Annotated in this window: 51 protein-coding genes and 2 pseudogenes (1 of these 53 running past the window's edge); 25 read left to right on the forward strand and 28 right to left on the reverse strand. The window is 67.1% G+C overall.

Translation table 11 applies throughout. The features are described from left to right. Positions 1-238 precede the first annotated feature (238 nt). Positions 239-982 carry a GntR family transcriptional regulator gene (locus ACWEH3_RS27025; RefSeq protein WP_450021330.1) on the reverse strand — a complete coding sequence of 248 codons (744 nt, stop codon included), beginning with the start codon at positions 980-982 and terminating at the stop codon, positions 239-241. A 140-nt stretch (positions 983-1,122) separates the two neighbouring features. On the opposite strand from ACWEH3_RS27025, the gene ACWEH3_RS27030 reads away from it, so the two are divergent. Both ACWEH3_RS27030 and ACWEH3_RS27035 read left to right on the forward strand, forming a co-directional pair. Continuing rightward, a complete protein-coding gene (locus ACWEH3_RS27030) occupies positions 1,123-2,016 on the forward strand; it encodes an NAD(P)-dependent oxidoreductase (RefSeq protein WP_450021328.1) in 894 nt (297 codons plus the stop codon). Then, positions 2,013-2,492: an SRPBCC family protein gene (locus ACWEH3_RS27035; protein ID WP_450021326.1), complete on the forward strand. Its 480-nt coding sequence runs from the start codon at positions 2,013-2,015 to the stop codon at positions 2,490-2,492. Before ACWEH3_RS27030 ends, ACWEH3_RS27035 begins: the two co-directional genes overlap by 4 nt. 169 nt (positions 2,493-2,661) lie before the next feature. On the opposite strand, the gene ACWEH3_RS27040 is transcribed toward ACWEH3_RS27035, so the two are convergent. Then, positions 2,662-3,342, reverse strand: a complete 681-nt coding sequence (locus tag ACWEH3_RS27040; RefSeq protein ID WP_450021324.1) for a class II aldolase/adducin family protein — start codon at positions 3,340-3,342, stop codon at positions 2,662-2,664. A gap of 160 nt (positions 3,343-3,502) precedes the next feature. Here ACWEH3_RS27040 and ACWEH3_RS27045 point away from each other — a divergent pair. Together ACWEH3_RS27045 and ACWEH3_RS27050 are read left to right on the forward strand one after the other, a co-directional pair. Then, positions 3,503-3,640: pseudogene (locus ACWEH3_RS27045) on the forward strand (nuclear transport factor 2 family protein); the annotation flags it as partial. After that, positions 3,604-3,861, forward strand: a pseudogene (locus ACWEH3_RS27050) (nuclear transport factor 2 family protein); the annotation flags it as partial. The pseudogenes ACWEH3_RS27045 and ACWEH3_RS27050, both read left to right, overlap by 37 nt. 213 nt (positions 3,862-4,074) lie before the next feature. Here ACWEH3_RS27050 and ACWEH3_RS27055 read toward each other — a convergent pair. The 6 genes from ACWEH3_RS27055 to ACWEH3_RS27080 form a co-directional block, all read right to left on the reverse strand. Beyond that, positions 4,075-4,824: an IclR family transcriptional regulator gene (locus ACWEH3_RS27055; protein ID WP_450021322.1), complete on the reverse strand. Its 750-nt coding sequence runs from the start codon at positions 4,822-4,824 to the stop codon at positions 4,075-4,077. Between the two features lie 34 nt (positions 4,825-4,858). Beyond that, a complete protein-coding gene (locus ACWEH3_RS27060; RefSeq protein WP_450021320.1) occupies positions 4,859-5,749 on the reverse strand; it encodes a fumarylacetoacetate hydrolase family protein in 891 nt (296 codons plus the stop codon). 178 nt (positions 5,750-5,927) lie between these two features. Further along, entirely contained in the window at positions 5,928-6,293 is a 366-nt protein-coding gene (locus tag ACWEH3_RS27065) for a DoxX family protein (protein ID WP_450021318.1), read from the reverse strand. A gap of 305 nt (positions 6,294-6,598) precedes the next feature. Next, a complete protein-coding gene (locus ACWEH3_RS27070; protein WP_450021316.1) occupies positions 6,599-8,317 on the reverse strand; it encodes a CocE/NonD family hydrolase in 1,719 nt (572 codons plus the stop codon). A 215-nt stretch (positions 8,318-8,532) separates the two neighbouring features. Next, positions 8,533-9,150 carry a TetR/AcrR family transcriptional regulator gene (locus tag ACWEH3_RS27075; RefSeq protein WP_450021314.1) on the reverse strand — a complete coding sequence of 206 codons (618 nt, stop codon included), beginning with the start codon at positions 9,148-9,150 and terminating at the stop codon, positions 8,533-8,535. Positions 9,151-9,342: 192 nt separating this feature from the next. Next, positions 9,343-10,275: a response regulator transcription factor gene (locus tag ACWEH3_RS27080; RefSeq protein ID WP_450021312.1), complete on the reverse strand. Its 933-nt coding sequence runs from the start codon at positions 10,273-10,275 to the stop codon at positions 9,343-9,345. 77 nt (positions 10,276-10,352) lie between these two features. On the opposite strand from ACWEH3_RS27080, the gene ACWEH3_RS27085 reads away from it, so the two are divergent. After that, the gene (locus ACWEH3_RS27085; RefSeq protein ID WP_450021310.1) at positions 10,353-12,212 is read left to right on the forward strand and encodes a glycosyl hydrolase 53 family protein; all 1,860 of its coding nucleotides are present in this window, start codon (positions 10,353-10,355) and stop codon (positions 12,210-12,212) included. Here ACWEH3_RS27085 and ACWEH3_RS27090 read toward each other — a convergent pair. Further along, positions 12,209-12,475 (reverse strand): hypothetical protein, encoded by a 267-nt coding sequence (locus tag ACWEH3_RS27090; RefSeq protein ID WP_355078183.1) that lies wholly within the window; start codon positions 12,473-12,475, stop codon positions 12,209-12,211. The genes ACWEH3_RS27085 and ACWEH3_RS27090 overlap by 4 nt on opposite strands. A gap of 66 nt (positions 12,476-12,541) precedes the next feature. Between ACWEH3_RS27090 and ACWEH3_RS27095 the strand changes: the two genes are divergently transcribed. Beyond that, entirely contained in the window at positions 12,542-12,667 is a 126-nt protein-coding gene (locus ACWEH3_RS27095) for an Rv1535 domain-containing protein (protein WP_452358406.1), read from the forward strand. 110 nt (positions 12,668-12,777) lie between these two features. On the opposite strand, the gene ACWEH3_RS27100 is transcribed toward ACWEH3_RS27095, so the two are convergent. After that, positions 12,778-13,206, reverse strand: a complete 429-nt coding sequence (locus ACWEH3_RS27100) for a hypothetical protein (RefSeq protein ID WP_450021305.1) — start codon at positions 13,204-13,206, stop codon at positions 12,778-12,780. A gap of 95 nt (positions 13,207-13,301) precedes the next feature. Next, positions 13,302-15,095, reverse strand: coding sequence for an AMP-dependent synthetase/ligase (locus ACWEH3_RS27105; protein WP_450021303.1), 1,794 nt, complete (start codon positions 15,093-15,095; stop codon positions 13,302-13,304). Between the two features lie 255 nt (positions 15,096-15,350). On the opposite strand from ACWEH3_RS27105, the gene ACWEH3_RS27110 reads away from it, so the two are divergent. From ACWEH3_RS27110 to ACWEH3_RS27125, 4 genes are read left to right on the forward strand one after another with little or no spacing between them, the layout of a single operon-like run. Further along, positions 15,351-15,485 carry a hypothetical protein gene (locus ACWEH3_RS27110; protein ID WP_450021301.1) on the forward strand — a complete coding sequence of 45 codons (135 nt, stop codon included), beginning with the start codon at positions 15,351-15,353 and terminating at the stop codon, positions 15,483-15,485. 10 nt (positions 15,486-15,495) lie between these two features. Continuing rightward, entirely contained in the window at positions 15,496-16,485 is a 990-nt protein-coding gene (locus tag ACWEH3_RS27115) for an Acg family FMN-binding oxidoreductase (protein WP_450021299.1), read from the forward strand. A gap of 29 nt (positions 16,486-16,514) precedes the next feature. Further along, positions 16,515-17,117 (forward strand): Rv1733c family protein, encoded by a 603-nt coding sequence (locus ACWEH3_RS27120; RefSeq protein WP_450021297.1) that lies wholly within the window; start codon positions 16,515-16,517, stop codon positions 17,115-17,117. 25 nt (positions 17,118-17,142) lie between these two features. After that, positions 17,143-18,042 carry a universal stress protein gene (locus tag ACWEH3_RS27125; RefSeq protein ID WP_450021295.1) on the forward strand — a complete coding sequence of 300 codons (900 nt, stop codon included), beginning with the start codon at positions 17,143-17,145 and terminating at the stop codon, positions 18,040-18,042. On the opposite strand, the gene ppsA is transcribed toward ACWEH3_RS27125, so the two are convergent. The 5 genes from ppsA to ACWEH3_RS27150 form a co-directional block, all read right to left on the reverse strand. Continuing rightward, positions 18,020-20,347, reverse strand: coding sequence for a phosphoenolpyruvate synthase (gene ppsA / locus ACWEH3_RS27130; RefSeq protein WP_450021293.1), 2,328 nt, complete (start codon positions 20,345-20,347; stop codon positions 18,020-18,022). The two genes, ACWEH3_RS27125 and ppsA, sit on opposite strands and share 23 nt — an antisense overlap. Before the next feature lie 119 nt (positions 20,348-20,466). Further along, entirely contained in the window at positions 20,467-21,021 is a 555-nt protein-coding gene (locus ACWEH3_RS27135) for a flavodoxin domain-containing protein (protein ID WP_450021291.1), read from the reverse strand. A 69-nt stretch (positions 21,022-21,090) separates the two neighbouring features. Then, positions 21,091-23,811 carry a cation-translocating P-type ATPase gene (locus tag ACWEH3_RS27140; RefSeq protein WP_450021289.1) on the reverse strand — a complete coding sequence of 907 codons (2,721 nt, stop codon included), beginning with the start codon at positions 23,809-23,811 and terminating at the stop codon, positions 21,091-21,093. 163 nt (positions 23,812-23,974) lie between these two features. Continuing rightward, positions 23,975-25,417, reverse strand: a complete 1,443-nt coding sequence (locus ACWEH3_RS27145; protein WP_450021287.1) for a wax ester/triacylglycerol synthase domain-containing protein — start codon at positions 25,415-25,417, stop codon at positions 23,975-23,977. A gap of 261 nt (positions 25,418-25,678) precedes the next feature. After that, the gene (locus tag ACWEH3_RS27150; RefSeq protein WP_450021285.1) at positions 25,679-27,199 is read right to left on the reverse strand and encodes a bifunctional aminoglycoside phosphotransferase/ATP-binding protein; all 1,521 of its coding nucleotides are present in this window, start codon (positions 27,197-27,199) and stop codon (positions 25,679-25,681) included. A 306-nt stretch (positions 27,200-27,505) separates the two neighbouring features. On the opposite strand from ACWEH3_RS27150, the gene ACWEH3_RS27155 reads away from it, so the two are divergent. The 4 genes from ACWEH3_RS27155 to ACWEH3_RS27170 all read left to right on the forward strand — a co-directional run bounded on the left by ACWEH3_RS27155 (position 27,506) and on the right by ACWEH3_RS27170 (position 31,865). Beyond that, positions 27,506-29,863 carry a heavy metal translocating P-type ATPase gene (locus ACWEH3_RS27155; protein WP_450021283.1) on the forward strand — a complete coding sequence of 786 codons (2,358 nt, stop codon included), beginning with the start codon at positions 27,506-27,508 and terminating at the stop codon, positions 29,861-29,863. Between the two features lie 150 nt (positions 29,864-30,013). Then, entirely contained in the window at positions 30,014-30,997 is a 984-nt protein-coding gene (locus ACWEH3_RS27160) for a 1-phosphofructokinase family hexose kinase (RefSeq protein ID WP_450021281.1), read from the forward strand. Between the two features lie 153 nt (positions 30,998-31,150). Next, positions 31,151-31,420 carry a metal-sensitive transcriptional regulator gene (locus ACWEH3_RS27165; RefSeq protein WP_450021279.1) on the forward strand — a complete coding sequence of 90 codons (270 nt, stop codon included), beginning with the start codon at positions 31,151-31,153 and terminating at the stop codon, positions 31,418-31,420. A gap of 31 nt (positions 31,421-31,451) precedes the next feature. After that, complete coding sequence (locus tag ACWEH3_RS27170; RefSeq protein WP_450021336.1) at positions 31,452-31,865, forward strand: DUF302 domain-containing protein; 414 nt, start codon at positions 31,452-31,454, stop codon at positions 31,863-31,865. Positions 31,866-31,901: 36 nt separating this feature from the next. Here ACWEH3_RS27170 and ACWEH3_RS27175 read toward each other — a convergent pair whose 3' ends face one another. From ACWEH3_RS27175 to ACWEH3_RS27200, 6 genes are read right to left on the reverse strand one after another with little or no spacing between them, the layout of a single operon-like run. Further along, positions 31,902-32,366, reverse strand: a complete 465-nt coding sequence (locus tag ACWEH3_RS27175) for a hydrogenase maturation protease (protein ID WP_450021277.1) — start codon at positions 32,364-32,366, stop codon at positions 31,902-31,904. Continuing rightward, positions 32,363-33,652 carry a Ni/Fe hydrogenase subunit alpha gene (locus ACWEH3_RS27180; protein ID WP_450021275.1) on the reverse strand — a complete coding sequence of 430 codons (1,290 nt, stop codon included), beginning with the start codon at positions 33,650-33,652 and terminating at the stop codon, positions 32,363-32,365. Before ACWEH3_RS27180 ends, ACWEH3_RS27175 begins: the two co-directional genes overlap by 4 nt. Further along, positions 33,639-34,412, reverse strand: a complete 774-nt coding sequence (locus ACWEH3_RS27185) for an NADH-quinone oxidoreductase subunit B family protein (protein WP_450021273.1) — start codon at positions 34,410-34,412, stop codon at positions 33,639-33,641. The genes ACWEH3_RS27180 and ACWEH3_RS27185 overlap by 14 nt, the downstream gene beginning before the upstream one ends. Next, on the reverse strand, positions 34,409-35,263 hold the full coding sequence (locus ACWEH3_RS27190; RefSeq protein ID WP_450021271.1) for an FAD/NAD(P)-binding protein: 855 nt from the start codon (positions 35,261-35,263) through the stop codon (positions 34,409-34,411). Before ACWEH3_RS27190 ends, ACWEH3_RS27185 begins: the two co-directional genes overlap by 4 nt. Next, entirely contained in the window at positions 35,260-35,769 is a 510-nt protein-coding gene (locus ACWEH3_RS27195) for a Crp/Fnr family transcriptional regulator (RefSeq protein ID WP_450021269.1), read from the reverse strand. The genes ACWEH3_RS27190 and ACWEH3_RS27195 overlap by 4 nt, the downstream gene beginning before the upstream one ends. Continuing rightward, positions 35,756-36,883: a 4Fe-4S dicluster domain-containing protein gene (locus ACWEH3_RS27200; protein WP_450021267.1), complete on the reverse strand. Its 1,128-nt coding sequence runs from the start codon at positions 36,881-36,883 to the stop codon at positions 35,756-35,758. Before ACWEH3_RS27200 ends, ACWEH3_RS27195 begins: the two co-directional genes overlap by 14 nt. Before the next feature lie 271 nt (positions 36,884-37,154). On the opposite strand from ACWEH3_RS27200, the gene ACWEH3_RS27205 reads away from it, so the two are divergent. Then, positions 37,155-38,072 (forward strand): universal stress protein, encoded by a 918-nt coding sequence (locus ACWEH3_RS27205; protein WP_450021265.1) that lies wholly within the window; start codon positions 37,155-37,157, stop codon positions 38,070-38,072. Between the two features lie 100 nt (positions 38,073-38,172). Next, the gene (locus tag ACWEH3_RS27210; RefSeq protein WP_450021263.1) at positions 38,173-38,661 is read left to right on the forward strand and encodes a DoxX family protein; all 489 of its coding nucleotides are present in this window, start codon (positions 38,173-38,175) and stop codon (positions 38,659-38,661) included. A 60-nt stretch (positions 38,662-38,721) separates the two neighbouring features. Here ACWEH3_RS27210 and ACWEH3_RS27215 read toward each other — a convergent pair whose 3' ends face one another. Next, complete coding sequence (locus ACWEH3_RS27215; RefSeq protein WP_450021261.1) at positions 38,722-39,162, reverse strand: VOC family protein; 441 nt, start codon at positions 39,160-39,162, stop codon at positions 38,722-38,724. Between the two features lie 394 nt (positions 39,163-39,556). Between ACWEH3_RS27215 and ACWEH3_RS27220 the strand changes: the two genes are divergently transcribed. After that, a complete protein-coding gene (locus ACWEH3_RS27220; RefSeq protein WP_450021259.1) occupies positions 39,557-43,699 on the forward strand; it encodes an nSTAND1 domain-containing NTPase in 4,143 nt (1,380 codons plus the stop codon). Between the two features lie 3 nt (positions 43,700-43,702). Here the strand turns inward: ACWEH3_RS27220 and ACWEH3_RS27225 are convergent, their stop codons facing one another. From ACWEH3_RS27225 to ACWEH3_RS27235, 3 genes are all read right to left on the reverse strand, one after another. Then, the gene (locus ACWEH3_RS27225; protein ID WP_452358407.1) at positions 43,703-44,503 is read right to left on the reverse strand and encodes a hypothetical protein; all 801 of its coding nucleotides are present in this window, start codon (positions 44,501-44,503) and stop codon (positions 43,703-43,705) included. A 242-nt stretch (positions 44,504-44,745) separates the two neighbouring features. Continuing rightward, positions 44,746-45,150, reverse strand: a complete 405-nt coding sequence (locus ACWEH3_RS27230; RefSeq protein WP_450021255.1) for a hypothetical protein — start codon at positions 45,148-45,150, stop codon at positions 44,746-44,748. A 544-nt stretch (positions 45,151-45,694) separates the two neighbouring features. Then, positions 45,695-46,372, reverse strand: a complete 678-nt coding sequence (locus ACWEH3_RS27235) for a hemerythrin domain-containing protein (RefSeq protein WP_450021253.1) — start codon at positions 46,370-46,372, stop codon at positions 45,695-45,697. Positions 46,373-46,476: 104 nt separating this feature from the next. On the opposite strand from ACWEH3_RS27235, the gene ACWEH3_RS27240 reads away from it, so the two are divergent. The 4 genes from ACWEH3_RS27240 to ACWEH3_RS27255 all read left to right on the forward strand — a co-directional run bounded on the left by ACWEH3_RS27240 (position 46,477) and on the right by ACWEH3_RS27255 (position 51,886). Then, positions 46,477-49,770, forward strand: a complete 3,294-nt coding sequence (locus ACWEH3_RS27240) for a BTAD domain-containing putative transcriptional regulator (RefSeq protein WP_450021251.1) — start codon at positions 46,477-46,479, stop codon at positions 49,768-49,770. 73 nt (positions 49,771-49,843) lie between these two features. Then, positions 49,844-50,296, forward strand: coding sequence for a nitroreductase family deazaflavin-dependent oxidoreductase (locus tag ACWEH3_RS27245; protein WP_450021249.1), 453 nt, complete (start codon positions 49,844-49,846; stop codon positions 50,294-50,296). 230 nt (positions 50,297-50,526) lie between these two features. Beyond that, a complete protein-coding gene (locus ACWEH3_RS27250; protein ID WP_450021334.1) occupies positions 50,527-51,273 on the forward strand; it encodes an alpha/beta hydrolase in 747 nt (248 codons plus the stop codon). Between the two features lie 196 nt (positions 51,274-51,469). Continuing rightward, positions 51,470-51,886 carry a VOC family protein gene (locus ACWEH3_RS27255; protein WP_450021247.1) on the forward strand — a complete coding sequence of 139 codons (417 nt, stop codon included), beginning with the start codon at positions 51,470-51,472 and terminating at the stop codon, positions 51,884-51,886. A gap of 158 nt (positions 51,887-52,044) precedes the next feature. On the opposite strand, the gene ACWEH3_RS27260 is transcribed toward ACWEH3_RS27255, so the two are convergent. Beyond that, entirely contained in the window at positions 52,045-52,491 is a 447-nt protein-coding gene (locus ACWEH3_RS27260) for a MarR family winged helix-turn-helix transcriptional regulator (protein WP_450021245.1), read from the reverse strand. Positions 52,492-52,579: 88 nt separating this feature from the next. Here ACWEH3_RS27260 and ACWEH3_RS27265 point away from each other — a divergent pair, with 88 nt between their 5' ends. Next, entirely contained in the window at positions 52,580-53,527 is a 948-nt protein-coding gene (locus ACWEH3_RS27265; RefSeq protein ID WP_450021243.1) for a quinone oxidoreductase family protein, read from the forward strand. 47 nt (positions 53,528-53,574) lie between these two features. Here ACWEH3_RS27265 and ACWEH3_RS27270 read toward each other — a convergent pair whose 3' ends face one another. Then, entirely contained in the window at positions 53,575-54,771 is a 1,197-nt protein-coding gene (locus ACWEH3_RS27270) for an Ig-like domain-containing protein (protein WP_450021241.1), read from the reverse strand. 212 nt (positions 54,772-54,983) lie between these two features. On the opposite strand from ACWEH3_RS27270, the gene ACWEH3_RS27275 reads away from it, so the two are divergent. The 3 genes in view from ACWEH3_RS27275 to ACWEH3_RS27285 are tightly spaced (at most 52 nt apart) and all read left to right on the forward strand, a layout consistent with a single transcriptional unit that may run on beyond the window. Beyond that, the gene (locus tag ACWEH3_RS27275) at positions 54,984-55,532 is read left to right on the forward strand and encodes an AAA family ATPase (RefSeq protein WP_450021239.1); all 549 of its coding nucleotides are present in this window, start codon (positions 54,984-54,986) and stop codon (positions 55,530-55,532) included. 24 nt (positions 55,533-55,556) lie between these two features. Then, entirely contained in the window at positions 55,557-56,774 is a 1,218-nt protein-coding gene (locus ACWEH3_RS27280; protein ID WP_450021332.1) for an NAD(P)/FAD-dependent oxidoreductase, read from the forward strand. Between the two features lie 52 nt (positions 56,775-56,826). After that, positions 56,827-56,876, forward strand: partial view of a helix-turn-helix transcriptional regulator gene (locus tag ACWEH3_RS27285; protein ID WP_450021237.1) — the 5' end (the start) only. The gene runs 796 nt beyond the window's last position; only the first 50 of its 846 coding nucleotides appear in the window; its start codon is at positions 56,827-56,829; its stop codon lies off the right edge, out of view.

Below are 56,876 nucleotides of genomic sequence, written 5' to 3' on the forward strand. Positions count from 1 at the left end.
GTCCCCAAGACCAGTGTGGGCAAGTTCGACAAGAAGCGGCTACGCGCCCAGTACGCCGACGGTGACCTGGAAGTCACCACCCTGTCCTGACCCCCACCGCCCCCGGTCACCACTTCACCATCGGCAGTGGTGACCGGGGGTGGCTGCGCAACCGCCGCGCGGGCTGCTGGTGCCACGGCGCGAGCCGGGCCTCGACCTCATCGCGAAGATCATCGGCTTCCCGGCGGTTGCTCACCCGTCAGTCCGGAACGCCGACCATCTCCAGGGCCAATGGCACAGCGGTCGGCTGGTAGTCGGGCGAGGTGTCGCTCAATACTTTGAAAGCGGTGTGGGCCAAGTGACTCGCCATGCGGGCTTGGGCCGAGGCCTTGGCGCCCTCCACCAGCGCGGACAGAATCTGCGCGTGTTCGTGATCACCGGCCTTGTGCCAGCTGTTCGGCTCGCCCCCCTGGTAGATCCGGATGTACCGGACACACCGGTCGGCCAGTTGACGCAACTGCTTTTGCATGGTGTCACCGGCGCCGCAGGTGATCGTGCGGTGGAACGCCGAGTGGATGACGAACCAGCGCTCGGTCTCACCTTCCTCCGCGGCCACGCGCATGGCCGCCAGTTGCTCGGTCGCGCGATCTCGGGCGGCATCGTCGAAGCTGTCCACTGTCATGGCGACGGCCAGCGACTCGAGCACGACTCGGCTCGCGTAGATCTCGTCGAGCTCACGCGGGTCGAGCATGGAGACGCGGGTGCGCTGGTTCGGTTCGATCTGGACCAGGCCCTCCTCTTGCAGCATCCGCAGCACCTCGCGCAACGGTGTGCGGCTGACACCGAGCTGCTCGGCCAGCGACACCTGTGAGAGCTTCGTCCCAGGCCGCAGCGTGCCGTCGAGAATCCTTTCGCGCAGGTAGGCATGGACATACGGGATAGCTTGGCGTGCCTCGGGTAGTTCCACCCTGGTGATGTGCGGGACGAGCACTTTGCGACTCATACCCCTAGCGTAAGCGATGTGTATACATATTCCTTCTCTTTCGGATGTCGTCCGCGTAAACTGCATACAGTATTTCGGGGTCGTGGCGTCGACGAAGGCGTCCCCCTCCCCGCGCGAAAACTCGTGAGGACGTGACCAATGTGAGAAGTATCGGAGTCATCGGACTGGGCAAGATGGGCCTGCCAATCGCTGAGAACTTGCTGGCCCGGGGGTTCGACGTCGTGGGGTACCGGCGCAGCATCGAGTGTCCCGAGCTAGAGGCCGCGGGCGGCACCCTCGCGTCGTCGCCGGCGGAACTGGCCACCTCGTGCGAGGTCATTGTGTCGATCCTGCCGACCGCGGATGACGTCGAGCGCGTGGTCGGCGGACCCGAGGGCACGCTGTCGACGATGCGCCCCGGAGCGATCCACCTCGAGATGAGCACGATCCCGGTGACGCGCAAGCTCGCACTCATGCGTCAGCTCCAGCATTCCGGGGCCACCATGCTCGACTGTCCGATCAGCGGCAGCCCCGGAATGGTCGGCCCGCGGCTGGCCAGGATCTTCGCCTCCGGAGCGGCGGACGCGATCGATCGAGTCGCCGACGTCTTGGACGCCATCTCGGGGCCCTGGGTCAGAACCGGTGACTTCGGGACCGGCACCCACCTGAAGTACATCTCCTCCATGCTGGTGGCGACCCATACGGTGGCGGCCGCGGAAGCGATCGTGCTGGCCCGCCGCGACAACTTGGACCTCGAGGTGGTCCAGTGCGCCCTTGGGATGTCCATCGCGGGCTCGGCGCTGCTCGAGCAGCGGGGTCCCGTAATGGCGCAACGCTCATGGCTGCCCGCTCCCGGGCCCATCGCGACGTTGCACGAGATCCTCGACCAGATCGAGGCGCACCTGGACGACCTCGGCGAGCGTCGGCCGGTGTTCGAGGCGGCCAAAGCGGTCTTCGACCAGGCCTTGGCCGACGGTTGGGGAGAACTCGATATAGCCAGCGTGCACGACCAGATCTCCGCCCAGAACGCACTCGCACAGGAAGTCACCAAATGATCTACGTCACTCACCGCCTCCCGGTCAACGAGACCGGCGAGCCCACGCTCGATCGGACTGCCGTGTGGCAGGGCCTGGCCATGAAGGCCGACAACGCGCTGCCCTTCGTGCCGGCCATGTCCTACTGCCTCGTCACCGCTCGCCTCGATGACATGACGTTCGAGCGCGAGATCGAGCTGTTCGGCGACCGCTATTCCGAGCGAGTCAGCCTCCAGCCGCAGCAGCGGGTGATTTTCACGCGCATCTCGGGGCCGGTCCTCGGCACGATCGTCAACGACATCGAGGAAGACGAGGGGGAGCTGTTCCTCCGGTTCAGCTTCGCGCTGGTGCTCGAAGGCGTACAGAGTGGTTCTCCCGAGGAGGCGGCGTACGCCGAGGAAATGACGACGCAGTACATAGCGGCGGTCGGCGCAACGCTCGCGGCCATCCGTCGGGTCTCCGGTGGAGAAGCGTCCGTCACGCTGCCCATGAGCTGACGTCCGGAACTTCGGCGACGGCCCCGCGTTCCTGCGCGGGGCCGTGCGCCTCATCGGGCACCGCGCACGCCCGAATTCACTTCCGCCGCAATCCGATCCAGTCCGGTCGGCATGGCGACGAGACCGGAGTCCAGCAGCGTTGAGCGTTGGGTGGCATACGCGCGTGGGATCATCGGGCGGCGCGCGTCGTCGCCGCTTTGCGCAGCAGGTGTGCCCCCAGTCTGGGCAGTAGTTCGTGTTTGACGGCTTGCCATGAGCGAATCTCTTCCGCCGACATGGCGGCGACTGGTGCGTCCCTCGTCTCGAGCCAGACGGCGCACGCGGCGGCAAGCACCGACATGGTGGCGACTGCGGTGGCGGGGTCGGCTGCCATCGTGATCGCGCCGTTGCCACGCAGAATGAGCGCGTCCGACGCCCCGATCGCCTCGGCGAGTCGCCGGCCGCGGTCGGCTTCGCGGACCAGTAGCGCGGAGGGGTACACCGGCACGGAATCGCCCAGCCAGCACGCCTGGCCGTGGGTCGGTGCGATGCGGTCGGCGAGCATGCCGACAGGCAGCGATGCCGCCGGCTGGGCCCGCGCGATCGCTCCGGTCGCCGGGAAACGGTGGTAGAGGGCCAAATGGGCCCACGCCTCGGCCGGGCATCCGGGGGGCAATGACGTCGCGTTCAACGGGACGCGGATGCAGTTCGACGCCTCGACGGTCTCGAGATCCGCGGCAGGTGTGATCACCATGTGGTCGAAGTCCCTGGCGGATACATGCCCGAACGCGTCGACCAGCCCCATGGTGGCCATGGCCCGCGCTGCGTCGGAAACCCGGACTTCGATGGGTTGGGTGGTGGAAGAGGTCACCGAATAACTGTATGCACTTTCAGTTCGGGTGCCAAGCCCGGGGCGGAAATCGACGCTTCGGGCGGTTCATTCCGCACAGCGAAATTCGTGCTCAGGGAGATGGCCGGGCGTAACTGGGTCGGGTCAAGGTGTATGCAGTTCATCTCGAAAGGATCCAATTATGACCAGCGCTTTGACCGCCGCCGTGTTCCACGCGGTCGACACTCTCGACTCCAAGGCCTTTGCGGAGCTTTTCGCCCGTGATGGCAGGACGACCTTCGGCAACGGCCCCGTTCTCGAGGGCCGCGAGGCGGTCGAGGCGGGCACTGTCGGCTTCTTCGACATGCTCAGCGGATGCATCACGAGATCGTCCACGAGTGGGTCGTGGGCAACGACACCATCGTCGAGCTGGTTGTCACCTATACGCGTAAAGATGGCCGAGAGGTCTCCATCCCGGTGGTGTCGATCTGGACTGTCGGTGGCAGCGGACTGATCGATAGCTATCGTGTCTTCTTCGACGTGGCCCCGGTTTTCGCGTGACCAAGGCTACGTGATCAGGGCGTGTTGCGGTTGTCACCGGAGGCGCCGCCGCTCGGTGCCGACCGCACCGCCGCGACCGACTATGGGCCTGTCCGGATCGCCGGGTTCATGGCGGGGCGGTAGGGCCTGGCCGCGGTCGGTCAGCCGATAAGTGACCGCGGCCGGGGGAATGCGTCAACGCTGGAGTGACCAGCGCGAGGCGAGGCCCGACCTTCAGGCGAAGTTCTCGGCGATCGCGGACGCGGTCGCCCGGACGTCGGGTACGAGGTCGACGAGGTGCCTGCGGCTGGAGGCCGCCGAAGGGCACGCCAACACGACCGCCGCCATGACCACGCCGGTCCGGGAGGTGACCGGGACGCCGACGGCGTTCACACACTGCTCGTTCGTCTCCAGGCACAGGGCATAACCCTGCCTGCGGACGACCCCGAGTTCACGACGGAGCGCGGCGAGTTCACGCGCCGAGCCATCACGCATTCGGACGTGGCGGTCGGGGTAGAGCGCGACCAGTTCGCTGTCGGGAAGCTGGGCCAGGAGCACCTTGCCGCCCGATGTGGTGTGTGCGGGCAGCAAGTGCCCGACACGATTCCGGACACGGTGGGCGTGGCTGCTCTCGACGCCGTCGATGAACCGGCAGCCGTTGCCCTCCAGGGTCACCAGGAAAGTCGTACAGCCCGACCGCCGCGAAAGGTCGGCCAGAGAGGGATGGCCGAGGACGCCGAGGTCGTGTGGTGGCTCGGCGCCCCACGGGAATTTCGTCAGCCGTGGTCCCGGCAGGTAGGCGCGTTTGCGATCCTGTTCGGCGAACCGGTGCCTTTTGAGGGTGGACAACAGCCGGTGTGCGGTGGGAGGCGTCACCGCGAGCAGTTCCGCGGCGTCGGCCACGCGCAACCTACCGTTCTCGCGCAGAGCGACGAGGAGCGTGAGCACGTTCTCGGCCGAAGAGATCGACTCGTGGGATGGCATGGTCCCTGCCCTCATCGACGATGGACGCTCCCGGTCATGCCGCGACCATTCTGTTCTCCAGTCGACCGAGGCCGTCGATCTCGCTGACGACCAGGTCGCCTGCGTTCAGGAAAGTCTTGCGCGGCAGGCCGACACCGGCCGGCGTACCGGTCAGGATGACGTCACCCGGCTCGAGGGTCAGCACGCGGCTCGCGGCGGCGATCAACCGCGGCACCGTGATCACCATGTCGGCGGTGGACGCTTCCTGCTTGATCTCCCCGTTGACCGTCAGCCGAAGCGTGAGGTCGTGCGGATCGCCGATCTGCCAGCTGGGCACGAGTCCGGGCCCCAATGGGCACGACCCGTCGAATGCCTTGTGCTGGAACCAGTCCCAGCCGAATGGTGCGAGGACCGCGTCTTTCCTCGGGAACAGTCCCCGAGCGGACAGGTCGTTGGCGACCGTGTAGCCCGCCACGTGATCGAGGGCCGCGCGCTCATCGATATCGTGACCGCCTGCGCCGATGACGACGGCCAACTCGACCTCCCAGTCCACGTCGGCGCGTTCCGGCAGACGCACGTCGTCGTGCGCGCCCAGGACCGTCGTGGTGGGTGGCTTGAGGAAGAAGAAGGGCTCACCGTCCGGATCCGGACGCTGTGTGCCCATCTCCTCCGCGTGTCCGTAGTAGTTCGCCCCGGCGCAGATGACCTTGCGGGGGTAGGTGAGAGGTGCGACGAGCTGGACATCCGGTACGACCTCGAGCGCTGACGGCTGGAAGTTCTGGAGCAGGGGCGTGAACTCGGCCCACCGATCGAGAACGTCCAACAGAGTGAGACCCGACAGCGGCTCCGGCGCCCGACCGACTTCGCCGTCGGCGAGCACGCCGACACTCGGCTGCGCTCGGTTGCTCCCGGCGAACTGGACTAGACACCACTGCTGCGACGACATGGAAACCCCTTAGGAATCAAGAACTCGCTAAAGTGCACACACTTTTGCGACGGATGTCAAGCCGGGCCGCTCGACAGGCTCGCTACTCCGGAGCCCCGTGCACAATGGCGGTGAAGTGCGGGCGCTGCGTCACGTCGAACGCGACGGTCCGCTCGTATTCCTGCGTCGGGTACGTCCCTCACGAAACTGCCTGTTGCCCAACTGAAATCAGATACGCGACCGCGACGGCAGCGATCGCGAGCGCTGGAATCAGCTGCGCGAACCGGTCGCGAACGCGGAGATGGCTGATAGCGGCGCCGACCATCAGCGCCACGACGCCCACTGCGGCGAGGGCGCCGACGGCGGGGATCGTCAGCCCCAGGAGTACTCCGATCGCACCGAGCAACTCCAAGGCCCCGATACGGCGGAAGGCGTTGACGCTGAATCCGAGGTGCGCCGCGGTGTCGCGTTGGAAGCTGAGGGCCAGGGTCATGGTTGTACCGGCCCCTAGCAGAACGAACGCGAGCAAAGCTGCGAGGATGGTTGTTGCGGTCATGGCGATCATCTCCTGTTGTCGATGTCGAGGATTGGTCCCTGGATGTCAGGGCGGTGGACATAGCTGATTGCTGCCTGCCTCATATGAGGCTCGAATGCAGCCCCTCGGCTCGGGGGTAGGGCTGACGCCGACGATCTGGATCTCCCCGATGTCGACGCCTCCGTCCAGCGGTTCGGCGCGGGCCCGCTTTCAGGTCCGGGGCCGCCAGCCGCAGGCGATATGGGTGGCTCGAGGTGCCACCCGGTACAGGTGTGCTCTTGCCGTGTCCGGTCGTAGACGAGGGGAGCGCCGGGCGAATTGTCGGGCCGTCCTGTTCACTCTCCTTCCAGGATCGGCAGGAGCAGACGTGATCTGGAGTGCACCGTATTGACGCTTGGGCTGCCGACGGGGGCGTGACTGAACAGCAGCATGGGGCGGAAATCCTCGCGGCTGTCGTCACTGGTGAGGACGAGCCGGATGCGGTGCCCGCGGCGGAATCGGCGGGCGTTGGCCACCAGCGGGATGCGGTAGTCGACCGGCTCCCCGGCAGGGACGGGATCCCACGTCCTCATCGGGAGGACGGGCCTGCCCGTCGCGCTCGCGTCCTCGTCGACGTAGCGCATGCCGGCTCGCAGCCAGCCCTGGGTGACGTCGATGGCTTTGCCGTCCGGTCCGACGTCTTGCAGGAGCAGGATCCATCCCGTGTCGGCCGCACTGCTGGTGGCGGTGAGCCGTAGCTCAGGGTGGCCGACCATGTCGAGGTCGCCGAGAAGGGGATCGCTGGTCCAACTCAGTTCTGCGGGCATGGCATTCGCGCCGTCCGTGGCGTAGCTGCGCTCGCCCGGTTGCTCGTCGCCAGTGAGGGAGCCGTCGGAGTTGAGGGACAAGGCCATGTGTGTCGCAGGCGGGGGCCAGGAGTCGGCGGTGAGCCACCGTTCGGCCCCGGGCAGCCAGTAGCGGATGGCGGGGCCTTCGAGAATGCCGGTGTCCCGCCCTTTGAGCCAGTGGTCGAACCAGGCGAGGGCCTCGATGTGCATGCTCTCCCATGGCCAGGGCAAGCTGTGCTCCCCGAGCATGGTCATGCGCACGTGCGGGTTGTGGGGGAGGGCCTTCCAGGCTTGGAAGAGGCCGGGTAGATGGAGCGGGACGTTGGACCACTCGCCGCCGAGGTAGACGGGGATGTCGACGCGGGACAGCAATTCGGTCAGGTCACGGTCGTCCCACCACGCATCTCGGGTGGGGTGTTCGGTGGCCACGGCGTTCAGCAGGGTCTCCCATGGGTGGGCATCGTGGCGGAAGCGGCTGACCAGCCGCAGGCCGAGAGTCGCCTGGACGCCGTCGGTGTGCCTGAACCGGCGGTGGACGGCGGGAATCGCGAGAATTCTGCGCAGGAGGCGGGACAGGCCCTTGCGGTAGAGAGAGTCGCCGTGGGCCGACAGGACGCCTAGCGCACGGAACCACGGGGTGATGAAAGCCTGGCTCAACAGGCCGTTGTGGTAAGAGGCTTCCCAGGCCTGGACGGTGACATTGAACGGGAACAGGGCCTTGAGATGAGGTGGGCGCTGGGTGGCCGCCTCCATCTGGGTCATGGCGTAGTAGCTGATGCCGATCATGCCCACGTTGCCGTCGCACCACGGCTGCCCGGCGACCCACTCGACCAGGTCGAACAGGTCCCGGCGCTCCTGCTCGTCGAAAAAGGTGTAGGTGCCGTCCGAGCCCACGGTGCCACGAAGGTTGGCGATGACATGGGCGTAGCCGCGTGGAACCCAGAAGTCGGTGGTGCCGGCCTCGATGACCGCCGCGGGGGCACCGAGGTCCTGGAGTTGGCGGGGATAGGGTGCCGCCGCGATGAGCGCGGGAAATCTGCCGTCGGCGTCGGGGCGGTGAATGTCGGCCAGCAGCCGGGTGCCGTCACGGACCGGGACGGGCACATTGTTCTCGCGGGTCGTCCCGTGGAGAGCGGGGGACAGGTCGCGATACTCGCGACCTGTGGTCTGCGGTCCGTTCAACTGACGCTGACCGGGCTCCGCACCGGCTGCTCTTACCCGAGCCACGGCATCCTCATTTCCACATATACAGAAATTAACGGGCTAACGGTACGCCCGGCGCCCCGCTACAGGCAAGAGCAATTTCCATACATGCTGAAATATCTGTCGTCGACGACCCGAGCGCCACGCTCGGTGGGGCGAACGGGTGATGAGCATGGTGCGGCCGCCGTCGTACTCGACCGCGGCGCCGACCGACTCATCCCTGCGGGGTCATCCGCCGCTCAGGCGCTCTCCGAGACATCCGCGCCCAGGTGACCGGTGAGGTAGTGCTGCACGGTCGGCCCGATCAGGCGGACGACCTGCTCCGTGTGCAGATCGGCGATGCTGTCGAGGGCCCAGACATAACGCGTCATGGCCAGTCCCACGATCTGAGTGGCCACCAAGTCCGCCCGCAGGCCGGCCTCGTCGTCGGGAAGGCTCGCCGATACCGCCTGCAAGACAAGATCGGAGAAGACGGCGCGGAGGCGCTCCATGGCGAAGGGCTCGTGACTCGCGGCGAGGATGATCGACCGCAGGATCTCCGATGTGGCCGGATCGTCCCACATGCGCAGCGCCGCCTCGACAAAGGCCCGTCCGCGCTCCTCCAGTGGCACTCGAGCGGCCTCCCCGATTGCCGCACCGAAGGATTCCGGCGGCTCCAGCGCCGCCTTCAGCAATCCCATCTTGTTGGAGAAGTAGTAGTTCACCAGGGTGGGGTCTACTTCGGCGGCCTTCGCTACGGCTCGCAACGAGGTTCCGCTGTAACCTCGCTCGGCGAAGGACTTACGCGCCGTTGCGAGGATGCGGTCCGCCTGCGCGCCACGTTCCCCCCGAGGCCCCCGCCCCGCTCGTGCCACCATGTTCCACCGTCTCCTCTGCCGGTTCCGCACTTCCCGACTGGGCGCGACCAAGTTTCCACACACGCTGAAATCTGTTTCAGCCTACCGGGCGATTCAGTTCCCGGTCCCGCGGGAGGCTTCCCACAGCCGTCCGAGCACCGCGAGAGGCAGCGACCCGTATGGCCGCGACGGCCTTCGAAGTGTGTCCTACCGTTATCGCTGCTCTCCGGGCGTAGGGGGAATGAGGTCGAGGGCTTGGGCCTTTCGCAGCGCTGCGATGCGATCGTGCACACCGAGCTTGCGATAAAGGTTCTCGGTATGTTTCGTGACCGTCGCCGCCTTGATCCCGAGTCGGGTGCCGATGGCATGCGCGGTAAGGCCGTCGCACAGGAGCGCGAGCACCGCCGCCTCCCGGGGAGTGATCTTGTACTCCGCGGGATCCGCGCGCATCGTGTGGTGTGCGAAGGCTGCCGCCTCATGCGCTTCGACCGTGTCGAGCAGCGAGCGGGCGAGCACGGCGTACTCGAGATCGCGGTCGCTGAAGCCGCCACCGCTGCGGCTCATGATGACGCCGCGGATCCGGCCGGATTCGGAACTCAACGGCAACGCCAGCTGGCGGTCGATGCCGATGGCATCCTTTCCCGCCCGGTATGCCTCACCCTTCCACCAGCGATCGTCGGCTACCTCGTCCATCGTCAGCGGGGTTTTGTCTCGCGTCAGCCCATAATGCCGAAGCAGGGGGTGAGACCGCATATGCGCGTGGATCAGTGCGTCGAGCGGTGCCTCGTGTAGCCAGTCCGGCGACCCGGTGAGCGCATGGCCGGTTCCTGCCCGCCAGTTCAGGTCGATGAGAACCGCCAAGTCACACGGTAGATCGGTGGTCAAGCGTTCCATCAGCAGCGGCCAGACCCGGACCGGCTCCTTTTCGGTGATGATCTGCAACGCGAGATCGTGGATGCGTTTGGCGTCTCCCCCTGGCGCAGCGTCCATTCCAGCATTGTGCAGCACCGGTTCCCGGAGATCGGCTCGAGCTGAGAACGGTATACGAAGTTCTTCGTATATCCGCCTTGGGGCGCCGAAATTATCGTTGGTCTCCGTAAGTATCTGGCGGACTGTCCCTTTGGATCGACACGGCGTCGGCCGCATCGAAGGATGGTTCGCCCGGGAAGCGGACCAGGAAGCACGTTGCGCCGGAAGCGCGCGCAAGTTTGCCGGGGGAATGCATGCGAACATTTGTCGTCAATCTCGATCGTGACACCGAGCGACTGACCGTGATCTCCGAGAATCTGGCGCGCCACGGGATGCTCTTCGAGCGGTGGCCTGCTACCGACGGGCGGACGCTGGATCTCGATCATCCGGAGCAGGGCGAAGTTGTCCAGGACTTCGGCCGCTGGGCGTCGCTGGAGGCCGCCTGCGGGATCAGTCATATCAGGCTCTGGCGACATATCGTCGACCACAGGATTCCGTGGGCGATCGTGCTCGAGGACGACGCCGAGCTGATCTCTCCGCTACCCCACGAGGTCGATGAGTGGGGACTCCCTCCGGGCTGTGATCTCGTCTTCCTGAGCAGCAGGGCCACACCTGGCCGGATCCGGTCGACCGGCGGCAGGTTCTCCTACGCTGACCTGATCGGCGGGGCGGGTACCGAGGGGTATCTCGTCGGACTCGCGGGTGCGGTCAAGCTCCTGCAGATCATGACTCCACTCAAGGATCCGCTCGACTTCCAGATGTACGCCCATGTGGAGTCCGTACAGCGACACGATGCGTTCCCTTATTTCTGGAAACTGCCCATCAATCCGGCCGCTGCGGATGTGCGGCTCGACGCCTACCGCCTCGTTCCCGATGTCGTACGCCATACCGGAGCGGAATCCAGTATCGGGAACAGCCGCCATCCGAGAGCCAGATTCTACTGTCGGCTGCTTCTCGGGCTGGACTTCGCCGACGGAGGATACGGATCGGGCAGTTACACGAACATTCGAGCCGAGTTGGCCCGGCAAACTCGCGATTTCGCCGCAGGACGGCCATCCCGGCACGTCACCAACTTCTTTCACGGAGTCGATCTGTCGCATTGCCCGGGTGGACGCGCGTACGAGGTCGCGACGACACTCGCCGACCACGGAGTGAACAGCGTTCGCCTGAGCGTTTGGGTCGACGACAACTCGCCGATGAACCTCGAGCACGCCATCGGCTTGGCTCAGGCCGCTCGATCCGCCGGACTCGCGATATGTCTCACTCTGCACTATTCCGACACCTGGGCGGATCCGGGTAAACAGTTCAAGCCAAGGGCGTGGGCGTCGCTGCCGATCCGGACGCTGATCGAGGAGGTTCGCCGCTACACTGCGCACACCCTCACCGAGTTCCGCCGTCACGGCATCCAGCCGGCCATGGTGCAAGTCGGCAACGAAATCACCAACGGGATGTTGTGGGCGGAGCCGGGACAGGATCCACGCAGCGGCGCGCGGCTACACCCGGAAGACGGCGTCGAGAGCGACTGGAATCCAGCCGATCAATGGGTGATTCTGTCCGAACTCCTGCGCGCGGCGACGATGGGCGTGCGGGAAACCGCCGATTCCACCCTTATTTCTGTTCATCTCGACCGCGGCGCCGACGTCGAGGGCGCCGAGTGGTGGTTGCGGTACGCGGACCATTTCGACGTCGACTACGACGCCGTGTCGCTGTCGTTCTATCCCCTGGCGCATCACGACGCTACGATTTCGCGGCTGCGCAGAATCGAATCCCTCTGCGCATCGCGACCGCACAAGAGCGTGTTGATCGGCGAGACGGCGTATCCCTTCAGACCGATCGCGGGGGACGACCGTACCTACACCGACATCGAGCGGGAGTTCTCCTTCGACGCGCGCGGGCAGCACGAATACCTCAGATCCGCTCTGCGAACCATTGGAAACCTGTCGACGGGATGCGGACTGTTCTGGTGGGGAGCATGTTTTATCGACGACAGCGTCGAGCGGTCCGTCGACTACTTTCGCGCCCACGCCCTCTTCGACGCCGATTGGCGCCCTCTTCCCGCGCTCTCGGCGTTCAAGGCTCGACAGCACAGCCACAGGCCCGAGCGCTGGATCTAGGCCTCTTCGAGGGCTTCGCCGATTTGGTGAGCGACGCGATTGTGCTGGTCCTGCGCCAGCCAGTGACCGGCCGCGAGGACCACCGCGACGGGCCATTCGATGATCTCCGCCGCAGCCAGCGCGCCGAGTGCACCGTAGTACGCCAACTGTTCGGGTCGAGGGATGCGGACCCGGCCCACTACCGGCAGTTCCACCGCGAAACCCTGCGCGGCCAGCACGCGGTCTACGGCATTCCGGTGGCCGGTATGCGATTTTTCGGCCATTTTTTGCCTTCCGGTAAGAGTCTGTTCGATAAGTCGATGCCTGGCATCCGCACGGTGTCCAGTGTGATGACAAATGGTGCAAGCGGCGGCTCGGATCAGCTGACGGGCGCGCTGACGCAGGTTCTCGCCGTGCCGTTGCGTGAGCTGTACGCGGTGCTGTGGCGCCTTGGGGTCGTCGAGATCGTCGACTGATCACTCCGTTACCGACCGCCCGCGGCGAACACCCACGGGGCATGTCGGCGACGGCGGTCGACAACGCCTGCCGCCGACCCCACCGGGGCGTACCGCAGGTCCACGTGCGACTAATGCATGCTCGGCGAGCGCTGCGCCTGGACCGTGCTCTGCGGCGCGGGAATCGGACGCTCGTCGTCTCGACGGGCGGACTGGCCGCTCCGCGCGTGCGGCTCGGGGCGCCCGGCGCGATCACCGACCTCGGGCGGCGACAGCCTGCCCGATCGCTGCCCCAGCTTCTGAACCACCAAGGTAGCGCCGCCGACACCCAGCAGCACCGGCCAGTCCACCAGACCCGTGGCACCGATCGCCACCAAAGTCAGTGCCGCCGCCGGTGTCGAGTGGCTGCCGCTGCCGAGCCCCTTCTTCACGCCGATCGCGGCACCCTGGATGCCGCCGATCACACCGTTGACAGCCGCGCCGCCCACGGCGCCTGCCGCGGCCGTCGTCGCGCCGGCCGTCCGGGCGATCATGTCCACCACGCCTTCGGAAATCTTCATGGGTCACTCCGTTGCGTTCACCATTTGGACACCTACGAGCAAATCAGAGTTTACCTCTGGCGAGAAGTTGGGGCGGGCATTGCGTGAGTTCGCGATCACTCGTTGTATATCGCGGTGACCTCTGCGGCGAAGTCGCGGAGTACGAGGTTGCGTTTGAGTTTCAACGATGGGGTGACATATCCGCTGTCCTCGGTCAGCTGGGTGTGCAGCAGGCGGAATTTGCGGACGGCCTCGGCGCGGGACACGGCTCGGTTGCCGTCGTCGACAGCGGCCTGAACAGCGGCCAGCAGATCGGGGTCCGCGGCGAGATCATCGACACTGGCGTCCTGGGGTTTGTCATGCAGCTGTTTCCACAGGGAAAAGTGCTCATCGTCGATGGTCACCAGGCAACCGACGAACGGTTTGCCGTCGCCTACGACGATCACCTCACCGATGATGGCGTGGGCGCGGATGCGATCTTCGATCACCGCTGGAGCCACGTTCTTACCGGCGGCGGTCACGATGATCTCCTTCTTGCGCCCGATGATGGTGAGGTACCCGTCCTCATCGAGAGTGCCGAGGTCGCCTGTGGCGAACCAACCGTCGCGGAACGACTCGGCGGTGGCACGCGGGTTGTTCCAATACCCGGTGAACACGTTCGGTCCCCGCAACAGGATCTCGCCGTCCTCATCGATCCGGACCGAGGAGCCCGGGAGCGGTTGGCCGACCGTGCCTATCTTCGGCCGGTCGTCCGGATTGAACGTGGCGGCCGCACATGTCTCGGTCAGCCCGTAGCCCTCCAACACGGTGAATCCGACTCCGCGGTAGAAATTGCCGAGGCGTTCGCCGAGTGGCGCGCCGCCGGATATGGCGTGCGTGGCGCGGCCGCCCAGCGCGGCGCGCAGCCGCCGGTACACCAGCCGGTCGAACAGCGCATGCCGGATCCGCAGCGGGAGCGGTATGTGCCCGGCGCCCCGGGCCCGGCTGTAGTCGATGGCGGTCGTGGCTGCCAGATCGAAGACGCGCTCGCGGTGCGCGAGTTCCGCTCGAGCGCGTGCGGTGTTGTACACCTTCTCGAAGACTCGTGGCACGCCCAGGATCAACGTCGGCCGGAACGCGCCGAGTTCGGCGGTGACATCTTTGACATCGCTGACGTGCGCGATGTCGACCGGGACGTAGGCCGCCGCGACTTCGGCGATTCGGCCGAGCACATGTGCCAGCGGCAGAAACAACAGCACCGAGGACTCTCCGGTGCGGAACAGCGTCGGCATCCGGGCGGTGATGTTGCCGAGTTCGGCGAGGAAGTTGCCGTGGGTCAGCTGACACCCTTTCGGGCGGCCGGTGGTACCGGAGGTATACACGATCGTCGCCGGCACATCGGCCGCTACGGCGGCCCGGCGCTCTACGACGGTGGCGTCGCTGATCCGTGCGCCCTCCGCCGTCAGGTTCGCTATGGCGTCGGCCTCGATCTGCCAGCTGTGCGTCAATTTCGGCAATTGGTCGCGTACCGCCGCGACCACGGCCGTGTGGTGATCGGTCTCTGTGACGATGGCGGACGCGCCGGAGTCGGACACGATCCACTGCACTTGTTCGGCGGAGGAAGTTTCATAGACGGGGACCGAAATCGCGCCCGCGTACCAGATCGCGAAGTCCACCAACGTCCACTCGTACCGCGTGCGGGACATGATGGCCACGCGATCGCCTGCCTGGACGCCGTTGGCGATCAGTCCTTTCGCCGTCGCCCACGCCGCGGCGCGGAACTGGGCAGCGGTCACATCCTGCCAGCGGCCGCCTACCTTGCGGGAGATGACGGTCAGATCGGGGTACCGCTCGGCGTTACGTTCGATCAAGTCGGTGAGGTTCGCCTCGGCGGGCACCTGGTACAGAGCCGGCAGTCCGAATTCCCGCATGATCGGTCCTCCTCGGCGCTGCCGGAGGGCGCACGATGCGCTCGACCTAGGTGAGCCGCGCACTACCGAGTATGGTCCGCGGCACATCGATGCGGCGATGGACGTTGGCAGTCGCGGGTGAGGACATAGGTCCTCTTCAGTGCCGAGTGGTCGACCCACTGCCGCCGCATGCCCAGGTTCCAGGTAGCCGGTGACGTGCCAGAGTGCCCGCTGTTCGGTGACCTTCGGCCGTCACCTGCGCCACTGGTTCGCGCGATGCTGAATCCAGGCGAAAGCGAGCCCTACCGGTTCCTGGTCACCGAAGCCACCCGCCGGATCGGCTCGGAGTTCGTGCTGGACGGTGGCGCGACCGCGGATCCGGTTTCGCGCCTGCCGGACGAATCTCGATGAGAGGCAAGCGATGCCGACAACACACCCCGATTCCGAGACACTGCGATCCGCGTTGGCGCTGGCATCTCGTGCGCCCTCGGTGCACAACACCCAGCCGTGGCAGTGGCGGCTGGGGCGTGAGACCGTCCACCTGTACGCCGACGAGAGCCGAAGGCTCCCGCACACCGACCCTGACGGACGTGACCTGCTGCTGAGTTGCGGTGCGGCGTTGCATCATCTGCGCGTCGCCGCTCGTGCGGAGGGGTGGGAGACGGTGATCCATCGGCTACCGAACCCTGCCGCGCCCGAGCATCTCGCCGCCGTGGAATTTCGTCCGACCACATGCACGCCCGAGCACGTCGAGTTGGCGCGCGCCATCGGCAAACGCAGCACGGATCGCCGCCGCTTCAGCTCGTGGGAGGTGCCGCCCGCGCATATCGAGGCCATCGTCGCCGCCGGGGTGGCGACCGGAGTGCTCGTGCGCGATGTGGAGGCCGAACCGGCGCGGACCCAGTTGCTGCGAGCGTTCGAACAGGCGGCTTGGCAACATGCGCGTGACATCTCCTACGGCGCCGAACTCGCTCAGTGGAGCGGCAGGCACGCGGTGCCGCAAGGGGTGCCGGCGCGCAACGCGGTGTCGGCCGAGGCCGACCCCACGGTGCGTCCCTTCTCGAACCCGGGATTGCCGCAGGCGGTGGTGCGTGACATCGATGCCGCCGACCGGATGATCCTGCTGAGCACCAGCAGTGACGATCGGTTGTCCCAGCTGCGGGCCGGTGAGGCCACGAGCGCGGTGCTGTTGACCGCCACGTCGCTCGGGCTGGCGACATGCCCATTGACCGAGCCGATGGAGTTGGCCGACACCAGAGAACGCATCCGTGCCCACGTTCTCGACGACAGCGCGCATCCGCAGATGATCGTGCGGATCGGATGGGCGGTTCCGAGCGCGGATCCGGTCCCGCCCACGCCGCGCCGCCCGCTCGACGAGGTGGTGCATCCGCTGGATCGCTCGGGTTCATGACGAGGCGTGCCCCGAAGGGGTGATCCAAGGTGCCGCGGTATCCGTCGCGGACGGTTCGCCTGTGGCGATGGCGGCCGTGGAACGGCAATCCACTGATGCGCACTTCGGACCGGTGGGAGGCACTGGTGCGGCTGTTCGCCGCGATGGCAGTGCTGATCGCCGTGCCGCTCGCCGTTGTCGTGGGCACGGACGGCAGCACGAAGGCCGCGGAGCGAATCCGGGTGGAGAACTCCGCCAAGGTCGCCGTGACGGCGACGGTGGTGCGCGCACCGGAACCGGTGCTGACAGTCGCTGGACAGGACGACGCCCGGGCACGGTTCCAAGCGCCGGTGCGGTGGAGCCGGGAGGGCCGCGAAGGCAGCGCGACCGTCCCGGTCCCCGGCGCGGCGGAACCCGGCAGCCACGTCACGGTGTGGTTCGATTCGGCCGGGAAGACAACCGCACCACCCCGGCCGTACTCGGACGCGCTGTGGGCCGGAGTCGCGCTCGGCGCGGTCATTTTTGTCGGAATATGTTTTGGCGCAATGGTTTTGGCTCTATCTACCGGAAGGTTGCTCGACCGGATTCGTGGCGCTCGCTTGGCGGCCGAATGGCGGCGTCTGAGCGGACCGATCGGAACGGACATGGAATGACGGACCTGGGACCGAGGAGAGCGCCATGACGGAGAACTCGACCGCACACGGGGAACCGCCGGATCGGCCCATCGTCGTCGCCGTCGATGGTTCGGCCAGCTCGTATCACGCTGCGGCGTGGGCCGCGGCCGACGCCGCGCTGCATCGTTCCCGACTGCACATCGTCACGTCCGTCGCTGTGCCGCCCGGGTTCGGCCTCGGCGCCACACTGACCGAATCCGATATGGAATGGCTGCGCAAGGACGGGGAACGGGTGCTCACCGAGGCTGCCCGCGTCGCCAGGACCACGGCATCGGGGGAGGCGCTGGCGATCAGTACCGAGTCGACCCTCGAGCCGATCGTCCCGGACCTACTGGCCCGGTCCGAGCACGCGAGAATGCTCGTCGTCGGCAGACGCGGGCTCGGTGCGTATCGGCGCGAGTTGCTCGGATCGGTGAGCACGGCGATGACGCGGCACGCACACTGTCCGGTCGCGGTCGTGCGTTCGACTTCGGCGACCGACGCCTTCTCCGCGGGAAAGCCCGTGCTGGTCGGGGTGGACGGAACCGCCAACAGCGTGCCCGCTGTCGAAGTCGCCTTCGAGGAGGCCGCGCGCCGTAAGGTCGGGCTGATCGCGCTGCACGCGTGGAGCGATTCGAGCGGTATCGACCTCGTGCCCGGCTGGGATGCGGTGGGGGAACGGGAGGACGCCTTGCTCGCCGAGAATCTCGCCGGATTCGGCGAGCGCTACCCGGAGGTGCCGGTGCGGCGTGTGCTGGTGCGTGACCGGCCGGTTCGTTCTCTCATCGATCAATCGGACGAGGCCCAATTGCTCGTGGTGGGTAGCCACGGCCGCGGTGGGTTCACCGGCATGCTGCTCGGTTCCACCAGCGCGGCGTTGCTGCATACGGCGGAGTGCCCCGTCATCGTGGTGCGTCAGAGCTGACGCGGGCGTCGTTTCGCACCGAAAGCGCCTGCTCGAGCAGCACGCGCCGTTCGGCGGCGGCGATCGCCCGACGGGCCGCGGGCACCGCGTCCGGCGTCACCGAGATGGAGGTGATGCCCATCCGCACCAGGTGTTCGGCGAATTCGGGGCGTGTCGAGGGGGCCTGCCCACACAGCGAGGCCGTGATCTTCAGCCGTCGAGCCGTCTCGACGATCCTGCCGATCGCGTCGAGTACGGCGGGGTCGGATTCGTCGAACAGCTCTGCGCAGGTGGCGGAGTCGCGGTCGACGCCGAGCATGAGCTGAGTGAGGTCGTTGCTGCCGATCGAGACGCCATCGATGCCAAGCCCTACGTATTCGGGGAGCCAGTGCACCACCGAGGGCACCTCGGCCATCACCCAGCGGTGTAGTCCACGCTGGTTGCCCAGCGGGCTGGTGTCGACGAGGTCGAGGCAGGCCTCCAGCTCCCAGCGGGTGCGCACGAACGGGATCATCAAGTGCAGATTCGGCGTTTTCTCGCGTACGAGGGCCAGGGCGGTGAGTTCGAGCGCGAAGACCTCGGGTTCGCGGATATAGCGGTAGCAACCGCGGTACCCGATCATCGGATTGCGTTCGTCGGGTTCATAGCGTGTCCCGCCGGCGAGGTCACGGAATTCGTTGCTCCGTAGATCGGTCGCGCGATAGATCACCGGCCGCGGGGCGAATGCCGCTGTGATCCGGTGCAAGGGCGCCGACAGCCGTTCGATGAAGGCGTCCTGCTCGCCGCGGGCGATCAGATCCCTAGGGTGGCGTCCGTCGAGGGCCTGCGTGATCAGCGTTTCCGCGCGCAGCAACCCGACACCGTCGACGTCGGTGGCCGCGACTCGTTCCGCGGCATCCGGTAGCGCGAGATTGACGTAGACGCGGGTCGCGGTCGGTTCCGCCGGGGCGGTCGGTTCCGCCGGCCTGGGCGCGGCGTGCACCGGTTCCGATCGCCCGGCGTGCACCTGACCCGCCGACCCGTCGACGGTCACGACGGCGCCTTCGGTGAGTGTGGTGGTTGCCGTGCGGGTACCGACCACGCATGGCACGCCGAGTTCGCGGGCGACGATCGCGGCATGGCATGTCATCCCGCCGCTATCGGTGACCAGGGCCGATGCTCGCGAAATGGTCGGTAGCCAATCCGGATTGGTCATGGCGGCGACGAGTACCTCGCCGGCGCGCAGTGTCGAGCCCTCCGACGGCGAGCACAAGATCCGGACGGCGCCGCTGGCTCGGCCGGGTGCGGCGGCAAGACCTCGTAACAGGACCTGGGTGGGGGCTGGTGCACGCGCCGGAGTTCCGGTATCTGCGCGGCCGGCCAGCGTGGTGATGGGCCGGGCCTGCACCAGCCACAGCCGCTCGTCGTCGAATGCCCATTCGACATCCTGCGGGATGCCACCGTGCAGCTGCTGTACCTGCAAGGCCGTCCGGGCTACCGATAAGGCCTCGTCTTCGCTGAGTACCTGAGCCGCGGCCTCCTCGTCGCTCAGCTGGATTCGCTGGTCACCGTCGGGCCCGGGCACGACAGCGAATCGCTGGTGGCCGGTGCGCGCGGCGATCAGCGTGGGCCCCTTGGCGTCGAGCATGTAGGTGTCGGGTTCGGTGGCTCCGGAGACCACGACTTCGCCTTGGCCGCGCGCCGCCTCGATGACCACGCGATCGCGGCGGCCGGTCGCGGGGTCGGCGGTGAAGGCGACGCCCGACCTGCGGGCGGCGACCATGCGTTGCACCACTACCGCGATATCCGGGCGTTCGTGCATCTCGCGACGAGCGCGGTAGGTGAGTACGCGCGGGGTGAACAGGGATGCCCAGCAGTCGACGACGGCATCCATCAGCCGATCGTCGCCGCGAATATTGGTCCGCGACAAGTTCATTCCCGCAAAGGAGGCGGTCGCGCTGTCTTCGCCGACGGCGGATGAGCGCACCGCGACCGAAACAGCATCGCCGAGCCGGTGGTAGGCGGTCAGCACGGCGTCGTGCACTCCTGCCGCCACCGGTGTTCGGTGCACGAGTGTGCGCATACGGGTGCACAGTTCGTCGAGTCGCGTGTCGTCGGAGCGAGTGCCCTCCGCTGCCGCCTGCAGCGCCTCGGCGTGCAAGGCGTCGAGTTCGGCACCGTGCGGCCCGTGGATGATCACTTCTTCGTAGCAGGATTTGAGGATCACGTACCCGGGTGGCACCGGCAGGTGCGCCGCCATCAGCTCCCCGAGATTCGCGCCCTTGCCGCCGACGCGGTCTGCGTCCGTCAGCCGCAGGTCACCGAGGTCGGTCACGTAGTCGCCCATAACGGCTCCGATCGGTCACATTTCGAACGTCGCGTCTTGTTGGCCTCACCCAGTCCGGTCTGCGTTCCACCACGGCCGAAGCTGGGTGAATTTTCGTCGCGGACGAGGTCTGTGGCAGCTCACGGGGCGATGGTGGTGGATCGGGCCGGTGGGAGGCGAAGGCTCCTGGCGATGGTGTCCGTCCACGAGCGGACCGTTGCCCAGTCGCGGAGATCCCCGTAGCGGCCTTTGCCGAGCAGCCGATAGAGCATCCGAATTCGCAGCGAGATGCCGTCGCTGTCGTACCGTCCGGCGAACGCGCGATAGTCGTGCGCGTCGATGTAGTCGCGCAGGGCGGCGATCTTCTTCGGGACGATCCGGCCGAGTCGGCGTCCGATCGGTCCGCGCAGTGCCGGGGCGAGTCCGACGCTGAACAGCCAGACGTCCTTTTTCGCCAACTCGTCGTGGTGGGCGTGTGCGTAGTCGCCGACGGCAGGCAGGAGCTTCATGTTGTGAACTGCGCTGCCGAGGACGAGGGTGTCGAAGTTGGACAGGTCGGGCGCGTGGTCGATATCGGCGAGTTCGACGATCGCGTCGCGACCCGACAGCTCGGTGCCGATGAATTCGGCGATGTCGCGGGTCGATCCCTGTTCGGTCGCGTAGACGACGGCGATGCGGTGTTGTTCCTGGTCCATGCCGAAGATTTTGCTCGCGGGCGCCGAGCTGGGTGAGAGGACTCGTGCCCTGGGCCGAGGGGACCATGGTCATTGCCGGCGGCGGCGCACCAGCCAGCGGCGGATCTCGTCGGCGCCCCAGACGATGAACGGGTACGGCAAGGTGAACGCGAGCATCGCAGGGGTCAATGCGGCGGTCCCGAGCAAACGTTGCATCACCGGGACGTAGATGATCATCGCGGCGAGGGCGAGTTCGAAGACGATTCCCCACAGCAGCAAGCGGTTGGACAGTACGCCGATGGAGTGCAGTGAGGCACGATCGGTGCGTGCGGCGAACGCGGTGCCGATCTGGCCGGCGACCATGCCGAAAAAGGTCATCGTGGTCGCCTGCTGGTAGGCGTGGTGCAGCGGGGTACCGGGGGCAGTGGGGTCACCCGGGTGCCAACCGCCGTGCAGCAGCACGAAGAAGAAGCCGGTCATGGCGAGTATCGCCGCGATCACCCCGAGGAACAGCCACGCGCGCAGCAGCATCGGTGTGCGGATCACCGACTCACCGCGTCTGCGTGGTGGTTTGCGCATCAGGCCGGGCTCGGCCGCTTCTCGTCCGAGCGCCAGCGCGGGGAGCGTCTCGGTGCCGACGTCGAAGGCCAGCAGCTGCATCACGGTCAGCGGTAGCGGTACCGCGCCGCCGGAGAGCGCGAACACCAGCAGCGGTGTCACCTCGGGCGTGGTGTGGGCGAAGATGTAGCAGATGAACTTGCGAATGTTGTCGTAGACCCGTCTACCGGCCTGGATGGCCGCGGTGATGGTGGCGAAGTTGTCGTCGGTGAGCACCATCGTGGCCGCCTCGCGGGCCACGTCGGTACCGGAACGACCCATCGCCACCCCGATATCCGCGCGCCGTAGCGCGGGCGCGTCGTTGACGCCGTCTCCGGTCATGGCGACGACATGGCCCGCCGCGCGCAGTGCGTCCGCGATGCGCAGTTTGGCCTCGGGCGAGGACCGGGCGAAGACCAGTTCGGCCGGGCCCGCCAGCAGCTCGTCGAGGTCCGCTTCGCTCATCCGCTCCAATTCCGTGCCGGTGATCACGGTCGGTGTTCCCCGCGTGATGCCGATCCGATCGGCGACCGCCGCCGCGGTCAGCCCGTGATCACCAGTGATGACGACGATGCGGATGCCGGCGTCGTGGCACAGTCGCACGGCCTCGGCGACCTCGCGCCGAGGCGGGTCCTCCATGGCGACCACACCGAGCAGGACCAGATCTTTCTCGGCGAGTTCCCGATCCCGCGGTGCCGTGGGACCCGCGACATCACGCTCGGCCACGGCCAGCATCCGCAGACCTTGCTGCGCGCGGGAATCGACGAGTTCGGCGAGCTGGTCGCGGCGCGGCGCATTCAACGGACGGATGCCGCCGTCGCTGCCGAGCTCGGCGGTGCACAGCGGCAACAGCGACTCCGGGGCTCCCTTCGCGTGCACCCGCAGCCGGCCGGTGTCATCCGCGTCGACGGTCGACATGCGTTTCCGGACCGGGTCGAAGTGAAACAGGCGTTGCCGCAAACGCTCTCGCTCGGCGGTGCTCACCTGCTCACCCAACTCCGAGGCCGCGGCCAACAGCGCCACCTCGGTGGGGTCGCCGACGGCGGGGCCGGTATCGGCGAGACGAGCGCTGTTGCAGGCGACCATCGCTTTCGCGATGCGGGTCAGGGTGAGATCCCGCTCTCCGGACCGGACGCCAGGGTCGTGCGCTCCAGTAATGGTGTCGATGGCGACTACTCGCATACGGTTCTCGGTGAGGGTTCCGGTCTTGTCGGTGCAGATCACATCGGTGGAGCCGAGAGTCTCCACGGCGCTGAGGCGTTTGACCACCGCGCCGCGGCGGGCGAGGTCGCGCACGCCGATCGCCAACGCGAGGGTGATCACCGGCAGCAGACCCTCCGGGACGTTGCCCACGAGGAGCCCCACGGCGAAGACCACGGAATTGATCGGGGACAGTCCGGCGCCGAGCATCGCGAGCGGAATGAACGCCGCCGCGAGCAACACGGAGATCAGCGCGATCAACCAGGCCACGCGGCGCACTTGATGTTCGAGGGGGCTCTCGTCGCGCTCGACGCGTTCGGACAGGGCCGCGATGCGGCCGAGTTCGGTGTGCATGCCGGTGGCGAAGACGATCGCGCGCGCCTCGCCCTCGGTGCAGGATGTGCCGCTGAAGACCAGTTCGCGGGCCTGCGCCAGCGGCACTCCGGCGTCGACGGCGTCGGCGCTGCGGTAAACGGGCATCGATTCGCCGGTCAGTTCGGACAGGTCCACCTCGATGCCGCCGTCCAGCAGCCGTGCGTCCGCGCAGATTCGGTCGCCCTCGGTGATGACCAGTACGTCGCCTGGCACGACGCCGGTCGCCTCGACCTCGGCGACCTGCCCGTCCCGCACGACTCGCGCTCGCATCGGAAGATACGCCGCCAGTGCCTCCACCGCCTGCTCGGCGTGCCTTTCCTGCGCGAACGCGAACGCGGCGTTGATCATGATGACGACCACGATCGCGATCGCGACCGGAACGATGCCTACCGCCCCGGCCAGAACCGCCGCTGCCCACAGCAACAGCGCGAGCGGGTGGGTGAACTGACGAGCCAGGTCCCGTGGCCAGGTCCGGCGGCCCCGCCTCCGCAGTATGTTCGGTCCGTAATGGATGACGCGTCGCTCGGCCTCGCGTGTGGTGAGCCCGCGGCGGCTGCCGCGCAGATCGCGCAGCAACAGGTCGATCCGCTCGGTCGGATCGACTCGCAGACCGGGTTCGGCTTCGACCAGGCCGGTCACAACGGTGCCGCCACGTCGCGGAGGCGGTCCAGGACAGCGGTGAGCCGCCGGATCTCACCACCGACCTGGCGTTTCATCGAAGCCTCCTCTGGATTCCTCTCGCCATCAGCGTGCACGCTGCGGTAGTCGTGGCAGCGGGGCTGAAGTCCCGCTCTGGGGGGCACTACCGGTGTCGGGCGGCTGGATACGACGGCTTCGAGTCCTCTTCTACTCTCGATTCGGGGCCGGGTACCGCCGCGCGCTCGGTGCCGAGCTCGAGCACCATGGCGAAGCCGGTGGCGAGACACTCGGTCAACGTGTCGGTATCCGGGACCGCGGCCGTATCGGCGTTGATCCCGACGTAGCAGATCCCGGCATGCGAGGTCAGCGTGACGTTGACGGCCGTACCGATGGCGGGGCCGAAGGAGTACATCCGGTCGATCCGCGCCCCGGCGATATAGAGGGGCACGGGGGAGCCGGGGACGTTGGAGGCGACGAAATCGACGTGTTTGAGCAGTCCGGTGAGCAGTCGGGCGGGCAATCGGTTCAGCACGGCCGCGACGGCGCCCGACAGCGGAATCGCCGGTTCTCGCCGCCAAGCCGCGACCGCGGCGTCGATCGCGCGCATGAGTTGCCCGGTTTCGTCGAGGTCGACCGGTAACGCGAAACGGGCGAGGGTGATGCGGTTGCCGCCGAGCGGGTCGTCGGCGGTGCGCAGGCTGATCGGCATCGTCACCCGCAGCTGGTCGAGCGTCGCCCCGTGGTGGCGGTGATACGTGCGCAAACCGATCACCACGGCGGTGAGGAAAGCATCGTTCAACGTGCAGCCCGCTGCCCGTGCCGCACCACGCAATCGTTCGAGCGGCACGTCGAGGACCGCTACCCGGCGACCGAGACTTCGCCTGGTCATCACGGGCGAGAGCGTCGTGGTGATGGGCCGGGCCAAGCGGACCAGCGAGCCGACCAGCGCGGTGCCTTCGCGCACCGCCCGCGCTGGATCGCCGAGCGTTCGCCGGATCGTCGGCGGCGTCGAACGGACCCCGCTCGCAACGAGATCCGAGCCGACCGCGACGTTCCACGAGACGATGTCGCGCAGCGCGCTGTCGTGGTCGTCCCGCGGTTCGGATGGATGACCGTGGTCGGTGCCCGCGCGGTCGAAGTCGAGCAGCGCCGTGGCGATCTGGATGCCGCCGATGCCATCGGTGAGACTGTGGTGCACCGTCAGTACCAGGGCGCAGCCCGCGCCGGCCGAACCGCTGAGCAACGTCGAGCGCCACAGCGGGCGAGCCGGATCGAAACCGGTCATGGCCTCCGTACGCGCGAATTCGAGTACCTCGGCCAGGCTCGCCGGTTCCGGTAGCGCGGATCGACGCACATGCCACGACAGATCGAAATCCGGGTCGAGCACCCACCGTGGCGGGGCGAGGCCGAGCGGTGCGGCGATCAGCCGATGCCGCAGCCTGGGCACGACACGGGTGCCGCGATCCATCGTTTGCAGTAGGCGGTCCCAGTCCGGTTCGGAATCGAGGATCAGGGCCGACACGATCGTGGAGCGTAGAACCGGATCGCGTTCCATTTTCCAGGAGAACAGATCCGACTGCGACATGTGGGTTTCGCGGGAGTCCATCAGCTGCTGCCTTCGTCCACTGCGTATCAGGTGGAGCGGTTAGCCACTCCGGATCTGGCCCCGCCGCAAGACCGGTACGGCCGATGTCCTACGAGGTGTCGGCGGGCCAGTGGATTCACTCAGTGTGCCGAGTTTTCCGCGACGGCGACCGATGACGAAGACCCTTATCTGGAGGCCCTTCGTCCTTCGGCCGAGGCAGTTGAGTCGCCACGGCGGTTTTCTCGATCCGCGGCGTACGACCTGCCGTTCGGTGAGGATGGCTCACCCGCGCCCGATGGAGGTCGGCACTGGGTCCGGCACGTCGCTCCAGACTTTCAGCGCTGTCATGATCGATCTCTCGATCGGTTGTGCGGTGTCTAGTTCGATGGCCTCGGGCCACGGCGCTGCCGCGGCGGCCAAGGCGTCCGCGATCGCGGGTGTGGCCTCCGAGTCGCTCTGGGGCCTGGCACCGATCCGCTCGGCCGCGAGTGTTCGTGGGCAGGCGCACCGCAGCGATACCAGATCGCCGCGCGTCTCCTCGGCCACGGTGGCGGCTCGGGCACGCTGGTTCGCGTCGGTCCAGCTGGCATCGAGAATTACCGAGACGCCGTGTTGCAATAGGTCGCTGGCCTGGGCGAGCATCCGCGAATACACCAATTCCTTCGCGGCGGGCCGATAGGCGCCCGCGCCGAAGACTTCCGCGGCGCCGGCGATGGATCCTGTGGCGCGCAAAGCGGCGCGCACACTGTCGCTGGAGATCGCGACGGCGTCGGTCTCGACCGCCAAACGGGCAGTCACCGTGGATTTCCCGGTGCCGGGCAGGCCGCCGACCAGCGCGAGGCGTACGGCGCCCTGTTCGAGATGCTCGACTGCGAGGGCGAGATGTCGCCGGACGCGCCCCGCCGCGTCCGGATCGCCCTGGTCGGCCCGGATTCCGTCGGTTTTCGCGCGGACCGTCGCCCGATAGGCGATGTAGTGATGCCGAAGCGACGGTGGTGGCGAATCGCACGCTGCGCGCAGGTAGTCGTGTAAGAACGCCTCGGCTTTCGCTGGGTGACCCAGGAATTCGAGATCCATCGCCAGAAATGCTGCGTCGTCGAGACCGTCGACGCAGCGCAGTCGGTCATCGAAATCCAGGCAGTCGAGGATTCGGAAGCCGTCGGGCAGGACGAAGATGTCCTCGGCGAGGAGATCCCCGTGACCGTCGACGATGCGGTTGTCGGCGATGCGCTGCGTCAGCAAGGCGGTGCGGCCGTCGATGAAGCGCGTCGCCAGGTGCACGGCGCGATCGAGCGCGCCGGGATCGATCGTCCCCTGTGGACGTTCGCGTAGCGGCTGGAACAGGGCGCCCCAGCGCCGTCGCAGCTGCTCCGGTGCGCCGGCCCGGTCGATGTCGGCGCCGCGCCGTGCCCCTGCGTGGAAACGCGCGAGAGTCTCCGCCAGCGCGCGCAGCCCGGCCGTCTGCCGGGTCGGGTCCGCGAGCATGGTGGACAGGCGTAACGCGTCCGGCATCCGGCGCATCACGATGACCGGCTCCGCGGCGCCACCCTCCGGGTCGGTCAAATGGGCCAGACCGAGATAGACGTCGGGCGCGAGACGTTGGTTCAACTCGAGTTCGCGGGCGCAAGCCCGCTCGCGGTTCTCCGGCGTGCCGAAGTCGAGGAAGTCGGTGACGATCGGTTTCTTCGCCTTGTAGGCACGGTCGCCGCACAGCACCACGAGCCCGGTGTGCGTCTCGCGAAGTTGCGCGAACGGTTCGTGGGTGGTTCGCAGGGCGACGCGTAGGGCCGAGACATCGAGCATGACGGCTTCCTCTGCTAGACGAGTCGAGCTTCAGGGTCGTCCGTGACAACCTCCTGTGCCTAGGGTCCAATGGCCTACCGCCCCGGCCGTGCCGTGGGCGTCGATGGCGCGAAGGCCGTTCGTCCAATCGGCTCGGGACCATTTCCCATCTGTTCACCTACCCGTGGATCTGTCGTTTCTCGCGGGCGTTGCGCAGGCTGGACACCACACGGCCGCTGCGCGGGCGGCGAACTCCGAAATCACGGCGTCTTCTCCTGCACGTGGTGGGTGCGGTTCGGTGCAGGCGCGACGTGATCGGAGGAGTTCATGCGAGATCTGTCGAACCACCCACAGGAAGTCGCTGGAACGGCAGACGACGAGTCGCGGTCGGGGCGTACCCGGATGATCCGTCTGCTCGCCCTGACCTGTGTGATAGCCGTGCTGGTTGTCGGCGGATCGGCGGTGGCTTTGTTCAGTGCGCAGGCCGCTGATCTGATGTGGTCGGCGGCTACGGTGGCGGCGCTCGTTCCGGCGACAGTGTGGGTGCTGGAGGATCTGCGAAGAGGACGCTACGGCGCGGACCTGCTCGCATTGACAGCGTTGGTCGGCGCATTGGTCGTCGAGGAATACTTCGCCGGTGCGCTGATCGCGCTCATGGTGGCGACCGGGCGGGTGCTGGAGGCGTACGCGGGCCGCCGCGCCGGACGCGATCTGTCGGCACTGTTGCGGCGGGCCCCGGCACAGGCACATCGCCGTCGTGGCGACGGCGTGGAGACCGTAGCCGCGACAGCGATCTCACCCGGAGACCTCGTGGTCGTGCTGCCGGGTGAAACGGTGCCGGTCGACGGCATCCTCACCACGGCGGGCGTTTTCGACGAATCTGCGCTGACCGGCGAGTCGGTCCCGGTGGTGCGGCGCGCGAGCACCGAGGTCCGCAGCGGTGTGGTCAACGCGGGCGCGGCTGTCGACATCCGAGCCGCGGCGACGGTGGAGGCGAGCACCTATGCCGGGATCGTGACGTTGGCGCGGCAGGCGGCGGCCGCCGCCGCTCCGACAGTGCGGCTCGCCGATCGGGTCGCGGTCTGGTTCCTTCCGCTGGCGCTCACCGTCGCGGGCGCGGCCTGGCTCGGTACAGGGGATCCGGTGCGAGCGGTGGCGGTGATCGTCACAGCGACGCCCTGTCCGCTGCTGCTGGCGGTGCCGGTCGCGATCACGGCCGGAATGTCGCGAACGGCGCGGGCGGGTGTGGTGGTGAAAGACGGCGCCGCGCTCGAGGCGCTCGGCCGGGCACGGTGCCTGGCGATGGACAAGACCGGCACTGTGACGGTGGGACGGCCGGAGGTGCTCGACATCGTCACCGCGCCCGACGCCGACGCCGAGCAGGTGCTGCGCCAGGCGGCGGCGGTGGAGCAATTCTCGCCGCATGTGCTCGCGCGTGCCGTGGTCGCCGCGGCGGCGCACCGCGGCTTGAAACCGGGCCTCGCGCAGCGTGTTTCAGAAGAACCGGGTCAGGGTGCGACCGGGATCGTTGACGGTCGCGCGGTGCGGGTCGGGCGGCTTCCCGCCCGAACGGAGCCGGCGCCGTGGGCGTTGGCGGCGCTGCGGCGGGCACGGTTGGATCTAGCCGCCGTCGTATGGGTGTGTGTCGAGCAGGAACCTGTGGGCGCACTGCTGCTACGTGACCGTATCCGCGTAGATGCTGGGCGCACGATGCGCAGATTACGATCGGCGGGTTTGCGAAGACTGCTCATGCTCACCGGCGATCGGGTCGACAACGCGGCCGAGGTGGCACGCCTGCTCGGGCTCACCGAAGTAGTCGCGGACGCCGACCCGGCCGGCAAGATCGCAGCGATCCGAGCGGAACGACACAACGGTGTGACGGTGATGATCGGTGACGGGGTGAACGACGCACCCGCGCTTGCGGCCGCCGACGTGGGTGTGGCCCTGGGCTCGCGCGGGTCCACGGCGGCGGTGCAAGCCGCCGACGCGGTGATCGTCGACGACCGCATCGACCGGCTTGCCGATGCGGTGGAGATCGCCCAGCGATCACATCGCCTTGCGGTGCAGAGTGCGACCGCTGGGATGGCGATGTCGCTGGCGGCGATGCTCGCCGCCGCTTTCGGACTGCTGGTGCCCGCGGCAGGCGCGCTCCTGCAGGAGGGCATCGATGTCGTGGTGATCTTGAACGCGTTACGCGCCCTGCGAATACCCCGGAGACGCCCGAGCGAGGCGATCGAGCCGCTGGTGGCACGCTTCACCCGGGAGCACGAAACGCTGCATGCCGCGCGCGCGTCCGTCCGGCAGGCGGCCGACGCGTTGTCGACCGGTCCCGGACCGGACGCCGACGCCGCGGTCCGCCGGGCGTTCCGATTCTTGGTGCAGGACATACTGCCGCACGAGCACGCCGAGGAGTCGGAACTGTACCCAGCGTTGACCGGCTACCTCCGCGATCCGGAGGCGATGGTGACCATGAGTCGCGAGCACACCGAAATCGAACGTCTGATCCGCCGTGTCGGCCGTCATCTCGATGACGCGCCGCACGGAATCAGAGCGGATCAGCTCGATGACCTGCGCGCCTCGCTCTACGGATTGGATGCCATCCTCACCTTGCATTTCGCACAGGAGGACGAAGCTTTGTTCACGCTGGCTCCCTCAGCCGACAAGCCCGTGCCGAGTGCGGCCTGAGGACCTAAGTCCAGCGCCCGAGGGGCGGCCGACTCTGCTCCGGCCCGATTGCGAACGGGCAAAGTAATCGGTACCGACAGCGGTATGTTCCCGCGGACAGGATCGGGCACACAGTGGGCTGTCGCGAAAGGACGATCGAGGAGGCTTTCGGTGGGCCGAATCGTGACACTGACGATGAATCCCGCGATCGATCTCGCGACCCGGGTCGCGAGAGTCGTACCGACGGACAAAATGCGCTGTGCGACACCACGCTATGACCCAGGTGGCGGTGGCATCAACGTCGCGCGCACAGTGGCCGAATTGGGAGTCGAGGTGACGGCGGTGTTTCCTGCGGGCGGACCGCCGGGCCGGCTGCTCGAGCAGTTGGTACGCGATACCGGGGTGCCGCCACGGCCGGTGCCCGTGGCCGAATCCACCAGGGAAAGTATGTCGGTCACCGAGACCTCGAGCGGCGAGCAATATCGGTTGGTCTTTCCCGGCCCTCGGCTCACCGATCCGGAACAACATCGCTGCCTGGCCGAGGTCGAACGTGCGGCGAGCGGCGCGGAGTATCTCGTGGCCAGCGGAACACTTCCGCCGGGTGTGTCCCCGGACTTCTATCAAATTCTCACCGATCTCGTCGGCGACCTCGATGTGCGTGTGTTGCTGGATACCTCCGGTGTCGCTTTGCGCAATGTGCATCGGGGCGTCCATCTGATCAAGCCGAGCGTGCGGGAACTCGGCGACTACGCCGGGCATCCGCTGATCGACCGCGCCGAACAGCTGGCACAGGCCCGCCGCCTGATCGCCGCGGGAATGACAGAGATCGTGCTGCTGTCCCTCGGGGCCGACGGAGCGCTCCTGGTGACGCAGGACTCACAGGAGTGGTTCGCGGCCGTGCCCGCGCGGGTTCGTAGCGGGATCGGCGCCGGAGACGCGATGGTCGGCGGCGTCACAGTGGGCCTGGCCCGCGGGTACGAGCTGGCCGACGCGGTGCGTCTGGGTATCGCGGCCGCGACCGCGGCGCTCGCCACCACGGGGACCGGCCCGGGGCGAGCCGAGCACATCAGGCAGTTGCACGACGAACTTCGGCGTACCGGCAATTCCACCGGCGGCGTCGATGCTCTCGCGCCGACCGCACCGCAGCTGTCGTAGAGCTCGCAGGAGGCGGTCTGTGACGTTGGTCGACCCGGTAAGAAGGTTCTTGTCCACGGCCAGCTGGCGGTCAGCGGAACCACCGGCGACGGGGAGTTCGTATGGGAGCGCGGGAGTTCCGATCGTCGTGGCCGAAGGAGAAAGGGTGCACCCATGGTCGGCGACGAAACCGCTATCACCGAAACACTCAACAGGCTGCGGCGCGCACACGGTCAGCTCGCCGGCGTCATCGCCATGATCGAGCAGGGCCGGGACTGCAAAGACGTGGTCACCCAGCTCGCCGCGGTCTCTCGCGCGCTCGACCGCGCCGGATTCAAGATCGTCGCGACCGGATTGCGCGAATGCCTGAACGGGCACTCCGGCGACGGTCAGCAGCCGATGACCGTCGAAGAGCTGGAGAAGCTGTTCCTCGCTCTGGCCTGACTCCGATCGCCCCGCACGGAAGGACCGCATGATGAACCTGGGACTGTCCATCACTTTGCACACCGATTTCGGCGATGCCGTCGACCGGACCCGGGCCGCTCTGAGCGAGCAGGGATTCGGCGTTCTGACCGAGATCGACGTGCGAGCCACGCTCGAAGCCAAACTCGACGCGCACATGGAGGACTACCTCATCCTCGGGGCCTGCAATCCGCCCCTGGCTCACGAAGCGGTCGGCATCGATCGGCAGATCGGGCTCCTGCTGCCCTGTAATGTCGTCGTGCGCCGCAACCCCGACTCCGACAGTGAGGTCATCATCGAAGCGATGAATCCGCAACTGATGGTTCAGGTGACGAACGAACCGGCGTTGCAGCCCATCGCCACTCGGGCAGCCGCCAAACTACAGGCGGCCATCGACTCCCTGAACTCCGCGAGCTGCGGTGTCTGACTGAGCGTTCGGTCCCGCGTCCCGCTAGAAACGAGGTCACCTCTGTTCGGTTCGTCGCAACTCCCGCACAACCGCCTCCGCCGCGCGTGGGACGGCTGCCGCGACGGGCTCGGACAGACCGACACCCGGCTCGAGGCACACCACATCCACCGCGACTACCACGGTCCGGCGGGGGAGACGTCCGAGAGCGCGGCCCAGCGACAGCGCGTGGCGGATGCCGAGCGAGTGGGAAGAGGCGGCTCCGGCGTGCCGAAGCAGGTCGATGTCGGCGCGGCGAACCCGACCGGGGACCGAGGGGTCGCAGCGTACGGCGTCGATGACGACGGCTAGATCTACACCGGCCCAGATATCCAGCAGACTTGTCGGTTCCCCATCGGAAATCGCTACGAGAACGCCTGGAATACCGAGATCTTCGATCCGAGAAGCGACGACCGGACCGATCCCGTCGTCGCCGCGGTATTCGTTGCCCACGCCGACGACCACGGCCCGCGGCTCGGTCATCGGCGCACCACGTCGAGGTCCAGGAAGTGGGCCGAGCAGGATATGCACGGATCGTAGTTCCGGATCGCGCGTTCGCACATCGTGGTCAGCGCGGCGTCATCGAGGTCGAGGTGGTCGGAGACGACGCGCCGCAAATCGTCCTCCATCACTGCCTGATTCTGCGAGGTCGGCGGAATGATCATGGCCGAGCGCACGATGCCGTGATCGTCCAGCTCGTACCGGTGGTACAGCAGGCCGCGGGGCGCTTCGCTCACGCCGTGCCCGGTGCCGGCTCGAGGCGCGACCGGAACCGCGGCGCGGGAGGGGCGTTCGTAACCATCGATGATCGTCAGTGCCGTATCGATCGCGTGGACGACTTCCACCGCTCGAACCAGGATGCTCCGAAACGGGTTGCGGCATTCCGCGCCGAGTCCGATTTCGGCCGCGACCTGCTGGGCGATCGGTGACAGCTGGTGGTGATTCAGTGTGTATCGGGCCAACGGCCCGGTGAGGTAGCGTGCGCCGTCGAGCGTCGCATGCAAGGCAGTGGAGTGCGGAACCTGATGTTCTCGTACGTGATTCGGGAAATCGATCGCCGGGAAGCGAAGCCCGGTACTGGTGTGCACGTCGCCGTTGTCGATGGCGTATCGGTCCGGATCGTTCGCCGCCAGCAGATCGTATTCGAGTTCCAGCTCGGGGAATTCGAATCGCGCAGCCCGGAGTGCGGTGTTCGTCGCGTGGTCTCGCGCGCGGCGCAGTGGTTCGATCACGGCGGCGAACTCGGCGCGTTCGGGGACCGAGTAGAAGCCGCCGAGCCGGACGTTGACGGGATGGATGGCCCGGCCGCCGAGAAGTTCGAGCACCGCGTTGCCCGCTCTTTTCGTCGCCAATCCCTCCTCGACGAGTTCGCGCTGATCGGCGGCGAGCGTGATCGCGTCCGGGTAGCCGAGGAAGTCGGGCATGTGCAGCAGATGAATATGTAGAGAGTGGCTGGAGATCCATTCGCCGCAATACAAAAGCCTGCGCAGATCGGCCAGTGGTCGGTCCAACTCCACGCCACAAAGTTGCTCGAGTGCGTTGCAGGCGCTGGTCTGGTAGGCCACTGGACAGATCCCGCAGATGCGGGAGGTGATATCCGGCGGCTCGGTGTAGGCGCGTCCACGCAAGAATGCTTCGAAGAACCGCGGTGGCTCGTAGATATTCAACTCGGTGCTTTCCACCTGCCCGTCCGCGATGACAACCCGCAGCGCGCCCTCGCCCTCGACACGAGCCAGGGTGCCGACTTTCAGCTGCCTATGCCGACTCATCGCCGTTCCTGTTCGCGAACTCCGGCGCGGCTACGGCATAGGTGGCGAAAACGCGATCGATGTCGCCGGTGTCCATGCCATTGACTCGCAGTATGGGAAGCAGCGCGTGAATGTTGGGATTCGCCATAGGACCGAAACAACCGAAGCAGCCACGGTGATACGCCGGGCACAGGGCGCCGCATCCCGCTTGCGTGACCGGACCCAGGCAGGGAATCCCCTCGGCGACCATGACACAGGTGGTACCGCGACGTTTGCACTCGGTACATACGCTCGTGTTCGGGATGTCGGGCGCGCGGCCTGCCAGTAACGCGCACAGGGTGTCGAGCAGTTGCCGCCGGTCGATCGGGCAGCCACGCAATTCGAAGTCGACCGGTACGTGCGCGGAAATGGGAGTCGAGGTGCCCAAGGTGGCGATGTATTCCGGACTGGCATACACCACCGAGGTGAACTCGGTGACGTCGGCGAAATTGCGCAGCGCCTGGATTCCGCCGTGGGTGGCGCACGCCCCGATGGCCACCAGAATCCGGGATCGCTCGCGAATCTCGATGATCCGGCGTCGCTCTTCTTCCGTGGTGATCGAACCCTCGACCAGTGAGACATCGTATGGGCCGGACTCCATGGCACTGGACGCTTCCGCGAAGTGAGTGATGCGCACCCGGCCCGCGAGAGCAAGCAGTTCGTCCTCGCAGTCGAGCAAGGTGAGCTGACAACCATCGCAGGAAGTGAACTTCCACACCGCGAGTGTCGGTGTCTTCGTCATAGTTCACGCACCGCAAGCAGTGGTTCGGCAGTCGCGTAGTCCACGATGGGTCCATCTCGGCACAGCAGCAGCGGACCGAGCTGGCAGTGCCCGCATCGCGCGACACCGCACTGCATGTTGCGCTCCAATGACACTTGGACGTCGGTGGCGGGAATTCCCTTGCGCAGCAGTGATTCCGCGCAAAATCGCATCATCGGTTCGGGGCCGCAGAGCAGGGCGGTGGTCTTGCCGGGTTCCACGGTCAGGTGGGCCAGTGGCTCGGTGACGAACCCGACGCGGCCGTCCCAATCCGGTGCGGGGTGATCGACGGTCTGATGGAGTTCGATCGCCCCGGCCGCCGGCCACAGTTGCTGATCGTGCCGGAACAGGATGTCCGCCGGGGTCCGGGCTCCGGTGATCAGCACGACCCGCCGGTAGTCTTCGCGCGCGGCGAGCGCGGCGAGTATGGCGGAGCGAAGCGGCGCCAGCCCGACGCCGCCGCCCACGATGACGAGATCCCCTCCGGCCGCGGACGCCAGGTCCCATCCTGTGCCGAATGGTCCGCGGACACCGATCAGGCCGCCGACACCTGTGTCGTGCAGCGCCGCGCTCACCGCGCCTACCGCCCGGATAGTGTGCTCGAGGTTGTCGTCGACGGCCGCGGGATCTCCGCTGATCGAGATCGCGATCTCGCCTACACCGAAGCTGTAGAGCATCATGAACTGTCCGGGCCGGAAAGGTTGCGCCGCATCGTGTACCGGTTCCAGGCGCAGTGTCACGGTGTCCGGGTTCTGCGCGACGCGACCGATTACGCGGTAGGGCAGCATCGTGTCACCGTGCGCCACCGTCCGGGTTCGCGTGTCCACGCTCATCGGTCGCCTCGGTCGACGGCGATGCGGTGTGGACCGGCCGTGCAGGTCATGGTGGGGTTCCGGTAGAGGTCGAGCAGCCGGGCCCGGGTTGCCTGCAGTCGTTCCAGCAGCGCCTCGAACAGCATCATGGCCAGCGCGCGGCCGAATCGTGGATCCTGATTGGAGAGTTCGGCCAAGATCCCCGCGTCGAACTCGACGGCCTCGACCGGTTCGGCGGCCACCGCGCCGAAATGCCACCGGTAGGGCGGTACGAGCCAGGACCAGCCGAGCAGATCTCCGCCGCCGAGGGTCTGGAGGACCACGGCGCCACGCCCCGGCACCTGCGCGTCCAGCAGTATCCGGCCGTGGCGGATCAGCCAGCATCGGTCGGCAAGTCGGGACTCGGTGATCACCCGATGCCCGGCGGGGAAGGCCACATCGCGTCCGGCGGCGGCCAGTGTGCGCAGCTCTTCATCGCTCAGCACCGCCAGCCGCCCGAACGCGGACAGTTCCTCAGCGGTGGGCATGGTGCGATTCCCCGGCCAGTTCGGCCAGCCGGGCCACCTCGGCGGTCAGGTCGATCTCGGCCGGGCACCAGGCGATGCACCGCCCGCAGCCGACGCATCCCGAGCTGCCGAACTGGTCGTACCAGGTGCTGAGCTTGTGGGTGATCCACTGCCGGTATCGGCTTTCGCCGGATTGCCGCACGCTGCCGCCGTGCAGGTAGGAGAAGTCCGGTTCGAAGCACGACGACCAGTGCTCCCAGCGTTCGGCATGGTCGCCGGTGAGGTCGGTGACGTCCTCGGTGCTGGTGCAGAAGCAGGTGGGACACACCATCGTGCAGTTGCCGCAGGTGAAGCAGCGGGCGGCGACATCCTGCCAGTGCGAGGATTCCCGAGAGTCGCGCAGCAGTGCTCGGATGTCGACCTCGGGCATCTCGCGACCCATCCGGCCTGCTGCTGCGGTCACGGCGTCCCGGGCGGCGGCGACCTGCTCCGGGTCGGCTGGACGCGCGGTGATCTCGGAGAGGATTTCCGCGCCGTCCGTACTGCCCACATCGACGAGGAATCGGTGGCCTTCGGCGTCGATGCGCTCGGTCAGGGCGAGGTCGTATCCGGCCGACACACCCGGTCCCGTGCCCATCGACGCGCAGAAGCACACGCCCCCGGGCTCGGTGCAGTTCACCGCGACCACGAACAGATCCTTCCGGCGAGCGGTGAACGAAGCATCAGGATGGGCCTCGTCGCCGAGCACGCGTCCGAGAATCGCAATCGAGGTGAGGTCGCACCCGCGGACGCCGAGGAACGCGGAGCGGCCCGGCGTTTCTTCGACGGGTTCCAGCTCGAGATCCGGTCCGAACTGCCCGATCTTGCGACGCGGCGGATGCAGGAACTGCTTCCAGGAGCCCGGCCCGGCCGAATGGGCGAACACCGCCGCGTCGTCGCGGCGGTGCAGCCGATACCGGCCGGGCGCGGTCTCCACACCCCACCCGGCGGGCAGTCGCCTGCCGGAGTCCAGTTCGTCCAGGACGATCGCGCCATCGCGCACCTGCGGACCGATGACGCGGTATCCCCGGTCGTGCAGCACGTCCACCAGACGATCCAGACCAGCACGATCGATCACCACGGTGTCGTCAGGCATGGTCGAGACCCCTGTCCGATCGGATATAGCCGTCCGTTTCCGAGTCTCGCCAACCGGGAGATGCACCACGAGGGACCAAGGTCCCGAATCGCGATTGCCGACGGCATCGGGCCCGGCGGCGACGCTCCAGAGGTCCGGCCTGCACTCCCTCGAGTGGTCTTTGGTCCTTGCTCTCGAGGACGATCAGCCGCATTCGAGCCTGTGCTACGGCTCATACCGTTGAGTCGGCGCCCGGCTGGGTGCTACGCGACCACAGGCTCGGGAGGCCCTCATGACAGAGCAGCGATTCGACGACCCGCATCATCTCGCTACGGCGAAAATCGTTGTTGGCGTTGATGGTTCGGACGGGTCGTGGACCGCCCTCCGGTGGGCGGCGCGGTTCGCGGTCGACCGCGGACGCGAACTCGAGATCCTCCACGGCATGGACGCGGTGGGCACCGACTGGGTACTCGGCGACTACGAGGTCGTGATCCCCTCGGTCCTCGACGTCATCCGGCAACAGGGACAGGATGTGGTCGCCCGGGCCGAACGCGTGGCCCGATCGGTCGCACCCGAGTTGCGTATCTCGTCTCGCGCGACCACCGATACCGGGAAGCAATTGCTGATCGAGCACAGTGCGGAGGCATACGCGGTCGTGCTCGGTGCGACCGGAAACGCGGGGACGTTCACCCACCTCGGCTCCACGCTGCTGGCCGTGACCGCTCACGCGCGCGGCGCGGTGGTCGTCGTGCGCACCGACCCCGACGCCGACGGCGCGGTCCACACATCCGGCCCGGTGGTGGTCGGCGTGGACGGCAGCCCCGTCGGCGACGCAGCTATCGAGGCAGCCTTCACCGAAGCGGCCGAACGCGATGTCGAACTCGTCGCCGTCCATGTGTGGAGCGACTGGGACTCCGGGCGGTTCGCCGGTCACGCCCACCGGGCCGAGGCCGAACTCGACAACATCGAGCGAGCGGTTCTCGCCGAGCGTGTTGCGGGGTGGCAGGAGAAGTTCCCCGAGGTTCGCGTCGCACGGAAAGTCGAGGTTTCCGCGCCGGCGTCGCACCTGCTGTCCTGGTCGAACGTGGCGCAGTTGCTGGTCGTTGGCAGTCGCGGCCGGGGTGGTTTCGCGGGCATGCTGCTCGGTTCCACCGCCAATACTCTGGTGCAGCATGCCTCGTGCCCGGTCATGGTGGTCCACCCGCGATGACCGAGAGCGGGCAGAGGGCGGTGTAACTTCGACGTGTCTGGCGGTAGCCGCCACGGTGCTGCTCGTCGGTGGACCATGTGATATCGGGAGGCGAGTGCCGATGGCGGCGACGGACGATCGGTGGTCGTGGCCGCGCATCCTCGGCGCGGACGGCTCGGCGGCAGTGATCTGTATCCGGCTGGCGGTGGGGCTGGTGTTCCTCAGTGAGGGGATTCAGAAGTACCTGTATCCGGACAAACTGGGGCCGGGCCGGTTCGACAAGATCGGCATCCCCGCACCGACGTTCTTCGCGAACTTCGACGGTGTCATCGAAATCGCTTGCGGCGTCTTGATCGTCATCGGACTGCTGACCCGCTTCGCCGCGCTGCCGTTGCTGGTCGACATCAGCTTGGCGATCGTCTTCACCAAGTTGCGTGAACTGCGCCCGGGCGGGTTCCAAGGAGTGGAGGGTTTCTGGGGGATGGTCCACGACGCGCGCACCGATGTCGCGATGTTGCTCGGGTTGATCTTCCTGACCTGGGCCGGGCCCGGCCGCTGGTCACTGGATGCGTGGCTCACCCGCCGTGCTCAGCACGACGTCCATGCGTAGTCACGCCGTAGGAGCACGCGGGTAACTTCGAAATATCGCGGTGCAGGCGGATCGCAGCCTTCAGCCGAGCTGCTCGGCCAGCCCGACGATGATGTCCTCGGGACCACGGACGTAGCAGAGCCGATAGCTCTCCTCGTACTGCACCAGCTCGCCGACGAGTTCGGCGCCGTGGGTGCGCAGGCGGGCAAGAGTGTCCTCGATGTCATCCACGGCGAACATGATGCGACGGATGCCGAGTGTGTTCGTCGGCGCGTCTTTCGGCTCAGCGCTGATCGCCTCGGGCGTGTGGAACATCGCCAGCTCGACTCGACCGTGGCCGTCCGGTGTCCGCAGCATCGCGACGTCCTGTCGGACATCGTCGAGTCCGATGACGCGTTCCACCCAACGTCCCTCGACCGGCCCCTTGCCTTCCAGCTCCATACCGAGTTCGACGAAGAACTCGACAACAGTGTCGAGATCCTCTACGACGATCAGGACGTTGTCCATCCGCTGAATCGTCATAGCTTTCTCTCCTTCATTCGTAGGACCCAACGTGGGATCGGCCGGGGCGCCCCCTGGTAGTGACCCGCAGTCGCACGAAAACTCATCGCCGGTGGTCACTCTTATAGTGCTTCTCAACATGGTGGCCCATTGACAAACGCCGCCAGACGTGCCCTCATTGTGTCTGAATCAGCTTCTGATGCAAGGAGTTTCGAAGCCCGCCGAACACCCGAGCACGTTGAGCCACCGCCCGAGAGTCCGGTATCCGAAAGTTCGCTCACATCGCGGGCTCGAAGGGTGCACTGATCGGGTTCGGTGACGAACCGGTAAAACCGCTGTGCGCGTCGGCTGGAGCGGTAGCGTTGTTCCGGCACTCGGCTTTGTGCCTGCGCCCGGCTTTCGCCGGGACGACGGGATGGCGATCGCTGGAGGAGTGGTGGCCCGGGTATTCATCAGTCACGCCGGCGCAGACCGGGAGTGGGCCGACGAGATCCACGGTTGGCTGGTCGCGGAGCGGCACGAGGTGTTCCTGGACCAGCATCCGGTCGACGGCCTGGCCGCAGGGGAGGAATGGGAGCAGCGGCTCTACGAGCGTTTGCGATGGGCCGACGCGGTGGTCTGCGTCATCACTCCGACCTACCTTCGATCCATCTGGTGCGCAATCGAAATCGGCATCGCGAAAACCCTCGGCAGCAGATTGCTGCCAGTGCGTGCGGCGGCGGGCGCGACACATCCGCTGCTGAAATCGATCCAGCAGCCCGACGCCGTGGCCGATGCCGAGGCGGCGCGGGCTGGACTGGCTCGATCGTTGCGCACACTGGACGAGGGCGGGGGATCGGGGTGGCCGGACGACCAGTCGCCGTACCCGGGTTTGGCGTCGTTCGAGCCCGCGCAGCACCGGGTCTTCTTCGGGCGGGCACGGGAGGCGACCGCGATCGCTGAGCGATTGCGCGCCCCCGCCCTCCGATCTACCCCCTCGGTCTTGCTGGTCATCGGACCGTCAGGGTGCGGCAAGTCCTCCCTGGTGCGCGCCGGTGTCATCCCGTTGGTCGCGGATGAAAACTATTGGCTGCCGCTGGAACCGATGACGCCCGGCACGGACCTGGTGGGTGCGCTTGCCCGGACGTTGGCGATCGCCAGACGACGGACCGGACTCGACTGGCAGCTGTCATCGGTGCGCGACCGCCTGGCGAAAGACGGCTTGCGAGACGTCTCGGTTGAGATATTGATCGCGGACGGGTCGAGCCACCGGCGCAAACTGCTGTTGGTGGTCGACCAATTCGAGGAATTGTTCCGACGCGCCGAGCCCGCGCAGCGCGCGGAGTTCACCGAACTGCTCGCCCCGGCGATCGGCGGGCCCATGCAAGTGCTGGCCACCTTGCGGACGGAATTCCTCGACCAAATGATCGTCGATCCTGCGATGAGCGCCTTGTCGACCGAGACGTATCCTTTGCGCCCACTGCGGAAAGACGGACTCCGCGAGGTCATCGAACGACCTGCGCGGGTAGCCGGTTTCCGCATCGACGACGGCCTCGTCTCCGAACTGCTCGCCGACACCGACAGCGGTGAGGCGCTGCCCTTGCTGGCATTCGCGCTGGAGCGACTGGCCGACGGTGTGCACCGCGGTGGGACGCTCTCATTACAGCGCTACGACCAAACCGGCGGCGTGCGAGGCGCGCTGGTCCGTCAGGCCGAAGTGGCGCTGGCGGAAGCCCGCGCGGCTACCACCCTCACCGACAGTCAGATCATCGATGTGATGCTGCGTCTGGTCACCGTCGACGAACGGGGCGTGCCCACCCGCGCGCGGATACCGCGCGACGAGCTGACCGAAACCGACGCCACGGTCGTCGACGCGTTCGTCACGCAACGACTGCTCACCATCGATGAAGAAGACAGACGAATCGTCGTCTCGGCGGCACACGAAGCGTTTCTGCAACACTGGCCGCTACTGCGAGACGCGATCGAGGAGGAGGGCAAGGCGCTGCGCGCCCGCCGCGCGATCGAGAACGCCGCCGCTGACTGGACTCAGGACCGAGCGGCGACCAGGCTCTGGGAGCGCGGACGACTGGAGTCGGCGATGGACGACACCGGCGCACGCATGCGTGTCCAACGCAGGCCGAATCTGCGCACGTGGCCACCGCGCCTACGTCGACTGGCGACCAACCGTGTCGACCTCAGCTCCAGTGCGAAGGAATTTCTCGAGCGCAGCTATCGCAGAGATCGCTTCCGGCGTGGGCGCGCTACGGTCGTGCTGTCCACTCTGCTCGTCGCGGCGCTGGTCGCCGCGACAATCGCGGTGATCCAGCAGCGCAAGGCTGTCGACCAGCAACGCACAACTGTCGCACGCGCGCTGCTCACGGATGCGCAAGGCCTGTTTCAAGCCGAACCGCGCACCTCGATCCGTCTCGCGCTGGCTGCAAACACCATCCACCCAAGCGTCGAAACCCGCAATTGGCTGCTGGACTGGCTCGCCACCACCTACTACGGCGGAACGCTCGAAGGCAACGGGCGAGACGTGAGCCATACCGTGTTCTCCCCGGACGGTCACATGCTCGCGGTACAGACCTATGACGGCGTCATCGCACTGTGGGATCTCACAGATCCGCGCGGACCGCGCCGGTCCGGCGATCCGTTGACCGGCCCGAGTACGCTCGCGGAGCCTGTGTTTTCACCGGACGGACGCCGACTACTGACCGGTGCGGGGATCGATATCGATGCCAGGAACGCCAGACTCGGTGTGGTCTCGCACGATCACACCTTCGACGGAAACGGTCTGGAAGGCGTCCTGGAGTGGGATGTAAGCGATCCGAGCCATGGGCTGGTCGGCAAACGCCTGCTGCCGGATATCGATGAGAAGACACGAATGGTGCTGGACTCCGGTGGGGCCTTCGCAGTCACTTTCGGCTGGACCCAGCCGACGCGGCTGTGGGACTTCACTGGTCCGCCGCGAGCGGTGACGCTGGCACCCCCGGAACAACACGCCGATGCGGTCGCGATTTCGCCCGATCGGCGGACAGTCGCCACCGGTGCTCCCGGAGGTGTATTGCTTTGGGACGCTTCGTATCTCGGAACACCACACCAGATCGGGAGAATCGAAGTCCAATTGCCCGGACGATCGCCTCTCGGCCCCGACGGACTTGCCTTCTCACCAGCCGGGGGAATCTTGGCGGTCTATCTGGACTTCGCCGGGCTCACCCGCTGGGACGTGGGCGATCCCACCCACCCGCAACAGCTGGGTGCGGCGATGCGGGCGACCCGCCATTTCGCATTCACACCGGCGGGTCGACTCGCCGTAGCGTACGGCAACGCGGCATACCTTTACGATCTCGACGATCCAGCAAACCCGCGACAGTGGCGCGGGGCCTGGGTCGGCCAGCCGAGCGATGTCAGCGCTGTGGGGGTCGCCAGCACCGGCCGAGTTGCCACCGGTGCTCGTGATGGTCGGGTTACGTTGTGGGACAGTGAGTTTCGTGTTCAGCCCAGACCTGCCGGGCCGTCGTTGCATGGAAGTTTCGATAGGAAGAGGCCACCCTGTTGTGTCACCACGGTCGGTGACCTGATGGCGATCGGCGGCGCCAACGGCAACGTCGACCTCTGGGATATCTCGAACCCGCGAGTCCCGCTCCGACTCGCCACATGGAATGCCGAGCACGTGGATTTCTCGAGGAACGATCGCCGACTGTCGGCGATCGCCCTGTCCGCTGACGGCAAGACGGTGGCTACAGGCGGGCCGGACCGGACGGTATCGCTGTGGGACATCAGCGATCGCGCCCATCCTCGCCGTCTCGGACCACCTCTGACCGGGCTCGGCGGAATCGTGCGGGCGATCGTGTTCACACCGGACGGTGATCGCCTCGCCGCGGGCTCCGACAAGAACTCGCTGGTGTGGGACATCAGCAAGCGAGAAGCACCGCGCCGGATCGGGCGCGGGTTGCGCGGCCGTCCGGTAACAGGACTGACATTCACCGATGGCCGCCTATTCGCCCTCGGCTGGAACGGCGGGGATGCCGCCTTATGGGACCTCACGAATCCCGATGAACCGTCGTTGGCCGGCACGGCACCCACCAGAGTGATGGTCGGTAGGCTCGCATACTCGCCCGCCGCGCGAGTCCTGGTCACGAGCAGCACGGACAAGACCATACAGCTCTGGGACATGAAGGATCTCGCACATCCGCGCAGGCTCGGCGACCCGCTGCGGGACACCATGGGCGGCGATGTAGACGTGATCTTCGATCAGACCGGCCGCCTGCTCGCGGAACTGGGGTTGGACGGAAGGATCCTCCTGTGGGATATCACTGATCCAGCACGTCCAGTACAAGTCGGCGACCCGATCGACGCCAGGGCCGATGCGGTGGCCGGTGCTCAATTTAGTGCGGACGGCGACAAACTGGTCGCGGTGTACAGCGACGGCCCAGCGGTCATCTGGGACTCGAGCGCGCTGAACGAATTGCGTCGGCGAACGGTCGAAATCGCCTGCGCGACTGTGGGCACGGGTCTCGATCCCGCTGGCTGGCAGCAATATGTCCCGACGATCGAATACCGCCGGACTTGCCCGTAACGTTTACGGCTTGCGTGTCAGCCGCACCGCCCGGCCACCATTTCTGTCAGTAATGAGGATCTCGCCGTGCGGATCGACGGCGATCCCGCTGATCGCGCCGAGCTCGGCGTACGGCAACCGAATCGGCGCCGTCGATCCGACCGGAATCCGCCACAATCTCCCGTCCTGTGTGGACGCGCCGACCGTACTGGCCGTGTCCGGAATCCAGGCGTTGTCGGCCAGCAGCAGCGCTCCGTCGTGATCGAAGGCGAGCGCGGCGACCGCTTCGCCGGCAGGTAGCGGCGTTTCGGCGGGCGTCACCGACCCCGGCGGGATACGCAGCAGTCGATTGACCGGGGCGGTGCTCGTCACCACCAACTCGCCGGCGTCGGAGACCGTGATCGGCGCACCGAGGTGATCGACCGTCAACAGCACAACCTGCGTACTGGAGCCTGCCGGGAACTTCAAGATGCGGGCATTGTCCGGGTCGGTGATGTACACATTCCCCGTACGGTCGACCGCGACGCCGGCTCCGTTCGCACGTTCGGAGCTATTCAGATCGGCCGCGCCGAACCCCACCAGCGGCAACGGCGCGACATTTTTCGTGTCGGCCGCCACCTTCAGCACCTGACCGTGCTGATAGTCGCAGACATAGAGCTGAGCGTCCTGTCCGATGGCGAAACCCGAGGGCCAGTGCAGCTCCGGTAGACCGAGGCGCTCCGGAGTGTATTGCCCGGCGGGCAGCCGCTGGATCCCCTCGTTCTCGGACACGTAGACGTCGCCGCTCGCGGATACCGCGATACCACTCGGCCCCGAAACCGGCATCGGCAACTCGGTTTGCGCCGCCCAGCCCCACGTGCCCCGGTTCGAACGTTGATCCGGCCACCACACCCAAACCGCGACTCCCACTGCCACCATCACGACAACCCCCGCAGCGATCCACCCTCTCCGCAACCGCAACCTCATACGCCGATTATCCAATTGCCCGCACCACTTCACGCCCGTGTTCGAGCGCTAGGGTGCGGTCGTACCACCCGGAACGGACAGGGGAGCGGGGTGAGACCTCATCAAGCTTTCTCGCGTGCTGAACGGAGATCGTCGATCACCGCCAGATTGGCGGAATAGACTTCTCGCCCGCTCGTGTCTCGTTGCCGGTCGCGCTCGGTCAGGGCGTGTTCGGTGATCTGTCGCTCCGCAACGAGATCACCGAGGCGGTAGTAGTTGGACGAAGCTACGAAAGACCAGGGTGAACATTGCCGAAAGCGCAGTGTCCGAGCCGATTTGGCGATAGCATCGTGGCTTGGAGATGCGACTCCGAAGAATCCGTGTCCGGGGAGGAACGTGGATCTCATGACGACCAGCGATTTGATACCCACTTCGCGGCGCGCGCTGCTGCGTTTGGCGGTAGGCGTCGGAATAACCGCTGTAGCCGGGCCTTTGCTGATAGGGAACGCTGCACCGGCTTGGGCCACCCAGCGTCTTTGGAAGAGGTGTGCGCGTTGCAGGGGTCTCTGGTTCTCCGGCAACGGTACCCGCGGGGGCTGCCCAGCAGGCGATATCCTCGACGGCGGCCACCACGACGATGGAACCAGCGACTACATCTTGAAGGAAGACCCTGATGGCGGACAGGGCCAATCCCAGTGGTATTGGTGTAAGTACTGCCAGGGGCTTTGGTTCGGGGGGAATAATGGTTTCTTCGGGGTATGCCCTGCGCCTTCTGGCGGCTTTTCTTACCATTCGAATATCGGATCCGGCAATTACCGACTGGAAGATGTGACCAATCGGGACGGGGTAGGAGGAGAACCCAAGTGGCGCTGGTGCCGTAAATGTTCAGGCTTGTTTTATGACGGCTATACTCCAGCAGCCTCAGGTGTTTGCCCGGCCGACCATCAGCACCACGACATCATAGGTAGCGGTAACTACATTCTCCGCGCCGCGAATTCGACACGGCTACCGTCACCGCCCTACTGATCCCACCGTCGAACGCATTGCCGAGCGGCATCCGACCGTGCGCGCTCACCACTCCGGATCAGCGTGGTAGATCTCGCGGTATTCCTTGGCGAAGACGCGGCGGCCGAGTAGACGCCACGCGAGCCGGGCGGGAAGTGGCATCTCGGCGAGGATTTTCCGGCGGTCGTCGTCGGAGACGCCTTGCAGGATGAAGCCGAGGAAGACCAGCTGGCGGTCCTTGGGCATGTGCTCGCGGCCGTGTTCGCCGAGAGCCTGCCATTCGAGCGCGGTCATGACGTTCTCGACCACGGGCAGGATGTGCCGCTCCTCCTCGGCCATGTGCTCGTCGAGGGTGTCGGACAGCGCCCGCAGCGTGGCCGCGAGCCGGTCCCGAACCGACGGGTCGGCGGCGGTGGCGAACTCGGTCCCGTCGCGGCGAGCGCGCTCGGTGAGTTCGGCGATCCGCTCGTGCTGTTCCTCCATGCGCAGCACCAGAGCGGCGTCCGCGGAGGCGCGCTCGAGCAGGATGGGCCACATGAGCTCGTCCTCGCCGGTGTGATGGTGGTGCAGGCCGTCGCCGAGTTCGTCGAAGAAGATGATCAGGCGCCGGGCGCGCTCGACGTCTCCGGGCGCCACCGCCGCGACGAGGCCGGGCAGAGCGCTGAAGTGCCTGCGGAAAGCGTTGTGCAGGACGACCATGTCGTAGGTGTCGGGGCGGCCGGGCGCGGTGCCGGTGGCGTTCATGCGGTGCTCCTGTCGCGGTGGTGAACTGCGACGACTGTGCGGCCCGCCGCTTGCAGCCCACTTGTAAGGCACTGCATGGGGGTCGGTCTTAGACTTGGCGCGTCATGGTTCGGATCCGGGTGCTCGGCGCGCTGACCGCGGCGGACGAGCGGGGCGAACTCGATCTCGGCGGTCCGCGGCAACGAGGCGTTCTGGCGCGGCTGCTGGTCGCTCGGGGCGAGGTCGTGCCGGTCGATCGCCTCATCGATGACCTGTGGCGGGGTGAACCGCCGCCGCGGGCACTCGGCGCACTGCAGGCCTACGTCTCCAACCTGCGGCGGTTGCTGGAGCCGCAGCGGGCGCCGCGCACACCCGCCACCGTTCTGATCAGCCGGACCCCCGGCTACGCGGTCCGTCTCGCCACCGAGGACGTGGACGCATGGCTCTTCGGCGCGGAACTCGACATCGCTGGGCAGCAGGGCGATCCGCGCGAGCGACGGCGCACGCTGGACCGCGCGCTCGCCCGCTGGCAGGGCCCCGCCTACGCCGCCTACGCGGCGGAGCCGTGGGCGGCCGCGGAGGCGGCGCGGCTGGAGGAATTACGGCTGGGCGCACGCGAGCAACTCGCGGCAGCCCTGCTCGAACTCGACGAGCCGGCGCTCGCCGCTGCCGAGGCCGAGGTCTTGAGCAAGGAGCACCCGCTGCGGGAGGAGGCGTGGCGGCTGACAGCGCTGGCTCGATATCGGGCGGGCCGCCAAGCCGACGCGCTGAGCGCCCTGCGGCAGGCCCGCAACGTTCTCGCGGACGAACTCGGCATAGATCCGGGTCCGGCTTTGATCCGGCTGGAGGCGGACATCCTCGCGCAACGAATCCCGCTGCGCGAGCGCGCGATTCCACTTCCGCAGACACCGTCCAGGTCCGCGGCGGCCGCGAGCGCCCCGCAGGCCGAGCCGAATCCGGGATTGTTCGGCCGAACCGGAGAACTCGCCGCGCTGCGCGACGCGGCCGCCGGTGCCGGTCCTCGGTCGGCGACTGTGGCGGGTGAGGCCGGCAGTGGGAAATCCACTCTGCTGCAGCACTTCGGCGCCGCTTTGCACGCGAACGGGCACCGGGTGGTGATCGGCCGGTGCCCGGAGGACGACGCCGCTCCGTCGGCTTGGCCATGGGTCGAAATTTTGCGCGCCCTGGCTCGCGAGCACGATCCCGGCGGCTTCGCGCCCGCCCTGGCGCCGCTGCTCACCGACGGCGCCGGTGCACAGGACGCCGACCGCGACCATGGCCGTTTCCTGCTACATCGGGCGGTGTGCGGCTACCTGAGCGCCGTCGCCGCCGTCGCCCCGTTGGCGATCCTGCTCGATGACGTCCATCGGGGCGACACCGAGACAGCGGCGTTGCTCACCGCGGTGGCGACCCAGGTACCGGGGCTCGTCGTGATCGGCTACCGCCCCGACGAGGTGCCGCCGGCGTTGGCAGACGCGCTCGCGGCCCTTGCCACCACCGTCCGCGCCCGGGTTCGCCTGCGCGGCCTCGGCGTCGAGGACAGCGGTCGCCTGATCGCCGCCCTGACCGGCAGCACACCGGCGGCCGCGGTGGTCAGGACGTTGCACGAACGCACCGGTGGGAATCCGTTTTATCTCATCGAGGTCGCACGTCTGCTGCAGAGCGAGGGCGAGCTGGTCGCCGCGTCGGACGTTCCGGAGGGCGTGCGTGACGTGCTGCGCCGCAGGCTTTCCCGGCTTCCCGAGACCGGGGTGGCGCTGCTGCGCTTGGCCGCGGTGATCGGCCGGGAGTTCGATGTCGCGGTGCTGGTGCGCGCGGCCGAGGTGCCCGAGGACGACGTGCTCGACGCGGTGGAAGCGGGGGTGCTCTCCGGGCTCCTGGACGAACCGGCCAGCGGCCGAGCGCGTTTCACGCACGTTTTGGTTCGGGACACGCTGCTCGGCGACCTCTCCCGGATCCGCCGTAACCGATGGCATCGGCGGGTCGCCGCCGCGATCGAGGAGATCGATCCGGGCGATCTCGCGGCTTTGGCCCACCACTACGGCGAGTCGGTGAACCCGGAGACGGCACGACGGGCCGCCGACTACGCCGTGGCGGCAGCCGAACGGGCCGAGCGGCGTTACGCCCATGACGTCGCCGCGGCCGGGTATGAACGCGCGGCCGCCGCGCTCGAGCGCCACACCGGCGCCGACACCGTCGAAGAACGGGTCGCGATGCTGTGCCGGGCGGGTCGAAGTCATCTCGCCGGTGGCGCCGGGCTCGCCGCTCGAACCGCTCGGCACCGGGCCGCAGCGCTGGCCGAGGAGGCCGGCCGGGTCGATCTGCTGGTACGGGCGTTCACCGCCTGGGACACACCTACGCCGTGGATGAATCGGCAGTACGGCGTGGTCGAGCACAGGGTCGTCGGTTGGATAGAGGACGCGCTACGTTCCCCTGGCCTCACTCCCGCCGACCGGTGCCGGCTGCTGGTGACCCTCGTCGACGAGATCGGCGGCGAGGCCGGCGAACGCGCGGCGGTGGCCGCCGCCGAGGCCGAAGTTCTGGCCCGCCGACTCGGCGACGACGCGCTGCTCGCTCCCGCGCTGCAAGCGCAGGCCTCGCTGTACGACTCGCCGGAGCGCGGTCCGCTCGGAGCCGAGTTGATCGAGGTCGGGCGGCGCACCGACCGGAGCGATTACCTGCTCCTCGGCCACACGGTCGCGGTTCAGGCCGCCGCGTCCGCGGCTGACATCGCCGCCGTGCGCGAGCACCTCCAGGCGGCCACCGTGCTGGCAGACCGCTATCAGTGGCGGCAGGCGCAGGTGGCGAACGCTATGGCGTGCGGGCTGGTGGCGCTCGTGACCGGTGATCCCGACGCGGCCGAGCAGCACTATCTGCGAGCCAACGAACTGCTGACCCGCGCGGGCATTTTCAATGCGGGCGGAATCCTGGCCATGGCGCTGTTCGTGGTGCGACTGCACCAGGGCCGCGCCGGTGAACTGGTCGGGATGGCCGGCGCATTCGCCGACAGCGCCGTCCCCGCGACCGTCGACGCCATGGTGGATTTCCTGGTGCTGGCCCTGCTCTCGGCCGGCGACCGGGCGGAAGCGGCGCGGGTCCGGCGCCGGGCCCGGCCGATCCGCGACGACGTGTTCCGATCGCTGTTTCTCACGCTGCGCGGCATGGCGGTCGCGACACTGGGCACACCCACCGAGGCCGCCGCGCTCTACCGCGATCTGCTTCCCTACCGGGACCGGCTCGGTGGCGCCGACACCGGTTCCTACGCGGTCGGTCCGGTCGACACCGTTCTCGGTGACCTGGCGGCCCGGCGCGGCGATGCCGAACTCGCCGCCGCGCACTACCGGGCCGCGCTCCACGTCGCCCAACGCTGCGGCAACCCCACTTGGATCGCGGCCGCGGCCGAACGCCTCGAGCGCTGACGCTTCACTGGTCGCTCACAAGTCGGACCCGGACCATCGTTCCCGACGATCCCGACCGACCGAGGAGTACCCGATGCCGAATACCCGCCGCCGCGCGGCCACCGATCTGTACCTGAAGACCGTGACCACCGCGCACCGCAAGTTGCTCGACATCAGCGGCGGCCGCGCCGGCACTCGATTCAAGAAGATGCCCACCCTGGCGCTCACCACCACCGGACGGCGAACAGGGTTGCCGCGCATCGTGATCCTCACCGTTCCCGTCGTGGAGGGCGACAGTTATCTGATCGTCGCTTCGCGGGGCGGAGACGACATCTCCCCGGATTGGTTCCACAACCTGTGTGCCGATCCCGCGGTCGAGGTGTCGTTCCAGCACGGCGCGAAACAACCGATGACTGCCCGCGTGCTCCCCCCGCCGGAACGCGATCGGCGGTGGCCGCAGGTCGTCGCAGCGTACCCGGGGTACCAGACCTACCAGAAGCGGACCGCCCGCCAGATACCCTTGGTCCTTCTCAGCCCACGCTGGTGAGTGGCTTCGCCGCGGGGAGACCGGCCTGGCGGTACGGGAAATGGGTTGGCTGAGATGACTCTCGAGCTGATAGCGTCCGGGAGTCCGTGACATCGCATGAGGAGGTGGGACCCATCAACGCTGTATCCAGTGGGTGCTCCACATCTTCTTCACGGTTGGGCGATTGACGTAGGTGTCGCCGGGAGCGCCGCGAACATGGCGATCCCGAAAGGCAACAACCTATGCATTCTGTGAATTTCACTGCGGAGACATCGGTGAACGGTGTCATCGAACGCGACTTCACTGTGGGTGAGGTACCCGGCGTGCTCTTCTCGCCCGCATCCGGCTCCGGCCCCGCACCCTTGGTGCTCATGGCGCACAGTGGCGGCCAGCACAAGAGAGCGCCGGGAATCGTGGCCCGGGCGCACCACTTCGTGACCGGCTACGGTTTCCACGCCGGCGCCATCGACGCACCCGGACACGGCGACCGGCCGCGAACGACGGAGGACGAGCAGCGGATCGCCGTCCTCCGGCATGCTCAGGCTGCGGGCGAGCCGATCGGCCCGATCATCGTCGAATTGCACACCTACCTGGCCGAGCGCGCCGTGCCGGAATGGCAGGTGACGCTGGACGTCCTGCGGGAACTGCCGCAGATCGGCGCCGACGGGCGGGTCGGGTTCTGGGGCATCATGCAGGGTACCGGGATCGGGGTGCCGTTGACGGCCGTCGAACCCAGAATCGCTGCGGCGGTCTTCGGCTGCCTGGGGCATGAATCCCTGGTCGAGGCGGCGGCACAGAGCACCGTCCCGATCGAGTTCCTGCTCCAGTGGGACGATGAGCTGCTCGACCGTCGATCCGGTCTCGCATTGTTCGACGCCTTCGCCTCGAAGGAGAAGACGTTGCACGCCAACGCGGGCGGGCATTTCGAGGTACCGAGGTTCGAGGTCGACAGCGCCGCACGGTTCTTCGCGCGGCATCTCGGCCAGGTCGACACGTAACCGGCCTGACGGGACAGGTATCGGCGGCCGGGGGCTTGCCGACCGCCGATACCTCAGCCGTAGACCGCTCGCCTGCCGGCTGCGGACCTCGCTCGGGGCGTCACGGTGGATGCGCGAGATCGCCGGCGGCGGAGTGACAAGATCGCGCGGTCTGGTCGCCTGAACGAAGCCGGGTGATCATGACATGATCTCGATCATGCCGATCTCCACCAGTTCGTTCGATCATGTCCGCTTGACAGTCACCGACATCGACAGATCCCGAGCCTTCTATGACGCCGTCTTCGGATGGCCGATCGCTTGGGAGTGTCCCGCGAACGCGGACGAAGCCACCCGTGCGCGATATGGGTTCCTCTTCGGCGGTGTGATCTACCAGATGGGTGATGGACTGCTCGGACTTCGCCCCGTCGCCAGTGACGAGTTCGACGAAGATCGAGTAGGACTCGACCACCTCGCCTTCGCCCTCGCCACTCGGTCGGATCTCGATTCGGCGACTGCCGTGCTCGATGAACTCGGCATCGCGCACGCGGGAGTGAAAGACCTGGGCGCCATGTACATTCTGGAATTCCGCGATCCGGACAACATCGCGCTGGAATTGGTTGTGCGCAAACAGTAATCGCGTGCCCGCCGACATGCTGGTCGGCGGCAATGGGATTCCCATCAAGATCACGATCGGTGGCCTGTGGGACCCGGTCATCGGCGCCTGCCCGGCATCGCCCGGGCACCCCACGTGCTACTGAACCTGCTCAGCTAGCGGAGTGTGCGTCGACGCCTTCAGGTGGTGTGGGTCTGCTCGATGAGGGTCGCGGTGGCGCGGTCGAGGAATTCGCAGAACTGTTTGTGCTCCTCGGGGGTGAATCGATCGGTGAGGGCGCGTTCGAGCACGATGACTTCCTGATAGGCGCGGTCGAGCAGGTCGCGGCCGGTCGGGGTGAGAGTGGCGATCATGACTTTGGCGTGGACGGGCGACGGTTGCCGGTCGATGAGCTCTTTGTTCTGCATGCCGGTCAGGACAGTCGCCATGCTCTGCTGCGTGACCCCGCACGCGCGGGCCAGTTGGGCACCGGACATGGCGTCGTCGCGGGACAAGATCAGCAGCACCGTGTATTGGGTCATGGTCAGTCCGTAACAGCGTAGCACCGCCTCATGGTGGGCCATGAGCGCCTGTTCGGCTCGGCGAATGCGCGTGCACACGTATTCCTCGACGGGCACGTCGACCATGTCACAACTCCCTAAGTTGACTCAGCATCCTGATACTGATTGAGTGCTGAGTATCAGGATACTGAGTCAACACAGAAAGTTGTATGTGATGAAGGCTGTAGTGCTGGACACCGATGACACCTTCCGGATCTCGGAGATCCACGAGCCCGTGGCCGGGCCGGGCGAGGTCGCGATCCGCGTCGCCTATGCGGGGGTGCAATACGGTGACGTGCTGGTGCGTGGAGGGCATTTTCCGGTGCCGCGCCCGTTCGTGCCGGGCTTCGAAGCCGCAGGCCGAATCATCGCGGTGGGCGAGGGCGTGGACGAAGGCCGGATCGGTGAACAGGTCGTCGCGTTGGTCGGCGGGGGCGGTTACGCCGAGGTCGCGACCGCGCCTTCGGTGCTGGCGATCAATGCCTCGCGCGTCGACGCACGCACTGCGGCAGGGTTCGGATGGGTAACTCCGACCGCCTACGACCTGGTCGATTCCGTCGGCGCGGTCCGGGCCGGGGACCATGTGCTGATCCATGCCGCAGCCGGTGGCGTCGGATCACTGGCCGGGCAGTTCGCCGCTGCCGCGGGCGCGGAACGGATAGTCGGCGTGGTCGGCAACTCCGGTCAGCTCGATTACGCGCGTCAGTTCGGTTACCACGAGGTGCTGACGCGACAACAGTTCCCCGATGGCATCGGTGCGGAAACCTTCGACGTGATCCTCGACCCGATCGGCGGACCGACGCGGGTCGCGAGCCTGGCCCGGCTGGCTACCCATGGCCGGATCGTGGTCTACGGCAACATCGCCACCTTCGAACCGGTCACCGTCTCGGCCAACGACCTGCTGATGCGCGGCCAGTCGCTGATGACCTACAACAGCAATCTGGGCAGCCAGACCCACCCGCAGCGACTCGCCGACAGCGCCACTCGCGCGATGGCGCTGGTCGCCGACGGGTCGGTACGCGTCGATGTCACCGCCGAATACGCCCTCGCCGACGTCGAGACCGCGATCGCGAACCTGGCCGGCGGAGTTACCCGCGGCAAGAGCGTCGTCCGCATCGAATGAATCACCGTCGGCGACCCGGCCGGGACACCTGCTCGCGTGTCTTCGGGTCAGGTGTGGGCGCCACCGCGGAGCCAGTCGGTCCACGGGATGCTCCAATCGCCGTTGTGCCAGATATCGAGGGGTTCGCCGCCGGTGTTGCGGACCTCGACCACGTCGCCGGGGATGACGAAGTCGTAGAACCATGTGGCGTCGGCGGGGGAGAGGTTCAGGCAGCCGTGTGAGACGTTGGTGTTGCCTTGGGCCCACATGCTCGCGGCCAATTCGTGCACGAAGATTCCGTCGTGGCTGATGCGGACCGCGTGGTTGATGCTCGTGCGGTAGCCGAGCGCGGAGCTGGTGGGCAGGCCGTAGGTGGCGGAGTCCATGATCACCGGGTCGTTTCGGTCCAGCACGGTGTAGATGCCGGGGCGAGTCCAGAACGACATGGCTCTGCCGCCGACGACGGCGGTGCCGCCCATGCCCATCGATGTGGGCATGGTGCGCACGAGGTTTCCGTTGTCGAAGACCTCGATCTGTTTGGTGTCGTCGTCGGCGACCGCGACGTGCGCTGGGCCGATGGTCACCGAAACTTGTTGGTCACGCAGGCCGTAGCGGCCCGCGCCGAGTTCACGGCCGAAGAACTCGGCCGCGATCGTGATCCTGGTTCCCGGTAGGTGATAGTGCTCCGGCCGCCAGTGCGCGTTCTGATCGTCGAGCCAGTACCAGGTTCCGGCGACGGCAGGCTGGGTGGTGACCTTCAGATGGCGTTCCGCGGCGGTCCGGTCCACGGGCTCGTCGAAATGGGCGACGAGCACGAAACCTACTCCATAGGTGTCGTTTTCGGCCAGCTCGACGAGATTGGACGAGCGTAGTGCGACGTCGATGATCTGTTGCGGTCGCACCGTGGTGCAGGTTGTCGTCGCGGTGACGTCGCCGGTTTCGCCCTGAGCGACGGCTTTCGCGGTGTAGGTGTGTCCGTAGCCGAGCGGTTCGGCACTGGTCCAGGCTCGATGATCGGGTGCCGATACGCCCGGCAGCGATCTGCCCGTTTCATCGATCCATTCGACCGATCGCAGCGTCCCGTCGGTGACGGTGACCGTGCCGAGACTGCGCGGTTCGACATCGTGGGTGCCGGGTGTGGGGTCGAATCGGATTGTGGCAGGTGTGGGCGGCGGCGCGAGTTCCCGCGTCCACCCCCATCCGGCCAAGGCGAGACCACCCGCACCGGCGAAGCCGATCAACAGCCGACGACGTCCCAATGCCACCGTCTATCTCCCTTCTCCGGGGTGCTGGGGCCGACCTCTGTCCGCCAGCATGCGTCAGCTACGCGCCGCCCGTGAGACCGACGACCAGCATCTCCACCGATCCGCCGCACAACCGATACCGTTCCTCGATTGATCGGGGTTCTCCTGAGTGTGGATCGGTAGCGATTGTCGGCAGCTCTGGTCGGCTGTGGTGCGCTGGCAGGATGGGTCGCATGCTCATCGTCATCGGGGGACTTCCGGGGGCAGGTAAGACCACGTTGGCGCGCTTATTGGCGTCGCGGATCGGTGGCGTGCACCTGCGGGTCGACACCATCGAGCAGGCGATCGTTCGATCAGGCCTGGCCGAGCATCCCGTGGAGCCTGCCGGTTATGTAGTGGGATACGCGCTGGCCGGGGAGCATCTTCGGCAGGGGTTGACCGTGATCGCCGAATCCGTGAACCCACTGTCGATCACCCGCGACAGCTGGGTGGGCGCTGCCCGAGATGCCGGTGTCGCCGCGGTGGAAATCGAGGTGATCTGCTCGGATCCGGCCGAGCATCGGCACCGTGTCGTTTCGCGGTCGGTCGACATCCCTGACCTGCCGCTGCCGGAATGGCAGCAGGTGCTCGACCGCGAATATCAGCCGTGGGATCGGGACCACGTCATCCTCGACACGGCTGGCGAGACACCCGACCAGTCGTTGCGCCGCCTGCTCGGGCGCCTCCATCACCTCGGGACAGCCAGCGTCCTGACCAGCGGCGGCAACGATCACGAAGTTTAGAATGACGATGTGCAGCGCGCTGCAGTGACCGATCCGTCGCGTGTCGTGGTCCTCGGGTCCGGGTTCGCGGGTCTGTGGGCGGCGCTCGCGGCGGCCCGGCGGCTCGACGAGCTCGATGTGGCGGGCGGAACCGTCGACATCACGATGATCAGTTCCACGCCGTACCACGACATCCGCGTGCGTGACTATGAGACCGATCTGAGCACATCCCGCATCCCGCTCAGCGTTCTTCTCGATCCGGTCGGAATCGAGCACATCATCGGCGAAGTGACGGCGATCGACGCTGTGGCGCGAATCGTGGAATCCACCGCGGGCGCGCACGGCTACGACCGGCTGGTGCTCGCGTTGGGCAGCCAGGTGGTCAAGCCCGATATCCCTGGCCTGCGGGAGTTCGGATTCGACATCGACACCCACGACGCAGCGGCGAGACTGCAGGCTCACTTGCACCGGCTCGCCGAGGGCCCCGCTGACCCGGCGGCCGCCACGGTAGTCGTCGTCGGGGCAGGTTTGACGGGGATCGAAGAGGCGACCGGGCTGCCCGCGATGCTCGCCGGCGTCTTTGCCACGCGTGCCGTCGCACCGCGGGTCATCCTGGTCGACCGCAACCCGTTCGTCGGCTCGGACATGGGTGTATCGGCCCGACCGGTCATCGAGGCGGCGTTGGCCTCCACCGGGATCGAGACCAAGTTGGGCGTCGGCGTGGTGTCCATCGATGAACGCGGGGTGACGCTTTCCTCGGGTGAAATGGTGCCCGCCGCCACTGTCGTCTGGTGTGCAGGCATGCGGGCCAACCTGCTGACCGCGGACTTCGGCGTCGACCGTGACCGGCTGGGGCGACTCCCCGTCGACGATTATCTGCGTGTCTGTGGTGTGCCCGGGGTATTCGCCGCAGGTGACGTCGCTGCCGCGAAAATGGACGACGAGCACATGTCGGTGATGTCCTGCCAGCACAGCCGTCCGATGGGCCGATGGGCGGGATACAACGTGATCGGCGATCTTCTCGGCAAGCCCATGAAGCCGTTGCGGATCCCTTGGTATGTGACGGTTCTCGATCTGGGACCGGCAGGAGCGGTGTATACCGAGGGCTGGGACCGCCATGTGGTCGCGTGCGGCGAAGAGGCCAAAGACACCAAGCGCGCCATCAACACTCGCCGTATCTACCCTCCGCTGAACCGCGACCGCGACGCGTTGCTGGCCGCGGCCGCACCCGACTTGCAGGCCGCACCCGAGCACGGACACTGATATCCGCGGTGGTGGTCCAACGCGATGCTGCGGGCGCTTGTTACCGTGGCTTATGACGAGCGAAGCCGTGCCACGACGCCGCGAGTTGCTACGTGACTTTTT

It is taken from the genome of Nocardia sp. NPDC004718, from assembly GCF_053601535.1.

Bases quoted from the DNA above. Each gene is read 5' to 3' on its own strand.
- ACWEH3_RS27275 (WP_450021239.1), top strand. From the start codon at position 54,984: ATGCTCATCGTCATCGGGGGACTTCCGGGGGCAGGTAAGACCACGTTG.
- ACWEH3_RS27095 (WP_452358406.1), top strand. From the start codon at position 12,542: ATGACAAATGGTGCAAGCGGCGGCTCGGATCAGCTGACGGGCGCGCTG.
- ACWEH3_RS27170 (WP_450021336.1), top strand. From the start codon at position 31,452: ATGAACCTGGGACTGTCCATCACTTTGCACACCGATTTCGGCGATGCC.
- ACWEH3_RS27060 (WP_450021320.1), bottom strand. From the start codon at position 5,749: ATGTCGTCGCAGCAGTGGTGTCTAGTCCAGTTCGCCGGGAGCAACCGA.
- ACWEH3_RS27025 (WP_450021330.1), bottom strand. From the start codon at position 982: ATGAGTCGCAAAGTGCTCGTCCCGCACATCACCAGGGTGGAACTACCC.
- ACWEH3_RS27195 (WP_450021269.1), bottom strand. From the start codon at position 35,769: ATGCCCACCGCTGAGGAACTGTCCGCGTTCGGGCGGCTGGCGGTGCTG.
- ACWEH3_RS27035 (WP_450021326.1), top strand. From the start codon at position 2,013: ATGATCTACGTCACTCACCGCCTCCCGGTCAACGAGACCGGCGAGCCC.
- ACWEH3_RS27080 (WP_450021312.1), bottom strand. From the start codon at position 10,275: ATGCGGCCGACGCCGTGTCGATCCAAAGGGACAGTCCGCCAGATACTT.
- ACWEH3_RS27245 (WP_450021249.1), top strand. From the start codon at position 49,844: ATGCCGAATACCCGCCGCCGCGCGGCCACCGATCTGTACCTGAAGACC.
- ACWEH3_RS27155 (WP_450021283.1), top strand. From the start codon at position 27,506: ATGCGAGATCTGTCGAACCACCCACAGGAAGTCGCTGGAACGGCAGAC.
- ACWEH3_RS27125 (WP_450021295.1), top strand. From the start codon at position 17,143: ATGACGGAGAACTCGACCGCACACGGGGAACCGCCGGATCGGCCCATC.
- ACWEH3_RS27110 (WP_450021301.1), top strand. From the start codon at position 15,351: ATGCTGAATCCAGGCGAAAGCGAGCCCTACCGGTTCCTGGTCACCGAA.
- ACWEH3_RS27065 (WP_450021318.1), bottom strand. From the start codon at position 6,293: ATGATCGCCATGACCGCAACAACCATCCTCGCAGCTTTGCTCGCGTTC.
- ACWEH3_RS27225 (WP_452358407.1), bottom strand. From the start codon at position 44,503: ATGCCGGTTTCGGGGCCGAGTGGTATCGCGGTATCCGCGAGCGGCGAC.
- ACWEH3_RS27220 (WP_450021259.1), top strand. From the start codon at position 39,557: ATGGCGATCGCTGGAGGAGTGGTGGCCCGGGTATTCATCAGTCACGCC.
- ACWEH3_RS27205 (WP_450021265.1), top strand. From the start codon at position 37,155: ATGACAGAGCAGCGATTCGACGACCCGCATCATCTCGCTACGGCGAAA.
- ACWEH3_RS27150 (WP_450021285.1), bottom strand. From the start codon at position 27,199: ATGCTCGATGTCTCGGCCCTACGCGTCGCCCTGCGAACCACCCACGAA.
- ACWEH3_RS27255 (WP_450021247.1), top strand. From the start codon at position 51,470: ATGCCGATCTCCACCAGTTCGTTCGATCATGTCCGCTTGACAGTCACC.
- ACWEH3_RS27235 (WP_450021253.1), bottom strand. From the start codon at position 46,372: ATGAACGCCACCGGCACCGCGCCCGGCCGCCCCGACACCTACGACATG.
- ACWEH3_RS27135 (WP_450021291.1), bottom strand. From the start codon at position 21,021: ATGGACCAGGAACAACACCGCATCGCCGTCGTCTACGCGACCGAACAG.
- ACWEH3_RS27115 (WP_450021299.1), top strand. From the start codon at position 15,496: ATGCCGACAACACACCCCGATTCCGAGACACTGCGATCCGCGTTGGCG.
- ACWEH3_RS27180 (WP_450021275.1), bottom strand. From the start codon at position 33,652: ATGAGTCGGCATAGGCAGCTGAAAGTCGGCACCCTGGCTCGTGTCGAG.
- ACWEH3_RS27105 (WP_450021303.1), bottom strand. From the start codon at position 15,095: ATGCGGGAATTCGGACTGCCGGCTCTGTACCAGGTGCCCGCCGAGGCG.
- ACWEH3_RS27100 (WP_450021305.1), bottom strand. From the start codon at position 13,206: ATGAAGATTTCCGAAGGCGTGGTGGACATGATCGCCCGGACGGCCGGC.
- ACWEH3_RS27200 (WP_450021267.1), bottom strand. From the start codon at position 36,883: ATGCCTGACGACACCGTGGTGATCGATCGTGCTGGTCTGGATCGTCTG.
- ACWEH3_RS27210 (WP_450021263.1), top strand. From the start codon at position 38,173: ATGGCGGCGACGGACGATCGGTGGTCGTGGCCGCGCATCCTCGGCGCG.
- ACWEH3_RS27055 (WP_450021322.1), bottom strand. From the start codon at position 4,824: ATGCCATCCCACGAGTCGATCTCTTCGGCCGAGAACGTGCTCACGCTC.
- ACWEH3_RS27240 (WP_450021251.1), top strand. From the start codon at position 46,477: ATGGTTCGGATCCGGGTGCTCGGCGCGCTGACCGCGGCGGACGAGCGG.
- ACWEH3_RS27175 (WP_450021277.1), bottom strand. From the start codon at position 32,366: ATGACCGAGCCGCGGGCCGTGGTCGTCGGCGTGGGCAACGAATACCGC.
- ppsA (WP_450021293.1), bottom strand. From the start codon at position 20,347: ATGGGCGACTACGTGACCGACCTCGGTGACCTGCGGCTGACGGACGCA.
- ACWEH3_RS27090 (WP_355078183.1), bottom strand. From the start codon at position 12,475: ATGGCCGAAAAATCGCATACCGGCCACCGGAATGCCGTAGACCGCGTG.
- ACWEH3_RS27265 (WP_450021243.1), top strand. From the start codon at position 52,580: ATGAAGGCTGTAGTGCTGGACACCGATGACACCTTCCGGATCTCGGAG.
- ACWEH3_RS27085 (WP_450021310.1), top strand. From the start codon at position 10,353: ATGCGAACATTTGTCGTCAATCTCGATCGTGACACCGAGCGACTGACC.
- ACWEH3_RS27165 (WP_450021279.1), top strand. From the start codon at position 31,151: ATGGTCGGCGACGAAACCGCTATCACCGAAACACTCAACAGGCTGCGG.
- ACWEH3_RS27215 (WP_450021261.1), bottom strand. From the start codon at position 39,162: ATGACGATTCAGCGGATGGACAACGTCCTGATCGTCGTAGAGGATCTC.
- ACWEH3_RS27260 (WP_450021245.1), bottom strand. From the start codon at position 52,491: ATGGTCGACGTGCCCGTCGAGGAATACGTGTGCACGCGCATTCGCCGA.
- ACWEH3_RS27190 (WP_450021271.1), bottom strand. From the start codon at position 35,263: ATGAGCGTGGACACGCGAACCCGGACGGTGGCGCACGGTGACACGATG.
- ACWEH3_RS27075 (WP_450021314.1), bottom strand. From the start codon at position 9,150: ATGGTGGCACGAGCGGGGCGGGGGCCTCGGGGGGAACGTGGCGCGCAG.
- ACWEH3_RS27185 (WP_450021273.1), bottom strand. From the start codon at position 34,412: ATGACGAAGACACCGACACTCGCGGTGTGGAAGTTCACTTCCTGCGAT.
- ACWEH3_RS27145 (WP_450021287.1), bottom strand. From the start codon at position 25,417: ATGGACTCCCGCGAAACCCACATGTCGCAGTCGGATCTGTTCTCCTGG.